Source organism: Paenibacillus spiritus (assembly GCF_008710135.1).
Lineage (GTDB): Bacteria > Bacillota > Bacilli > Paenibacillales > Paenibacillaceae > Paenibacillus_AQ > Paenibacillus_AQ glufosinatiresistens.
Window position 1 is genome coordinate 1 of the sequence record NZ_VYKK01000003.1, and the last position, 57,671, is coordinate 57,671.

Annotated in this window: 47 protein-coding genes (1 of these 47 running past the window's edge); 31 read left to right on the top strand and 16 right to left on the bottom strand. The window is 59.6% G+C overall.

Annotated features, from left to right (window positions below; all coding sequences use genetic code 11):
• The first annotated feature begins 591 nt into the window (after window positions 1–591).
• The 3 genes from preA to F4V43_RS01160 are packed head-to-tail and all read left to right on the top strand — an operon-like array spanning window position 592 to window position 3,535.
• Window positions 592–1,881 (top strand): NAD-dependent dihydropyrimidine dehydrogenase subunit PreA, encoded by a 1,290-nt coding sequence (gene preA / locus F4V43_RS01150; protein ID WP_150456409.1) that lies wholly within the window; start codon window positions 592–594, stop codon window positions 1,879–1,881.
• 3 nt (window positions 1,882–1,884) lie between these two features.
• Window positions 1,885–3,312, top strand: a complete 1,428-nt coding sequence (gene hydA / locus F4V43_RS01155; RefSeq protein ID WP_150456410.1) for a dihydropyrimidinase — start codon at window positions 1,885–1,887, stop codon at window positions 3,310–3,312.
• A 1-nt stretch (window position 3,313) separates the two neighbouring features.
• Complete coding sequence (locus tag F4V43_RS01160; RefSeq protein WP_150456411.1) at window positions 3,314–3,535, top strand: hypothetical protein; 222 nt, start codon at window positions 3,314–3,316, stop codon at window positions 3,533–3,535.
• A gap of 115 nt (window positions 3,536–3,650) precedes the next feature.
• Here the strand turns inward: F4V43_RS01160 and F4V43_RS01165 are convergent, their stop codons facing one another.
• The 4 genes from F4V43_RS01165 to F4V43_RS01180 all read right to left on the bottom strand — a co-directional run bounded on the left by F4V43_RS01165 (window position 3,651) and on the right by F4V43_RS01180 (window position 8,682).
• Entirely contained in the window at window positions 3,651–4,910 is a 1,260-nt protein-coding gene (locus F4V43_RS01165) for an MFS transporter (RefSeq protein WP_150456412.1), read from the bottom strand.
• Between the two features lie 17 nt (window positions 4,911–4,927).
• Complete coding sequence (locus F4V43_RS01170) at window positions 4,928–6,856, bottom strand: RiPP maturation radical SAM C-methyltransferase (RefSeq protein ID WP_150456413.1); 1,929 nt, start codon at window positions 6,854–6,856, stop codon at window positions 4,928–4,930.
• A 163-nt stretch (window positions 6,857–7,019) separates the two neighbouring features.
• Window positions 7,020–8,132: a DUF4179 domain-containing protein gene (locus tag F4V43_RS01175; protein ID WP_191089423.1), complete on the bottom strand. Its 1,113-nt coding sequence runs from the start codon at window positions 8,130–8,132 to the stop codon at window positions 7,020–7,022.
• Window positions 8,104–8,682: an RNA polymerase sigma factor gene (locus tag F4V43_RS01180; RefSeq protein WP_150456415.1), complete on the bottom strand. Its 579-nt coding sequence runs from the start codon at window positions 8,680–8,682 to the stop codon at window positions 8,104–8,106. The genes F4V43_RS01175 and F4V43_RS01180 overlap by 29 nt, the downstream gene beginning before the upstream one ends.
• 87 nt (window positions 8,683–8,769) lie before the next feature.
• Between F4V43_RS01180 and F4V43_RS01185 the strand changes: the two genes are divergently transcribed.
• From F4V43_RS01185 to F4V43_RS01195, 3 genes are all read left to right on the top strand, one after another.
• Entirely contained in the window at window positions 8,770–9,630 is an 861-nt protein-coding gene (locus F4V43_RS01185; RefSeq protein ID WP_150456416.1) for a transglutaminase domain-containing protein, read from the top strand.
• A gap of 137 nt (window positions 9,631–9,767) precedes the next feature.
• On the top strand, window positions 9,768–10,394 hold the full coding sequence (locus F4V43_RS01190; protein ID WP_150456417.1) for a TVP38/TMEM64 family protein: 627 nt from the start codon (window positions 9,768–9,770) through the stop codon (window positions 10,392–10,394).
• 5 nt (window positions 10,395–10,399) lie between these two features.
• Window positions 10,400–11,314, top strand: a complete 915-nt coding sequence (locus tag F4V43_RS01195; protein WP_150456418.1) for an aldo/keto reductase — start codon at window positions 10,400–10,402, stop codon at window positions 11,312–11,314.
• A 203-nt stretch (window positions 11,315–11,517) separates the two neighbouring features.
• On the opposite strand, the gene F4V43_RS01200 is transcribed toward F4V43_RS01195, so the two are convergent.
• From F4V43_RS01200 to F4V43_RS01215, 4 genes are all read right to left on the bottom strand, one after another.
• Complete coding sequence (locus F4V43_RS01200) at window positions 11,518–13,008, bottom strand: aminotransferase class V-fold PLP-dependent enzyme (protein ID WP_223879737.1); 1,491 nt, start codon at window positions 13,006–13,008, stop codon at window positions 11,518–11,520.
• 85 nt (window positions 13,009–13,093) lie between these two features.
• Window positions 13,094–13,570 (bottom strand): DsrE/DsrF/DrsH-like family protein, encoded by a 477-nt coding sequence (locus tag F4V43_RS01205; protein WP_150456420.1) that lies wholly within the window; start codon window positions 13,568–13,570, stop codon window positions 13,094–13,096.
• A gap of 138 nt (window positions 13,571–13,708) precedes the next feature.
• Complete coding sequence (locus tag F4V43_RS01210) at window positions 13,709–14,077, bottom strand: hypothetical protein (RefSeq protein WP_150456421.1); 369 nt, start codon at window positions 14,075–14,077, stop codon at window positions 13,709–13,711.
• Between the two features lie 36 nt (window positions 14,078–14,113).
• Window positions 14,114–16,270: a putative bifunctional diguanylate cyclase/phosphodiesterase gene (locus F4V43_RS01215; protein WP_150456422.1), complete on the bottom strand. Its 2,157-nt coding sequence runs from the start codon at window positions 16,268–16,270 to the stop codon at window positions 14,114–14,116.
• 226 nt (window positions 16,271–16,496) lie between these two features.
• Between F4V43_RS01215 and F4V43_RS01220 the strand changes: the two genes are divergently transcribed.
• From F4V43_RS01220 to F4V43_RS01250, 7 genes are all read left to right on the top strand, one after another.
• Window positions 16,497–17,417: a prenyltransferase gene (locus tag F4V43_RS01220; protein WP_150456423.1), complete on the top strand. Its 921-nt coding sequence runs from the start codon at window positions 16,497–16,499 to the stop codon at window positions 17,415–17,417.
• 56 nt (window positions 17,418–17,473) lie between these two features.
• Window positions 17,474–18,205 (top strand): DUF6081 family protein, encoded by a 732-nt coding sequence (locus F4V43_RS01225; RefSeq protein WP_150456424.1) that lies wholly within the window; start codon window positions 17,474–17,476, stop codon window positions 18,203–18,205.
• Between the two features lie 7 nt (window positions 18,206–18,212).
• Window positions 18,213–19,175 (top strand): 1,4-dihydroxy-2-naphthoate polyprenyltransferase, encoded by a 963-nt coding sequence (locus tag F4V43_RS01230; RefSeq protein WP_150456425.1) that lies wholly within the window; start codon window positions 18,213–18,215, stop codon window positions 19,173–19,175.
• Window positions 19,176–19,357: 182 nt separating this feature from the next.
• The gene (locus tag F4V43_RS01235) at window positions 19,358–20,371 is read left to right on the top strand and encodes a Gfo/Idh/MocA family protein (protein ID WP_150456426.1); all 1,014 of its coding nucleotides are present in this window, start codon (window positions 19,358–19,360) and stop codon (window positions 20,369–20,371) included.
• A gap of 76 nt (window positions 20,372–20,447) precedes the next feature.
• The gene (locus F4V43_RS01240; RefSeq protein WP_150456463.1) at window positions 20,448–21,248 is read left to right on the top strand and encodes an ABC transporter ATP-binding protein; all 801 of its coding nucleotides are present in this window, start codon (window positions 20,448–20,450) and stop codon (window positions 21,246–21,248) included.
• Entirely contained in the window at window positions 21,245–22,933 is a 1,689-nt protein-coding gene (locus F4V43_RS01245) for a hypothetical protein (RefSeq protein WP_150456427.1), read from the top strand. Before F4V43_RS01240 ends, F4V43_RS01245 begins: the two co-directional genes overlap by 4 nt.
• Window positions 22,934–23,156: 223 nt before the next feature.
• Entirely contained in the window at window positions 23,157–25,181 is a 2,025-nt protein-coding gene (locus F4V43_RS01250) for a putative bifunctional diguanylate cyclase/phosphodiesterase (protein WP_150456428.1), read from the top strand.
• A 90-nt stretch (window positions 25,182–25,271) separates the two neighbouring features.
• On the opposite strand, the gene F4V43_RS01255 is transcribed toward F4V43_RS01250, so the two are convergent.
• Window positions 25,272–27,200, bottom strand: a complete 1,929-nt coding sequence (locus F4V43_RS01255; protein ID WP_150456429.1) for a copper amine oxidase N-terminal domain-containing protein — start codon at window positions 27,198–27,200, stop codon at window positions 25,272–25,274.
• 105 nt (window positions 27,201–27,305) lie between these two features.
• Window positions 27,306–29,006, bottom strand: a complete 1,701-nt coding sequence (locus tag F4V43_RS01260; protein ID WP_150456430.1) for a methyl-accepting chemotaxis protein — start codon at window positions 29,004–29,006, stop codon at window positions 27,306–27,308.
• Between the two features lie 236 nt (window positions 29,007–29,242).
• Between F4V43_RS01260 and F4V43_RS01265 the strand changes: the two genes are divergently transcribed.
• Window positions 29,243–29,674 carry a MarR family winged helix-turn-helix transcriptional regulator gene (locus tag F4V43_RS01265; protein ID WP_150456431.1) on the top strand — a complete coding sequence of 144 codons (432 nt, stop codon included), beginning with the start codon at window positions 29,243–29,245 and terminating at the stop codon, window positions 29,672–29,674.
• Between the two features lie 165 nt (window positions 29,675–29,839).
• Here F4V43_RS01265 and F4V43_RS01270 read toward each other — a convergent pair whose 3' ends face one another.
• A complete protein-coding gene (locus F4V43_RS01270) occupies window positions 29,840–31,714 on the bottom strand; it encodes an LTA synthase family protein (RefSeq protein WP_150456464.1) in 1,875 nt (624 codons plus the stop codon).
• Between the two features lie 105 nt (window positions 31,715–31,819).
• Between F4V43_RS01270 and F4V43_RS01275 the strand changes: the two genes are divergently transcribed.
• Both F4V43_RS01275 and F4V43_RS01280 read left to right on the top strand, forming a co-directional pair.
• The gene (locus tag F4V43_RS01275) at window positions 31,820–34,288 is read left to right on the top strand and encodes a helicase C-terminal domain-containing protein (RefSeq protein WP_150456432.1); all 2,469 of its coding nucleotides are present in this window, start codon (window positions 31,820–31,822) and stop codon (window positions 34,286–34,288) included.
• 85 nt (window positions 34,289–34,373) lie between these two features.
• Window positions 34,374–35,342, top strand: a complete 969-nt coding sequence (locus tag F4V43_RS01280; RefSeq protein ID WP_150456433.1) for a Gfo/Idh/MocA family protein — start codon at window positions 34,374–34,376, stop codon at window positions 35,340–35,342.
• Between the two features lie 712 nt (window positions 35,343–36,054).
• On the opposite strand, the gene F4V43_RS01285 is transcribed toward F4V43_RS01280, so the two are convergent.
• From F4V43_RS01285 to F4V43_RS01295, 3 genes are all read right to left on the bottom strand, one after another.
• Window positions 36,055–36,507, bottom strand: coding sequence for a hypothetical protein (locus tag F4V43_RS01285; protein WP_150456434.1), 453 nt, complete (start codon window positions 36,505–36,507; stop codon window positions 36,055–36,057).
• A gap of 173 nt (window positions 36,508–36,680) precedes the next feature.
• Window positions 36,681–37,364 carry a CidB/LrgB family autolysis modulator gene (locus F4V43_RS01290; protein WP_191089424.1) on the bottom strand — a complete coding sequence of 228 codons (684 nt, stop codon included), beginning with the start codon at window positions 37,362–37,364 and terminating at the stop codon, window positions 36,681–36,683.
• Window positions 37,361–37,732, bottom strand: a complete 372-nt coding sequence (locus F4V43_RS01295) for a CidA/LrgA family holin-like protein (RefSeq protein WP_150456435.1) — start codon at window positions 37,730–37,732, stop codon at window positions 37,361–37,363. Before F4V43_RS01295 ends, F4V43_RS01290 begins: the two co-directional genes overlap by 4 nt.
• A gap of 110 nt (window positions 37,733–37,842) precedes the next feature.
• On the opposite strand from F4V43_RS01295, the gene cidR reads away from it, so the two are divergent.
• The 7 genes from cidR to F4V43_RS01330 all read left to right on the top strand — a co-directional run bounded on the left by cidR (window position 37,843) and on the right by F4V43_RS01330 (window position 46,236).
• Window positions 37,843–38,736, top strand: coding sequence for a cidABC operon transcriptional activator CidR (gene cidR, locus F4V43_RS01300; protein WP_150456436.1), 894 nt, complete (start codon window positions 37,843–37,845; stop codon window positions 38,734–38,736).
• A gap of 106 nt (window positions 38,737–38,842) precedes the next feature.
• Window positions 38,843–39,043, top strand: a complete 201-nt coding sequence (locus F4V43_RS01305) for an aspartyl-phosphate phosphatase Spo0E family protein (RefSeq protein ID WP_150456437.1) — start codon at window positions 38,843–38,845, stop codon at window positions 39,041–39,043.
• Window positions 39,044–39,389: 346 nt separating this feature from the next.
• Window positions 39,390–39,824, top strand: coding sequence for a MarR family winged helix-turn-helix transcriptional regulator (locus F4V43_RS01310; protein ID WP_150456438.1), 435 nt, complete (start codon window positions 39,390–39,392; stop codon window positions 39,822–39,824).
• Window positions 39,817–41,550, top strand: a complete 1,734-nt coding sequence (locus F4V43_RS01315) for an ABC transporter ATP-binding protein (RefSeq protein WP_150456439.1) — start codon at window positions 39,817–39,819, stop codon at window positions 41,548–41,550. The genes F4V43_RS01310 and F4V43_RS01315 overlap by 8 nt, the downstream gene beginning before the upstream one ends.
• Window positions 41,547–43,439, top strand: coding sequence for an ABC transporter ATP-binding protein (locus F4V43_RS01320; RefSeq protein WP_150456440.1), 1,893 nt, complete (start codon window positions 41,547–41,549; stop codon window positions 43,437–43,439). Before F4V43_RS01315 ends, F4V43_RS01320 begins: the two co-directional genes overlap by 4 nt.
• Window positions 43,440–43,635: 196 nt before the next feature.
• Window positions 43,636–45,867, top strand: coding sequence for an MMPL family transporter (locus F4V43_RS01325; protein ID WP_150456441.1), 2,232 nt, complete (start codon window positions 43,636–43,638; stop codon window positions 45,865–45,867).
• A 168-nt stretch (window positions 45,868–46,035) separates the two neighbouring features.
• On the top strand, window positions 46,036–46,236 hold the full coding sequence (locus F4V43_RS01330; RefSeq protein ID WP_223879738.1) for an aspartyl-phosphate phosphatase Spo0E family protein: 201 nt from the start codon (window positions 46,036–46,038) through the stop codon (window positions 46,234–46,236).
• 115 nt (window positions 46,237–46,351) lie between these two features.
• Here F4V43_RS01330 and F4V43_RS01335 read toward each other — a convergent pair whose 3' ends face one another.
• The gene (locus F4V43_RS01335) at window positions 46,352–47,899 is read right to left on the bottom strand and encodes an FAD-dependent oxidoreductase (protein WP_150456442.1); all 1,548 of its coding nucleotides are present in this window, start codon (window positions 47,897–47,899) and stop codon (window positions 46,352–46,354) included.
• 150 nt (window positions 47,900–48,049) lie between these two features.
• Here F4V43_RS01335 and F4V43_RS01340 point away from each other — a divergent pair, with 150 nt between their 5' ends.
• Genes F4V43_RS01340 through F4V43_RS01350 form a run of 3 tightly spaced genes read left to right on the top strand, consistent with a single transcriptional unit; the run spans window position 48,050 to window position 51,645 of the window.
• Window positions 48,050–49,426 carry a spore germination protein gene (locus tag F4V43_RS01340; protein WP_150456443.1) on the top strand — a complete coding sequence of 459 codons (1,377 nt, stop codon included), beginning with the start codon at window positions 48,050–48,052 and terminating at the stop codon, window positions 49,424–49,426.
• A 3-nt stretch (window positions 49,427–49,429) separates the two neighbouring features.
• Window positions 49,430–50,530, top strand: coding sequence for a GerAB/ArcD/ProY family transporter (locus F4V43_RS01345; RefSeq protein ID WP_150456444.1), 1,101 nt, complete (start codon window positions 49,430–49,432; stop codon window positions 50,528–50,530).
• The gene (locus tag F4V43_RS01350; RefSeq protein WP_191089425.1) at window positions 50,527–51,645 is read left to right on the top strand and encodes a Ger(x)C family spore germination protein; all 1,119 of its coding nucleotides are present in this window, start codon (window positions 50,527–50,529) and stop codon (window positions 51,643–51,645) included. Before F4V43_RS01345 ends, F4V43_RS01350 begins: the two co-directional genes overlap by 4 nt.
• A 24-nt stretch (window positions 51,646–51,669) precedes the next feature.
• Here the strand turns inward: F4V43_RS01350 and F4V43_RS01355 are convergent, their stop codons facing one another.
• Window positions 51,670–52,791, bottom strand: a complete 1,122-nt coding sequence (locus F4V43_RS01355) for a GGDEF domain-containing protein (RefSeq protein WP_150456446.1) — start codon at window positions 52,789–52,791, stop codon at window positions 51,670–51,672.
• 247 nt (window positions 52,792–53,038) lie between these two features.
• Here F4V43_RS01355 and F4V43_RS01360 point away from each other — a divergent pair, with 247 nt between their 5' ends.
• From F4V43_RS01360 to F4V43_RS01380, 5 genes are all read left to right on the top strand, one after another.
• A complete protein-coding gene (locus F4V43_RS01360; RefSeq protein WP_150456447.1) occupies window positions 53,039–53,434 on the top strand; it encodes a Fur family transcriptional regulator in 396 nt (131 codons plus the stop codon).
• A gap of 180 nt (window positions 53,435–53,614) precedes the next feature.
• Window positions 53,615–55,627, top strand: a complete 2,013-nt coding sequence (locus F4V43_RS01365) for a methyl-accepting chemotaxis protein (protein ID WP_150456448.1) — start codon at window positions 53,615–53,617, stop codon at window positions 55,625–55,627.
• A gap of 194 nt (window positions 55,628–55,821) precedes the next feature.
• Window positions 55,822–56,631: a uroporphyrinogen-III synthase gene (locus F4V43_RS01370; protein ID WP_150456449.1), complete on the top strand. Its 810-nt coding sequence runs from the start codon at window positions 55,822–55,824 to the stop codon at window positions 56,629–56,631.
• Between the two features lie 142 nt (window positions 56,632–56,773).
• Entirely contained in the window at window positions 56,774–57,412 is a 639-nt protein-coding gene (locus F4V43_RS01375) for a ThuA domain-containing protein (protein WP_150456450.1), read from the top strand.
• 125 nt (window positions 57,413–57,537) lie between these two features.
• A protein-coding gene (locus tag F4V43_RS01380; RefSeq protein ID WP_150456451.1) for a phasin family protein crosses the window boundary here: on the top strand, window positions 57,538–57,671 show its 5' portion. It continues 214 nt past the right edge of the window; 134 of the gene's 348 nt are visible here — the first part of the coding sequence; its start codon is at window positions 57,538–57,540; its stop codon lies off the right edge, out of view.

Genomic DNA, 57,671 nt, shown 5'->3' on the forward strand with positions numbered 1-57,671 from the left:
GGTGAGCCCTATCGGCGGCGAAGCGCCGCCCCGGAGGGCCGGTGAGCCCTATCGGCGGCGAAGCGCCGCCCCGGAGGGCTGGTGAGCTCTATCGGCGGCGAAGTGCCGCCCCGCAGGCAGGCCGATCGGCGGGAGCGGGCGCCTTCACCGGGGCGCGGCGCATGCTTTTGCCGGATGGGTCGCGAGGTGAAGCTGCTGACGGACGCTCTCCAGCGCCAAGCGGACCGTACGGACCCTATTGGGGCAAAATCTGCTGCTTCTGAGCCGTTAACGGACCGAGATGCGCTTATTTCAGCCTAATCGACTCGATGGCCCGGCATTCCGTGCAAATAAGGGCTCTGGGGTCCGATTGCTCGGATAAATCCGGTGGAATTTCCGGAATAGGGGCTTTGAGGTCCGCATCGGCAGGCCCTGACAGCCCGCCCGTGATTGGCGACATCGCCGCATTCCTGAAGCTTGGCTGCATCCGTGACACATCGCCGCACTCCTGAAGCTTGGCTGCATCCGTGACACATCGCCGCATCGCGGACGATCGCCATACCCGCCGGGAACCCGGCGCGGAGTATCACATTTGTAAGGGAGGACACGTTCATGGCAGATTTGAGCATTGATCTCGCGGGTATCCGGTCGCCGAACCCGTTCTGGCTGGCCTCGGCGCCGCCGACCAACACCGGCTATCAGGTGCAGCGCGCTTTTGAAGCGGGATGGGGCGGCGCGGTGTGGAAGACGCTGGGCGATCCGATTATCAATACCTCGTCCCGGTTCGCCGCCGTCAACTTCAACGGGCAGCGCGTAGCGGGCTTCAACAATATCGAGCTGATTACCGACCGCCCGCTGGATGTCAACCTGAAGGAAATCTGCGAGACGAAGAAACGGTTCCCGGATCATGCCGTGATCGCTTCCCTGATGGTCGTTCCGGAGCGGGAGAAATGGCATGAGATTGTCAAAAGGGTCGAAGATGTCGGCGTCGACGGCCTGGAGCTGAACTTCGGCTGCCCGCACGGGATGGCCGAACGCGGCATGGGCGCGGCATCGGGCCAGCAGCCCGATCTGGTGGAGATGCAGACCTATTGGGTGAAGGAAGTCGCGAAGACGCCCGTCATCGTCAAGCTGACGCCGAACATTACGGACATTACCGTTGTGGCCCGCCATGCGGTCAAGGGCGGCGCCGATGCGGTGAGCATGATTAATACAATCAACAGTCTGGCCGGGGTGGATATCCATACGTGGAATACCATCCCCCATGTCGGCGGCATGGGCGCACACGGCGGCTACTGCGGTCCGGCCGTGAAGCCGATTGCCCTGAACATGGTTGCGGAATGCGCGCGCCATCCGCAGGTCGGCGTGCCGATCTCGGGCATCGGCGGCATCTCGACCTGGCAGGATGTCGTCGAGTTCATGCTGATGGGCGCGACCGGCATTCAGGTCTGTACGGCTGTCATGCACCACGGCTTCCGCATTGTGGAGGAGATGATCGACGGGCTGAACAACTACCTCGACGAGAAGGGCCTCGCCTCCGTTACGGAGCTGATCGGCCGTTCGGTGCCCCGCTACTCCAACTGGGGAGATCTGGACCTCAACTACAAAGTCGTGGCCCGAATCAACGAGGAGAACTGCATCAACTGCAACAAATGCCATATTGCCTGCGAGGACGCCTCGCACCAGTGCATCGACATGCTGACCAACGCCGAAGGCAAGGCGGTGCTGCGGGTGCGCGAGGAGGACTGCGTCGGCTGCAACCTGTGCTCCATTGTCTGCCCGGCGGACGGCGCAATTGACATGATCGCCCTGGATTCCGGCCTGGCGCCGCTGACCTGGAACGAGCGGCAGCGCATCGTGGCCCAACTGAACGAAGCCTATACCGAAGCGGAGGTGCTGTAAGCCATGAAGAAGCTGATCAAGAACGGAATGATCGTGACAGCGACGGATGCCTACACCGGAGACATTCTGATCGAGCACGGTGTAATCACCGGGATCGGCAAGGAACTGAGCGCCGAGGGAGCGGAGATGATCGACGCGGCGGGCTGTTATGTGTTCCCGGGCGGCATCGACCCGCATACGCATCTGGACATGCCGTTCGGCGGGACCGTGACCGCCGACGACTTCGAGACCGGGACGATCGCGGCCGCTTACGGCGGCACGACGACCGTCATTGATTTTTGCCTGACGACCAAAGGAGAACCGCTGCAGCAGGCCGTCGACGTCTGGCACGCCAAGTCGGAGTCCCGGGCCGCCATCGACTACAGCTTCCACCTCATGGTCTCCGAGCTGAACGACCGGGTGCTGGCCGAGCTGCCGGGGATCATCGAGAACGAAGGCATTACATCGCTGAAGGTGTTCATGGCCTACAAGAATACATTCCAGGCCGACGACGGCACCCTGTTCAAGACGCTCCAGACCGCCCGCCAGGAAGGCGCGCTCGTTATGGTCCATGCCGAGAACGGCGACGTGATCGAGTATCTGGTGAACAAGGCGATCGACGAGGGCAACACCGACCCGATCTACCATGCGCTGACCCGTCCGCCTGAGCTGGAGGGCGAGGCCACCGGCCGCGCCGCCTATCTGACGGAACTGACCGATTCCCAGCTCTACGTCGTGCATGTGACATGCGCCGAAGCGGCGTGGAAGATCGAGGAGGCGCGGAAGAAGGGACTTCGCGTCTATGGCGAGACCTGTCCGCAGTACCTGACGCTGGATATCACTGATCTGGAGAAGCCGGAGTTCGAGGGAGCGAAGTATGTCTGGTCGCCGCCGCTGCGCGAGAAGTGGAACCAGGAGGAGCTGTGGAAGGGCCTGTGGAACGGCAGCCTCCAGACGATCGGGTCGGATCAGTGCTCGTTCAATTTCAAGGGCCAGAAGGAGCTGGGCCGCGGCGACTTCTCGAAGATTCCGAACGGCGGACCGACGATTGAGGACCGGTTCAGCGTGGTCTATTCCGAAGGCGTGGAGAAGGGACGCATCTCCATTCATAAGTTCGTCGATATCATCTCGACGCAGAGCGCCAAGCTGTTCGGCTTGTTCCCGCAAAAAGGCACCATCGCGCTGGGCAGCGATGCCGACATCGTCATCTTTGACCCGTCCGTGAAGCGGACGCTCTCGGCGGCGACGCATCATATGAACGTCGATTACAACCCTTTTGAGGGCATGGAAGTGACCGGCGAGCCGGTGAGCGTGCTCGTCCGCGGGGAATTCGTCATCCGCGACAAGCAGTTCGTGGGCGCCCCGGGCCGGGGGCAATATCTGCGCCGCAAGCGGTTCGGCGACGCCGCAAGGCCGCTGCCCGGCAAGGCTGAAGTCGGCGGGGGGGTCTGAGATGTCGGCCTACGACGATTACGCCAGAGAGAAGGAAGCGGTCGATGAGCAGGTCTCGACCGGATACGCCATCGCCGGAATCGCCGAGGATCTGGACGGTGCGGTCGTCCGGTTCGTCCGCGGGGAGCCTGCTCCGGCGGCCGCCGAGCTCCGGCTGCTTACCGCCGATGCGCGGAAATATGTGACGACGCTGCTTGTGGCGGCGAAGCGTACGGCAGGGTAACAGCGGCCTGCTAATTCGGGAAGAATGTGCAGCAGACGGGACGATGCGGGGATTCGGCATCGTCCCGTTTTAAATAGCGCGGCGATTGGCGGGGTCGATATGCCTGCGAGCCGGTCTAGGCATCGAGCTTCTCCTGCACGGCGCCTGCCGTTCCGGGAGAGCCGGGGGAGGGGAGATCGGAAGACTCTTGGCGAATGCTGGGATTCAGGAGCATCAAGCCTAATACGATCATGCCGAATACCGCCATAATGGCAAAGAAAGACCGGACAGGTATGGAGAGGATCAGGACGCCAGCCAGCAAGGTGGAGAGAGGCCGCGAGGCTTCAAGCAGCACCTTCATCAGACTGGATGCCCGGCCCAGCGTCTCCTGGGGCACTTTTAATACGAACAGCGTCTGCAGCGTAACGTTAGCCAGAGGACTTCCCAATCCGACGATGAATACGCAGACCAGCTCGGCGTACAGATGGTGAATCCAGGTTAACGCTCCGAGACCGGCGAGCATCAAGGCGATGCCTGCGGCCAGAAGGACGATGCGCTGCATTCTTCGGAGCAGATTGAGAGAGAACACTCCTGCCGTAATGCCGATCACGAAGAGAATTTCAAACAGGGCGAGCTCGGTTGAATCCCCGACAATGAGTGGGAACAAGAGCGTGGTAGGGGCCAGCATGAAATTAATAAGCACCAGATACAGAATCAGGTTCCTCAGCAGCGGGTGGGCGGTAACCGCAAGAATCCCCTCTTTGAAATCCCGGGCGAATCCGGAACGGTCCAGCTTCTCGGAGGACTTCTCCACCAACGGCCGGCTGCGGATCAAGGTTAACAAGAGCGCCGATCCCATAAAAGTCGCCGCATTAAATAGAAAGGCATAGGACGCATCATAATGCAGCAGCAAGGCCCCGAAGGCCGGTGCAACCAGGCCGACCAGAGTCTGAATCATTTGAGCCAGGCTCTGCGCCTGCATCATCTGCTCCCCGGGGACCAGCGTGCGTACCGCCACTGTCCGGGAGGGGGTGAAGAATGCCCCGAATGAGGCCATAATCAGCATGTAGGGCTTAAGCAAGCCGGCCATCAGCATCGCGGCGATGAAGGCGATCATGATCCCTCTGGCGATGTCGCACATAATCATGATTCGCTTCTTGTTCCCTCTGTCTACGATAATCCCGGCGAACAGGCCGAAGATCAGCAGCGGTACGGTCTCGGACGCGATCAGCACCGACATGAGAAAGGAACTGCCCGAGATCTCCTTCATAATCCAGATCAAGGCGATGGCGTATACGCCGTCGCCCAGGGCGGATACCACCTGCGAGGCAAGCAGCATCCGGTAGTTGGACAAGGATAGGAGACTCCGGTAGGATGGCTTGACGGTCTGATCCATAACGGATGGATTCCTTTCTATGTGGATTGGGCCGCTTCCTGCATCTCTCGCAGCCGTTCCAGCCCTGCTCTCTTGGGGGAGTAATCGCCCAGAGGGATGGCCAGGCTGAGGAAGACGCCTTCTTCCGTCAGCATCAGGCGTCGGGCGACAAAGGAACACAGGATATCCCGTACCTCTTCGCTGCTTATTCCGAATCCCCGGGTGCGGAGTCTTGCCGCGACGTTGTCGCTGGAGCTCATGTTGTCGCATTCCAGATACACAGCCGTTTCGTGAATGCTTAGCAGGGTGATCGTGCGGGCGGCAATCGGCCTGGTGTCTACCAGAGCCAACTGATTTTCTTTGAGCACAGAGAACAGTTCGCTGGTGGAATAATCCGTCTTCCAAGAACGGATGGCTTCGGCGAGATTCCGGATATAAGAGGAGGGCTGCTGTCCGTCGCCGTAATCGAAATCAAAGTGGCAGGCGATTTCCGCGCGTTGTTCGGGCGGCAGAGCGGGATAGACGTATTCATAGGCTTGAAGCGGCCGGATATTCCGGATGCGGTATTCATGGGGCGAGTCGAAGTAAGGGCTGAACCGGTCCAGACGAATGGGTGAGGTTCCGGCCGGGGGAGCCAGATGGACAAGGCTTGGAATCAGCGATGCGGCTTCCTCATAGTCTTCGGGGTTCTCTCCGGGAAAGCCGTAGAGGAAATTCCACATGGGACCTACGCCATATTCGGCGCACCACTTCAAGAGGCGGACATTCTGAAGCATGCTCACGCCCTTCTTCATTCGTCTGAGCACGGAGGTAATCAAGCTCTCGATTCCAGGCTGCACATAATAGAAGCCGGCATCCCGGAACAATTGGATCTGCTCTTTGGTCAGATTGGCCTTGGTCTCGTAGAACATATTCAGGTTCAGGTTCCGGTCGCGGATCTCCGGCAGCAGAGATTTGAAATAACCCATGTCGATGATGTTGTCGACGGCGGTAGCCCGGTTGGTGAAATTCTGATAGCGCTCTTTCAGATAAATAATCTCGTCGAGTGCCCGCTTGGGGGATTTGCTTCTGTAATTCATAGTCGAGCCGTTCAGGCCGCAAAAGAGGCAGTGGGATTTCTGTCCCCACCAGCAGCCACGCGAGGACTCGAACAGAAAGCTCTGCTTCTCTGCCGAAGGTTCCAGGCCGGCCTCCAGATACTGCTGAAAATAATCGTCGTAATTGGGATAGGGCAAGCTGTTCATGTCATGTACAGGCTGACTGGATGACGGGGCGCTTGGACCCGGTGCGCCGTATCTGGGATTAAGCAGAACGCCCTGAACGGAACACTCCGTAAGGCTGCGGCCGGATTCCAGTTGTTTCATGAACTCGATGAAGGAATCATCGCCTTCGCCGGAGCAGACCACGTCAATAAAAGGATAGGCCTGAAGCGTCCCGGGTCCCATGACCCCATCCATGTTGGCCCCGCCGAAAGCGATGATCTTGTCCGGAAAGCGCTCCTTCAATCGCTTCGCCAGGCTCAGTGCGGCGACATTCTGCTGGAAGACCGAGGTGAATCCGATCACATCGTAAGAGGCCCAATCCCGCTCGCGAAGAGCACCGTCCAAGAAAGCTTCAACCTCGCTGCGGATGCAAGATAGCCGCTCGAACAGTTCGCGGCGTTGTTCCGGCGTCTCCGTACCCGAAGGGAAGGCGGCAGCATAATAATCGGTATATTCCTGGAAATTGTCGACGCCGAACAGGGATTCGGAGAAAATCCATTCTCCCGCCAAGGAATTGGTCGCATAGGTAAAGTTCTCCGCAAGATGATCGTAGGCTTCCTGGCCGATCATACGGGCAAAGGTGAGATTCAAGTAACAGGATTCACAAGCGATGCCGTGCTTCAGCAGTCCGGCTTGCAGCAGACTGATGCCTATCGACGGTCTGTAGGCGGACGCAAAAGGCATATTTACAAAGAGGACCCGCATCCCAACTCCTCCATTTTCTTCTTAGTCAACCTTTTATGGTGTGCATGGTCATAATATCCATTTGATGGAATTATGAGTTGTATGGATTATAGCTTCGGCATATCCGGCAGTCAATAATATTTCCCATAAAGTTGTAGATTCGGGACGGATGCTCACCCATTTTCTATTTCAGAGCCACACGCATTTCTAACTCCGGGATATACCTGATTTTTGGGGTACCGTCTTCACTTATAATCATTTCTTTGTTTGCCGGGTCTTTGTACAGGTAGAGGTAAGGCTTAATAACGATAGTTTTGGAGTATCCGTTCAAAGGCTCGTAACGCGCATCCGTAACTTGAACTAAACCATCGGTCGGGTTCCAGCTGTGGCTGGTGAGAAAATTCAACTTATGCCCGGATTCGTCGAAAAGATCGTATCCCATTAAAGGGATATGGCGGGAATCGGAAGGGTCAACTGTAAGTCGCAGCGAGATACTTGTCGTCACTGGAGTAACTTCAACCTTCTCCAGATCTACCGTCAGGTTCTGATAGGAATGTTTGAGGTGAGGTGAGTATACCTTGAGGTCTGAAACGTTCAGACGGACCGGAACCGTAAGTGCATAAGGCTGGTCCACACCTTCCAATATTACCTCAAGAGATAATCTGAAGTGGTCAGGAAAAGGTTCTCCCCCTTGATTCCGCAGATTGGAGAACTCCAGAACAGAAGAATTTTTATCCCTTCCCTGAAAGCTGTAAATATCAATGGAGTTATCCGTTTGAGAGGGTTGGAAATCCTGAATGTCTCTTCCGTCTATAGACAGATGAATAGATTTGATTTGCGACTGTAAAGGTAGAGAGGTTGATTCGGCTTGACCCATGCGCTCTATCCCTAGAGAAAGGCGGGTCCCATCAAACATTACCACGGGCACTTGGAGTGAAATACCATTATGGCTATCCTGAGAGGCAGTAGAGGTATACCATCCGCGTTCATCAGCTGTACGAAGACCTAAATCGCCGGTAAACTGAAAGAGAGTAGACAGGACGGGTACCTGCTTCATAGAGGCCGCCATAGTAGGAGAAAGATAAGGAAGAGTGAAGAGCATGACGGCTGCAAGTGAAGCGACAGAGAAGACAAACCGCGTCTTGCTCCTGCGAGAAGGTACCGGGACCGAAGGTAAATCGGTCTTATGATAACGGTCCATCGTGCTCTTCACCAAATCAATCGTTACCGGGTCCTCGTTCAGAAGTCGCTTGATGAAATCCAAGTCGTTATCTTTTGGCATCTGCGTAGACTTCATAGCGGTCATACTCCCTTCTTTTCAGTACTTTTTTTCGGATACGTTCATATTTCTTACGGACCGTGGCTGCCTTGATGCCCATAATGGAACCTATTTCCTCATAATTGTATTCCTCGAGTGCTCTGAGAAGCAGAATTTGCCGTTCCTGCATGGTAAGTAGCTCCAGCAATTGCACGATATATTCCGAGTAATGATGAGGAGCTTCCGAAGAGAGATGTTCGGTGCGATAGCGGGAGAAGAAATAGGACTCCCGACTTTTTCTTTTCAAAATATCTGTACAATGATTGTGGGCAATTTTGTAAATCCATGCTGAGAAGGATACAGTTGGGGTATAACTTTTTATATGCCGAATCGCTTTGATAAAGATATCCTGTGCTGCGTCTTCGGCCTCTTGGCTATTCTTTAGCAGATAAAAGCAATATAAGTAGATGGGTTTTTGGAACTTCCGGATAATAGGTTCAAATGGCTGCACCTCACCTTCCTGGACGAATCGAATAAGCTGTTCCAGCTCCAGATCCGAGCCCGCGTCTGGGTTGCCTCTTGTGGCCATGGTCTTGTTCTCCCTCCTTTCACTTTGTATAACGATGAAGGATAACGTTTTGTGACCCTAGTACAATAATAGAAAGGGAGCCCGTCTATGAAATACGAAATCGTCCATACCAATACGTTCAAGTACGACTCCGAGGTCGATCAGAGCCTGAACACGATCCGGCTGAAACCGCTCACCGACGAGGTGCAGCGGCTGCTTCAATACCGGGCGGACATCGCGCCGGTATCGCTTACCCAGGAACATACCGACCTGTGGGGGAACCGGGTCGAGACCTTTTTTATTCCGGAGAAACACCGCCTGCTTGAGGTCAAGACGACATCGCTTGTCAGCATTCAGCGCAGCCCGTTCGCCGACCAGATTCTGTACTCGGACCGGATGCGGGCGATCTTCCACTCCGAGCTGTTCCGCCAGCACTACCTGTCTTATCTCAACGAGACGGATTACACGTATCTGGAGCCCGCCCAGCTGGCCGAAGCCCAGCGTGAACTCGGCGGGATGAACAATCCGGTGCAGTATGCGATCAGCGTCATGCAGTACCTCTACCGGACATTCACCTACGACGGACAATCGACCCAGGTCACAACGACGGCGCGGCAGGCGTACGGGTTAAAAAAGGGCGTGTGCCAGGATCTGGCACACGTCATGATCGGGATTCTGCGCGCAAGGCGCATTCCCGCCCGCTATGTCAGCGGGTACCTGTATGTCGGCGAGAATTCCGCCCTGAAGGGCGACGCCGCCACCCATGCCTGGGTGGAGGTGATGGCGCCGGGCATCGGCTGGATCGGGCTGGACCCGACCAACAATGTCGAGGCGCTCGGCAATCACATCCGCGTCGGGACCGGACGCGACTATGCGGATGTCAGTCCGCTTCAGGGCGTGTACCGGGGCGGAGGCAGCACGCTGGAGGTCAGCGTGTCGGTCCGGCTGCTGGAGCAGTCGGGGCAGTGAGCAGAATTCTTTGTAAAATTTGATCCAAAGTGTAACCAACTTTTGCGCGTCGGGCGCGCTGCCCCCGCATCGTGTATAATAAGGGCCATCAAGCCTGCGGCCTGCCAAGAGGCGCGGGAACGAGAGGACAAGTCGATATGTTCGAGCTGGAGGCCGCCTCGTGGCTGACGGAGGACCGTCTGCGGGAGCTGCTGGAGCAGTACCGGTCGCTGGGACCGCTGCCGGGTCTGCTGCTGACTTTTATGAAATCCTTTGTGCCGCCGCTGCCCACGGTTCTGATTGTCGGATTGAATGCGGCCGTCTACGGGTTATGGCCCGGCTTTCTGTATTCGTGGATCGGGCTGGTGGCCGGCTGCCTGGCCACGTTCGCCATCATCCGCGGGGTTGCCTCCCAGCGCCATCTGCGCAGGTGGGCGGCCCGCCCGAGAGTCGCGAAGGCGATGAAATGGGTGCGGGAGAGCGGGTTCAGCTATGTGTTCCTGCTCAGCCTGTTCCCGGTCGGACCGTTCGTCATTGTCAATCTGGCCGCGGGACTCGCGGGTATGAGGCTGCGTTCTTACCTGCTGGCGGTGCTGGCCGGCAAAGGCATTATGGTGCTGGCGGTATCGTATATCGGCAGCGACGCGGCGCGTTTTGCGGAAAGACCGTTCGAACTGATCTATGTCGTCCTGTTCGTTCTGCTCTGTCTGTGGGCCGTTAAATCCATTGAACGCTATTTCTCCCGGAAGTATGCCGGGGGAGGCGGAGGGAAAGGGGAACCATAACCGTCATGAAATACCGCAAGCTGGGAAGTACGGGACTGCGCGTCTCGGTGGTAGGCGTAGGAACGTGGCAGTTCGGAGGCGAGTGGGGCAAGGACTTCACGCAGCCGGAAGTCGATGCGATGCTGGACAAGGCCGGGGAGCTGGGCATTAACCTGATTGATACGGCGGAGTGCTACGGCGACCATCTGTCGGAGCGATTCATCGGCGAATATATCAGCCGCAGACGGCGCGAGGACTGGGTGGTGGCCACGAAGTTCGGACACCATTTCAGCGGCCATCTCCAGCGGGAGCAGCTCTGGAGCGCGGACGACGTGCTGAAGCAGCTCGACGGGTCGCTGAAGGCGCTGAAGACGGAGTATATCGACCTGTACCAGTTCCATTCCGGCACGGACGCCCAGTTCGACAACGACAAGCTGTGGAGCATGCTGGACCGGCAAAAGGCCGCGGGCAAAATCCGCCATCTCGGCGTCTCGATCAGCAGTTCCGGCAGCGGACGGCATCAGACGGAGGCGGCCGCTTCGGTCGGAGCCGAAGCGATCCAGGTCGTCTATAACCGGCTGGAGCGGGGGCCGGAGGAAGAGCTGTTCCCGATCTGCGCGGAGCAGCGGCTCGGCGTGCTGGCCCGGGTGCCGCTGGCGAGCGGCTACCTCAGCGGCAAATACAAGCCGGACGCGTCCTTCCCGGAAGGCGATGTGCGGGCGGGCCACGACGCGCAGAAGCGCGAGCTTATGCTCCGGGAAGTGGAGCGGATCGCGCGCGAGGAGGTGCCGGAGGGCATCGACATGGCGCAGTGGGCGCTCGCCTGGTGCCTGACGAATCCGGCCGTCACGACGGTGATTCCGGGCTGCAAGGATATCCGGCAGATTACGGCGAACGCCGAAGCGGCCGGCCTGGAGATGGTGCCGGATACCGAAGCCTGATACGGGCTGAAGCTCTAATCAAGGCTCCTAAGAAGGCTCCTAAGAAGGCTCCTAATAAAAGCTCTAAAAGAAAGCCGCGCTTCCCGAAGAGGGAGCGCGGCTTTGCCGTACCGGGAACCGGAGCCAAGGGGAACCGGCTAATCGCAGAGGGAACCGGCCGCTCCCTTATGATCCGCACGGAAGCGGCTTATTCCCCTGCGGCTTCAATCCGGCGTGAACCATTCCACCGGCACCGTCTCCGGCTCCGGCCGGGAACGGTGCCGCCAGCGGTTCAGGCGGACGTCGTAGGCATAGTCGCGCCGCCACTGCGCGCCGTGCTGCGCAATCGCCGCCACGGCGTCCGCGATGGCATGCACCTCGCGGAGCGTCATGATCGGGTGCAGCGATACGCGCACCCAACCGGGCCGCTGCGACTGGTCGCCGCTGAAGGCGGCGGTGGCCGCGGCGGCGGACGCCTGCTCGCCGATGCCGAGCAGGTAATGGCCGTATGGTCCGGCGCAGGAGCATCCCCCCCGGACCTGGATGCCGAACCGGTCGCTGAGCATCCGGGCGACCAGGTTGTAGTGCAGGCCGCGCAGATTGAAGGAGACGATGGGAAGCCGCTCCCGGTGGCGGGCCTCCAGCAGGGTGAGGCCGGGGATGCGGCTCAGCCTCGTCAGCAGCGCGCGGCCGAGCGCCTGCTCGCGCTCGGCGATCCGGCCGGTGCCCATCTGCTCTTTCAGCCGCAGACAGAGCGCGGTGCGGATCGTCTGGAGAAACGGCGGCGTACCCCCGTCCTCCCGGGCCTCCAGACTCTGAAGATAGCGGTGGCTGCTGAAGGGGCTCACCCAGGCAACCGTGCCGCCGCCCGGCTCGTCGGGGACGGGGCTTGCGGCGAGATCGGACCGCAGCATCAGCACGCCGCCCGCGCCGGGGCCGCCGAGGAACTTGTGGGGCGAGAAGAAGAGGCCGTCCAGCCGCTCGCGGGGGTCGGGCGGATGCATGTCGATCTCGACATACGGGGCGCTTGCGGCAAAATCCACGAAGCACCATCCCCCGTGCTCGTGCATCGCGGCGGCGAGGCTGCGGTAAGGGGTAACGAGCCCGGTCACGTTCGAGCAAGCGGTGAACGAGCCGATCTTCAGCCGGCCGGGATAAGCGGCCAGCGCTTCGCCCAGCTTCCGGGGGCAGGCGTTGCCGTCCGCTCCCGGCGGCACTTCGACCACGTCGGCCAGACTCTCCCGCCACGGCAGCAGGTTGGAGTGATGCTCCATATGCGTCACGAAGACGACCGGGCGCTCCCCGGGCGGCAGGTCCATCCGGCCCGCGAGCCAGGGCGGGAGCCGCAGGCCGAGCAGCCGCTGGAGCTTGTTGACCGCGCCGGTCATGCCGGCGCCGGCCAGGAACAGCGCGTCGTCCGGGCCGGCATGGACGTGGCGCTTGATGATGCGCCGCGCCTCCTCATAGGCGCGGGTGATGAGAGCGCCCGCAGCGCTCGCCTCGGTATGCGGGTTGGCGACATAAGGGCCGAACCGTTCCTGAATCCGCCGTTCAATCGGCTCATACAGCCGTCCGCTCGCCGTCCAGTCGGCGTAGAGAAGCCGCCGGGAGCCGTACGGCGTGAGAATCCGCTGCGACATGCCGATCGTATGCTCGCGGAATTTTCGAAACGCGTCCGCATGGGGCGCTTCTTCCTCCGGTGCGGAATGAATCACTTGCGTTCCCCCCAGCCTGATCATGGTCCACCCAGTATATGCCCGGGGCGGAGGATGGGTTAACGCCCATGCCGGAGGCGCCCCTTCAGATGAACAATTGCACGTCGCTCTCCAGCGCGTCCTTGAGGTAGGCCGCCGCGTCAATGATCTCAACTTCCGGCAGCAGTTCTTCGGGCTTGAAGCCCATAATCTCCACCGACAGCTTGCAGGCATAGAATTTGATGTTCTTCTTGCGCGCTCCCTTCAGGAAGTGAATCAGCTTCGGCGCGCCCTGGTCCTCGATCATCTCTTCCAGCAGCAGCTTCCCCAGCCCGCTGAAGTTCATCCGCGACAGCGGCAGCTGCTCGGGGCCCTTCGGGGTGACCAGATCCATCAGCTTCTCGTACAGACTCTTGTCCTCCAGCGTCATCGTCTCGGGATCGCGCAGCAGAAACAATCCCCAGAACGCAAAAAACATCGTCACCTCGGCGTCGATGTCCCTTGCCGCGTTGGCCAGAATCAGTCCGGCCATCGCTTTGTCGTATTCTCCGCTGAACATCAGCAGGTTAACCTTCTTCGTCATGTGCAACAGCGCCTTTCATGTCCGCATAGAGCCGGTAATGGGAGGGGGCGTCCTTAGACGCCGCATCCTCCGGCTAGTATGGACATCGGGGCCAAAGCTATGCGCGAAAGGCCGGGAAGCGGGCTTCCTGGCTGCGGCTCAGTCGGCGGGGCCGCTGCCTTGGGGGCGGTTCTCATCGGGGCTTTCGGAGGCCGTATCCCGGGCCGCTTCGGGATGCGCCGCCGTATACTTCCGCTCATAGCTGCGGGCGAACAGCCAGACGGCGCCGGTGAACAGCACGATCAGGCCCAGGATAACCGAGAACCGCCAGTCTCCGTCTTTCTTGAAATTCAGCTGGACGACGGTGAGCACCAGGGAAATCTGGAACCAGACCAGCGTTCGTCTGCGGAGCGGAATAATCCCTTCGCCCATCCGGGCCATGCTGCGGACAACGACAAGAGCGAGGCCGATCAGCAGCAGGGCGAAGACGCCCGTTGCGATCAGTTCTCCATTGGTAAAATCATTCATTCGCTCGATCTTCCTTTCGGTTCGGTGGATAGGAACTTATTCCCCGGAACTGCGGGGAGTCAGCATCGGCCCGATGCTGCTTGCAGGCAGCGGACGGGCGATATAATAGCCCTGGATGCAGCGACAGCCGCGGGCGACCAGGTAATCGGCCTGTTCCCGGGTCTCGACGCCTTCGGCGATCAGCCCGTAGCCGAGCTGGGAAGCAACCTGGGCGATGGATTCGATGATCGCTTCGTCGATGGGGCTGAGGCCGATGCCTGTAATGAAGGCGCGGTCGATTTTGATTTTGTTGACGGGAAAATGCTTCAGATAATTCAAGGACGAATATTTCGTGCCGAAATCGTCGATGGACACGGTAATGCCGATATCCCGGATCTGCTGAAGAAGCGGGTAATGCTCCTCCATCATCGCGGTGCTCTCGGTGATCTCGAATTCCAGAACATCCGGTTCCAGCCCGAACTCGTCCAGCACAGCCAGAAGTCCGGGAATCAGACTGCGGTTATAGAACCAGCTGTTGGAGACATTGAGCGAGGTCCGGCGAACCGCAAGTCCCTGGGCCTTCCATTCGGCGAGCTGGCGGCAGACCTCGCGGATGACCCAGTCGGTAAGCTGGACCATCAGACCGGCTTCCTCCACCGCCCCGATGAACCGGTTCGGGCCAATCAGCCCCTCCTGGGGATGGTTCCACCGCAAAAGCGCTTCCAGACCGACAAGCTGCCCGGACACGATATCCACCTGGGGTTGATAATACAATACAAACTGCCGATTCTCCAGCGCCGACAGCAAATGGCGGTTGATGACGCTCTTCTGCTTGAGCTTGTCCCGCAGATTCTGGTCGAACATGTAACAGGTCTCTCCGGCCTGGGTCTTGGCTTGGTACATGGCCGTGTCGGCGAACCGGATCAGATCGTCCCGGGTCCCGGCATGCTCGGGGTAAAGGGCGACCCCGATGCTGGTCGAGAGGTTGAGCCGGGCCCCGGCCACTTCCATCGGTTCGCCCACGACAGAGCTAAGACGGGCGGCGAGCGCAGCCGCTTCTTCGGGGGTGTCTTCGAACAGCATGACGAATTCGTCTCCCCCTGTCCGGGCGAACATCCGGTAGGGCAGTCCGCTGTGCTGAATCCTCGCCGCCAGCGTCTTCAGCACCTGATCGCCTGCGCCGTGGCCGAGCGTATCGTTAATCTCCTTGAACCGGTTCAAGTCGAAGTAGAACAGCATATAGCGGCGGGTCGGATCATCGCTCTGCAGCAGGGCGTCGAGCGTATTGGTGAAGTGCCTCCGGTTCGGGATTTCGGTCAGGCTGTCGTAATAGGCCATCTGCTCGTAGGAGCGCTCCGACGCCCGCAGATCCCGGGTCCGGGCATTCACCAGCTGTTCCAGATCCCGGCTGAACCGGGTCTGCTGCCGGATGAAGTAGGAGACGAAGCCGAGAAGCGACAAGAGCGCGATATCAATCCAGAAGACCCCGGCCAAGGCCCGGCGCCGGACGCCGGGATGAAGCGGCTCGTGAATCTCCCATTGCTGGTTGTAGAAGGAGACGGGAACACTGATGATGGCTTCCGTCCCCTTCGGCCGGGGGCCGAACAGGTACTCGGAAGCCCCGCGGGTTACATAAAGGCTGGAGTTGCTGCCCAGGAAATGATCGACAATATCCTGAATCCGCAGCGTTACCGAAATGATGCCCTCGAAGGCATCGCCCGTGTACACGGCTTGGCGCATCACCAGGCCGTAATCGCCCTGGGCCAGCTTCCGCGGCCCGTCCATCACAATCCCCCGGGAGTTCATCGTCTCCCGGATAAGATCCGGCGAAGCCAGCGAAGCGTCGCTGAGAAGGCTTTTGCCCATAATGACAGCGCTGCTGTCCGGCGGATACGCATAATCAATGACGCCCCGGGGAGCGACGGCAATATTCAGCACATGGTCGGTGGACCGGTACGCGTTCTGCAGATACAGGCGGACCAGGGACGGGTCGGCGTCGAAGCCGACGGTCCGGATGAAGGAGCCCACGCCCCGGATGATCGACACCCGTTCCTCGATATTGGCGGACAGCATCGAAGCGCGGGCGGACAGGTCGGCTTGGACAGACCGGCGCTCCCGGTCGACCGATACGGAATAGTAGGAATACAGCGACAGCTGCAGGACAAAGATGATGGCGAGGATCAGCAGGAAGGGTTTTTTCTTGAAGAAAGCCATAGGGGGCCTCCGGTCAGCAGGACTCGTATTCTTGCGGCAGGAGATCAGATGCGGACCTGTAGGGCTGCCGCGTTGAAAATGTCGATTGATGTCGTGCCGATCCTCTCTAGGATGGCATTTTTAGCAAGTTTGCGCAAGTGAAATCGGCGGGGATTTCATGTATACTATTTAATGATAATTATTCTTATCTAATATTCATCTTATACAGGAGGCTTGCAGAACCGACATGAATGCATGGAGGTTATTTAAAAAGGCATCCCGGTTCGGCGTGATCCCGGTCATGATGGTACCGGTGGTGCTCGGCGCCCTCGGGGCATATGTCTGGGAGGGCGTCTTCCATCCGCTGCTCTTTGTGCTGACTTTCACAGGAGCGGCCGCCGCCCATCTGTTCTCCAACATGATCAATGATCTGTGGGATTACCGGAGCGGCGCGGATACGGAAGCGAAGAACACGCCGGGAGCCATCTCGACCAACTCGGGATTTCTGGCTGCGGGCGTACTGAGCGAGCGCGTATTCGGCGCGATTACGTGGAGCCTGTTCGCGGTCGCGCTGATCTGCGGCCTGCTGCTCAGCGTTCTGGCTGGACCCGAACTGCTGTGGTTCGTGGCGGGCGGAGCGGTGCTGGCCTATTTCTACGTGGCTCCGCCGCTGCGGTTCGGCTACCGGGGCAGGGGCTACAGCGAGCTGGCGATCTTTCTCGCCTTCGGCCTGATGCCGGTGACCGGTTCTTACTTCGTCCAGACCGGCGAGTTCGGCTGGAAGCCGGTGCTCTTGTCGCTGCCGGTCGGCCTGCTGACCACGCTGCTGCTGTTCAATCATCATTTCCTGCACTGGCGCGCGGATCAGCGGGCCGGCAAGAAGACGGTCGTCGTAGCGCTCGGCGAACGCCGGGCGCTGCGTCTCTCGCGGCTGATGCTCTATGTCGCATACGCTTCGGTTGTGGTATGCGCTTCGCTGGGCGCTCTGCCGTGGTATGCGCTGCTGGCTCTGCCGACCGCCGTGCCGCTGATCGGCGCGTACCGCAGGCTGGGCGCGGAGAATCCGTCCCAGGCTTATCTGCCGCTGATGGGCGCATCGCGCAGCGCCTCCGTGCGTTGCGGCTCGGTCATGGCGCTGGCGCTGCTCCTGCAGGGCCTGATCGGTTAGCTTCGTCACCTTTTCCTCTAGTCCCTAAATTTCCTGACAGAAAGAGAGCGATCTTCATGGACAAGCAGTTCACACTCGGCGATTTTCACACCATCCTGTCGGATGGACAGGTCTGGAAGACCGGCGGCTTCAAGCTGCCGGACGGCACCTTCTGGGCTTACCGCGAGCCGGAGGCGGTCGTCATCGTCCGCAACGGCATTCTCTACGTGCGGGCGCAGCTGACCCGCGGCCATAACCAGGTGCAGATTCTGGACAACGCCAAGCATATGTATTTCTCCGCCGAAGAGGTGGAGGTGCCGGAAGCCGGCGAGATCAGCTTCGAGCTGCAAATGCGCGCGCGGACGTCGGGAACGGCTCCCGGCGATCTCTACGACGGATATGTGTCGCTTAATCTGCTGGACTTCTCGACCGGAGCGGCGCTTGATTTCTTCGCGGGGAACGACAAGTACGCGAGCGTCTACGCCATTCTGCCGTTCCCGGGCGTGAGCGTGCCCGATACGGGAGGAACGAAGTATTTCTCCATCTTCAAGGAAGATACCGATTTCCAGGCCCGCGAATTCAACACGTACAAGATTACCTATCACCGGGGGAACGACGAAGCGGTCTTCTACCTCAACGGCAGAGAAGTGCGCCGGGAGAAGAACATTCCGGTCAAGCTGAACCGGTTCACGGTTGCGCTCGGCATGATGACGGAGAAGGATCTGTCGCCCGAGGGCAGCGTATCCTGCCATGGACAGACGGTTATCGCCGAGTACTCCCCGGTCGCGGTAACCGTGACGGAGGGCTGAGCCCCGCGTGAATCTCCGGACCTTCCTGAAATATGTAGAGATCCAGACCAAGGTCGCCAGCATGATCCCGCTGGCCCTGGGCACGTTGTACGCACTGTACCGGTTCGACAGCTTCCGGCTGGAGAATTTCCTGTTCATGCTGCTCTCCCTTCTGAGCTTCGATATGGCGACGACAGCGATCAACAACTATTATGATTTCAAAAAGGCGGCCCGCACCCACGGGTACGGCTACGAAACGCATAACGCCATTGTCCGCTATAAGGTCAAAGAGCGCACCGCTGTAACGGTTATCGTCGTACTGCTGGTGCTCGCCGCCGGCGGCGGCCTGCTGCTGGTGTCGCAGACAGGGCTTCTGGTCTTCCTGCTCGGAGGCCTGTCCTTTCTGATCGGAATTCTGTACTCGTTCGGACCGATCCCGATTTCGCGGATGCCGCTCGGCGAGCTGTTCTCCGGCCTGTTCATGGGCTTCGTCATCATCTTCATCTCCGCTTATATTCATGCGGACGGCGAACTGGCGTCGCTTGCGCTGAGCGGGCCGTGGACCGATTTGTCGGTCCGCCTGGACATCCGTCTGACCGAGGTGCTCGCGCTGTTCGGCTTCTCGGTTCCGGCGGTTCTCGGGATTGCCAACATTATGCTGGCCAACAACATCTGCGATGTCGAGGAGGACATCGACAACCGGCGCTATACGCTGCCCGTCTATATCGGGAAGGCCCATGCGCTCCGGCTCTTCGCGGCGCTCTACTATTTGTCCTATCTGGACCTGATCGTTCTGCTGCTGCTCGGCGTCCACCCCCTGCTGGTGCTGGCGGCACTGCTGACGGTCATTCCGCTGCGCCGGAACATCGCCGCCTTCCGGGCCCGCCCGGAGAAAGCGGCGACCTTCATTCTCTCGGTCCGGAACTTCGTGCTGCTCTGCGGGGCCCGGATCGCGCTTATGCTGGCGGCCGTGCTGCTGGAGACGCTGTAGACAGGGAGAAGAAATACAGAAGGAAGACAGGCCCGCGCCTATGGCTCGCGGGCCTGTTCGGTCTGCCCGGAGCTTGGCAGCAAGAGAAGTTCTGGATTGTGCGGTTTAGAGTAGGCATGCCGCGGAGGATGCATTACAATGGACACATTCTTAGATTTTTCTGGAAAGAGAGGGAGACATCGATGAGTACGAAGCTGCGTTGGGGAATTCTTGGCTGTGCACAGATCGCAACGAACGCGGTGATGCCGGCGATTCAGGCGTCTTCTTCGGGAACGCTCGCGGCCATTGCCAGCCGCCGTCTGGAGAAGAGCCGGGAGGTGGCCGGACAGTTCGGCATCGGACGCGCCTACGGGAGCTATGAGGAACTGCTGGCTGATCCGGAAGTGGATGCGGTCTACATCCCGCTGCCGAACCATCTCCACCGCGAGTGGGTGATCCGGGCGGCGGAGGCCGGCAAGCATGTGCTGTGCGAGAAGCCGCTTGCGCTGACAGCCGCCGAAGCCGGGGAGATGGTCGAAGCCTGCCGCAAGGCAGGCGTGCATCTGGCGGAAGCCTTCATGTACCGGCATCATCCCCGGATGAAGCAGGTGCGGGAGCTGATCGCGGACGGGGCCATCGGCGAAATTCGGGGCTTCCGCGGGGCATTTACGTATAACGATGCCGAGGATACCGGCAATATCCGCTTCCGGGCCGAGTGGGGCGGCGGCTCGATCTACGATGTCGGCTGCTATCCGATGAGCGCGGCCCGCTTCCTTCTGGGCGCCGAACCGGAAGCGGTGACGGCGCATGCCCGGTTCTCGCCGGAGCACGGCGGCGTGGATATGATGACCTCCGGGCTGGTAGAATTCCCGGGCGGCGTCAGCCTTATTTTTGACTGCGGCATGTGGGCGTCGAACCGGCAGGAGCTGGAGATTCTCGGAACGACGGGCCGGTTGTATCTGCCAATGCCGTTCAATGCGCGGGAGGAAGACGCCGACTTTGAATGGATTCGGGACGGCGCGGACCGCGAGACGGTTCGGGGCATCGGCGCCAATCCGTATGTGCGTCAGGCCGACGACTTTGCAGCAGCGGCAGGCGGGGCAGCGCCGATTGTGTCTCCCGGAGACCCGGCTGCGAATATGGCGCTCCTGGAAGCGTGCCTGAAATCGGCAAGAGAGCGGCGGCGGGTGGAGCTTGTCCCGCGCAGCCGGATCTGATGGCTTGGAGACCGGAGCGGGGTCTGCTCCGGTCCGTGCGCAACGTGAAGCAAGGGAGGAGAAGGGCGTGATGGGCATGTCAGGAGATGGACGGGAGCCGGTGATCCGGCTGTCGGATGTGTGGATGAAGTATGGAGACCGCTATGTGCTGCGGGGAATCAACCTGGAGGTAGGCCCGGGGCAGATTGTGGGCTACATCGGGCCCAACGGAGCGGGCAAGAGCACGACCGTCAAGCTGATGCTCGGTCTCGTGCAGGGCTACAGCGGGCGAATTGAAATCTTCGGCCGCGACATTGCAGACGGCGATCCCGCCTACAAGCGGCGCATCGGCTACGTGCCGGAGATCGCCGAGCTCTACGAGAGTCTCACTGCCCGGGAATACCTGGTCTTCATCGGGGGCCTGTACGGTCTGTCGCGGGAGGAAGCGGAGGACAGGGGACGGCGGCTGCTGAAGCTGCTCGGCCTGGAGGGCGCCTTCCAATCTGTCATCGGCTCGTTCTCCAAAGGGATGCGGCAGAAGGTGCTCCTGGTCTCGGGCATGCTGCATGACCCCGATATTCTGTTCCTGGATGAGCCGCTCAGCGGGCTGGACGCGAACAGCGTCATGGTCGTCAAAGAGATTCTGGCCGGACTGGCGGCGGAGGGCAAGACGATCTTCTATTCCTCGCATATTATGGACGTCGTGGAGAAGATCAGCAGCCGCATCGTCCTCATTGCCGAGGGCGGCATCGTGGCCGACGGGACATTCGAGGAGCTGCAGGCGCGCAGCGCGCAGGGTTCGCTGGAAGGGATCTTCAATCAGCTTACAGGCTTTGACCGGCACCGGGAGATTGCGTCCGAATTCATCTCGGTCCTGAGAGAAGGAGCGCGGACATGAAGGCAGATCCAATGCCCCGGGAATCCGGGGTGCTTCGAGTTCTGGACCGGCTCGCGCCGTTGTTGATCCGTATGGGGGCGGACTATCCGGTAATGCGCAGCATTGTCGGCGTGAAGCTGACGATGGACGGACGGCGCACGCCAACCGTGCTGGGCGGAACCGCCAAAGAATCGCCGCTTAGTTCCAGAACCGGCATCATCCAGTGGATCTACGTGCTGTACGGCGCGATGTTCGCGCTGATGCTGATGCTGCCTCTGAGCGACTGGATTCTGGCAGCCATGCAGTTCGGCGTGCTCACGTTCTTCATGATGACGACGCTGATCTCCGATTTCTCCTCCGTGCTTCTGGACCTTCGCGACAAAAGCATTCTGCTGTCCCGGCCGGTCGACGGCCGCACGCTGGGGCTGGCGAAGACCGTACATATTCTGGTCTATCTGCTGGGCCTCTCTCTGTCGCTGGCGGGGCCGGCTCTCCTCGTAGCTCTCTTTTACAAAGGAGTTGCCTTCTTCCTGCTCTTCCTGGCGGGAGTCCTGCTGACGGATATGCTCGTGCTGGTGCTGACCGGCCTCTTCTATCTGCTGATTATGAAGCTGTTCGACGGGGAGAAACTCAAGGACATGATCAACTACGTCCAGATCGGGCTGTCCGTGACCGTCATAGTCGGGTATCAATTCCTGTCCCGGATGTTCAATATGACCGTTGCTGCGGACATGACGCCCCGCTTCGCCTGGTGGGAAGTGCTGATTCCTCCGGTCTGGTTCGGATCGGCTTTTGAAGTCGTCCTGGGCGGCGTGCGCCGCCTGCCGTTCGTGCTGATGGCGATAGCCGCGCTGGCGGTTCCGGTCGTCCTCTGCATCGTATACATCCGCACGCTGCCGGCCTTTGAACGGAGCCTTGCGAAGCTGGCGTCGCAGGAGAGCGCCGGCGGACGGAAGTCGCGTTACGCCGATCTGCTGGCCCGGTTGTTCTGCCGGGGGCGCGAGGAACGGCTGTTCTTCGGGTTCTGCTGGTCGATGATGCGCCAGGAACGCGATTTCAAGCTGAAGGTCTATCCGACGATAGGATTGTCTGTCGTCTTCCCGTTTATCTTTATGGCTAACACGCTGGTCAGCGGAAATATCTCCGCCCTTCGCGGCACCAAGGCTTATCTGTACATTTATCTGATGATCGCCCTGATCCAGACGGTGGTCACGATGCTGGCCTACTCCATCAATTACAAAGCCGCCTGGGTCTACCGCGCGGTTCCGCTGACAAGCCCGGAACGAATCTACAGCGCCGTATTCAAAGCCGCGCTGGCCCGGCTTATCGTTCCGCTCTACCTGCTTGAAGCGGCGGTCTTTCTGCTGATCTTCGGCCCGGGGATCTGGCCGGATCTGCTGGCCGTGCTTCTGACGATGTTCCTGTATACGGTCATTTGCTATGCGGTCCAGCCCCGCAGTCTGCCCTTCTCCGAGAAGTACGAACGGAACCGGCAGAAGGAGAAGCAGAAGGGCGCCCTGCTGCTGCTGTTGATCCTGTTCGGTCTGGCCGGAATTCATTATCTCGTCCGGCAGACGGAATTCGGTATTTACTTCTATCTGGCGTTGCTGGCCGCCGCCGGTCCGACTGCCTGGCGGATCGCCTTCGGCCCGGCGAAGTCGAAGTCCGGGTCCCCGTCTTCCGGGCTCCGTTCCTTGTCCAAATAGGGCATTTCGCGGCGGAGTCCGAAAAAAGGGTGCCAGTTCCAGTATTTACTTAGACAGCCCGCAGAATACAAGGTAGAATAACAGCAAAGCTCAGGATAGACGGTCTTCTTGGTACGCTTTACACGTACTCCTCATCGCATTCGCAGCCGCCAACCGACATGCATCCTGCCCACCCGTGTTTTGCCAGAGAAGGCTCTATTATTCTGACCGCGAGAGGTACATTATGGACCAACTGGGTATTCATTATAACTTCTGGATCGTGCTGCTTTCTTTTGTCGTAGCGGTTGCCGCATCCTATTCGGCCTTCAATCTGCTGTCCCAGGCGGACGGCTCCTCCCCTTTCTCCAGACGGCTGTGGCTCCTGACCGCCTCCTGTGTGCTGGGAAGCGGCATCTGGGCTATGCATTATATTGGCATCATGGCCGGAGAGTTGCCCTTCAAAGTTACCTATCATGCGGGCGGGGCCCTTCTCTCCATTCTGACCAGCATAGTATTCAGCTATCTCTCGCTGAGTCTGCTTGTATCCTCCAGGCCCCGGCTCGGCCAGATCATGGCTGGCGGCGCTCTGCTCTGCATCGCGATCGCCGGAATGCATTATATCGGCATGAGCTCGCTGAATATGAAAGCTCACCTTCACTATAACCTGCTGTCCCAGGGCATTGCCGTGCTGCTTGCTCTGTTCGCGTCCTGGCTCGGCCTGTTCCTCTTCAGCCGTTCCAAAGCGCAAGCCGGCTTCAGCCGCTGGCGTCTGTTCGCCTCTGTCTTTCTCGGCTTTGCCGTAACCGGGCTTCACTACACAAGCGTGAGAATCTCCCATATGGGCTATGTCGGGGCAGACGGCATCCATTCCTCCTTCATGCAGACGGATGCTATTCTGCTGATCGGCGTCTCGCTGGTAACGCTGTTCATGTTCGTGATATCGGGCAGCGCAGTGTTCCTGGACCGTCATGTGCTGGAGCGCATGGCCTACCATGACCCGCTGACCGGCCTGCCGAACCGGCATGGACTGGAACGTTATTTTGAAGATGAATTCCTCGCCAACCGGTATGGTTCGGTCTTCTTTGTCGACCTCGACCGGTTCAAGGCCATCAACGATACGCTGGGTCATGACATCGGCGATATGCTGCTGGAAGAGGCGGCCCGCCGCCTGCTGAAGCTGCGTCAGGAGGATGGACGAGGCCGGGTGTTCCGGCTTGGAGGCGACGAGTTCCTGATTGCCATTCCCGGCTGCGGACGGGAAGAGGCGAAGGAAGAAGCGCTGCGGATTCTCAGCGAGGTGAAGCGTCCTTACCGGATCGAGGGCAACGAGCTGTATGTCACAGCCAGCATCGGGATCAGCCTCTCCCCGACCCACGGGATGGACCGCTCCTCTCTGATGAAGGCGGCCGATACGGCGCTCTATACCTCTAAGGATTCCGGCAAGAATAAATTCAGCATCTTCGACCAGGAGATGAACCGCCATCAGGTGCGGCGGATGTCGCTGGAGAAGGATCTGCGCAAGGCCTTGGCCCGCTCCGAGTTCATGGTTGTCTACCAGCCGAAATGGGACTCGCTGCTTAATGTTACAGTCGGTCTCGAAGCGCTGCTGCGGTGGAGACACCCGGAGTACGGAATCGTATCTCCGGCCGAGTTCATCCCGATTGCCGAGGAGACAGGCCTGATCGTCCCGATTACCTACTGGATGCTTCACGAGGTGTGCAGCCAGAATATGCTGTGGCACAAGGAATCCATAGCCGAAGTCGCTGTGTCGATCAATATGTCCGCCAAAATGTTCGAGACCGACGATCTCTACGAGGTGGTGGAGGAGGCGCTGAGCCGTTCCGGCTTGCCGCCGCACTACCTGGAGCTTGAGATCACGGAGTCGATCGCCATGAACAATATGGAGGAGACCGTTGCCCAGCTGTCGAAGCTGCGCAGCCTGGGCGTCCGGGTGTCGCTGGACGACTTCGGCACCGGGTTCTCCTCGCTGGGCAATCTGGATGAAATTCCGGTGAACACGCTCAAGATTGACCAGGTGTTCATCCGCAAGAGCAAGATGCATTCCAAGAAGGCCATCATCAGCAATATCATTGCCATTGCCGGCAACCTGAACATGGATGTGGTGGCCGAAGGGGTGGAGACCCCGGAGCAGATTGAACTGCTTCAATCGCTGGGCTGCCGGGTGATGCAGGGCTACTACTACGGCCGGCCTATGGCTGTTAGTGAGCTGGGGCGCTGGTTCAGCGAGAATGCGCAGGCGGCGGGCTGAACGGCCGGCTCCGAAGACGTTCATGACCCATAACAGAAGCCCCCGGCTTCCGCGCAGGCGGATAGCCGGGGGCTTCTGTTATTCTAGGAACTAATAGAGGTATTTGACGATTCCGTTCAGGAAGCCGACGACGTGATCGTTGTAATACCAGAGATCGTACCGGACGCCGCTGATGGTGTATTTCTCGGTATAATCCGGGGCGCCCCAGGAGATTTGAACCTGCTGAGTCGTCATGCCTTTTGAAATGACACTGTTCTTGATTTTCTCCCAGATCTCGGGCGTGAACGAATACATCTTCTTCGGGTCGGAAGGGAAGAACATGTCCTTGTTCGCCAGAAGCTGGGCAATCTCGGTCGGCGAGTAGGCGGTATTGCTCCAGGCCTTCGTTCCGTCCGCAAAAGAGAAGATAAGAACGAACCGTCCCTTGAAGTCGGGCTCCAAATCCTTAATGGTGGTTTTTTGCAGCCGACAATCACTGCTGAACCGATTGAACCAATACACCTTGCCGATGTATTTGGACAGACTGCCGATCGCTTTCTTCTTGGCCACCTCGTAAGTGCCCTGCGTCTGGACGACCTGCTTGGCCTGGCCGAACGAGACGTTGATCTTCTTGACGCTGTCGTTCCAGGAGAGGGAAGCTCCAAGTTCACTCTTCAGCAGATCGCCGGGGAAGACGGCGAGACTGCTGACCAAATGGACCTTCCCCGGCATGGTGACCGACTGTCCGTCCACGGTAGCGATGGCGCTGCCCACCTTGAACTGAAAGCTGCGTTCGCCGAGCTGGACCGTGAAGCTTTTGCCGTCCGCAGAGGCCTTGACCTCTCCGCCCAGCTTCTGAAAGAAAGTCTGGATGGGCAGGAACATCATGCCGTTCTCCCGGGAGCCTCCCAGCAGCTCGGCATCGGACTGAATGACGACGGATGCGGTCTGGGTCAGTCCGCCGGATGTGACGGTGACCAACGCTTCGCCGACGCCCGTCGCCTTGAGAGTGCCGTCTTCCTGAAGCTTGAGCAGGTAGGGCTTATCGATGCTGACATGAGCCTCGGTCTTCGACACCCACCGGGATGCGCCGTTGGACCAGCTCTCGGCGATGGAGAAACCGGTCTCCTGGCCGACCGTAAGCGCAGGCTTCTGAACCTTCACGTCCAGCGAGACCGGATTCGGTATGGAGACGGCGGACAATTCATGGGTGGAAGTGTCATAGACCGCAAGGCTGCCGTCATTCAGCCGGACAAGAAGGAGCTCGGATTGAATAATCTCCTGAATACTGGCTACCCCCGACAGACCGGGATAGGACTCGCCAAGTCTGCTCTCATGCAGCATGGAGGGCTCGAGCGGCGCGACGGTGCCGTCCTGCTTCAGAACGAGCAGAGGGCCCCAGAGATAATAGACGCTGCGTGCGTCTCCGGCGATGACCCGGGGCACATAACGGGTCTTGTCCCATTCGTAGTATTGGGCCTGCCCCGACTTTAGTGATACCGCCACAGTGCCGTTATCGTTGATTGCAATCGAAGCCACATCGTCCGGGCTGGCAAAACGGTCAATGGTGTAGACGCCGGAGTCGCTGCGGCTCTTCAGCTCGCCGGTACGGCTGAGCGTGAGCAGGCGGCTGTCATTGCTGGCGATCCGGACGATGTCGGTGTAACCGGCCATCTGCTGTCCGTCCGTCGTCCAGACGGTGCCGTCCTGCTTCAGCGCGTATGGGCCCGAGAGAGAGACGACGTCTACCGGCGAGGGCAGCATGCGAAGATAATCCGTGTTCGCGAGCTTGAGAATACGGCCGTCCTCCGACAGGCCATAGTCCCCGTCGAGCTCCTTCAGTTTGTAATCCAGCAGCCGGTAGGTCTTCTGGTCAGGATTCTCCACCCAGGTCGATCCGTCGCTCATCAGGAAGACATCCCCGTATTCGTTCAGGTAGCCATGGTCAATGACCGTCTGGGAAGCGGCGTGGGCTTTGCCGGCTCCCGATGCGATAACCAGCGCCGTTACAGCCGCAAGCCCCCATTGGATCCCTTTCATTTCTCACTCATCTCCTTGTTGGAATTAAAGCAGGTGAACCGGACAGCCAAGCAGAACAAAACCGGCAGGCGCGAATGCAGCATGCCTGCCGGCCGGGACGGCTTGTTATTGCTCCACCTTGAATCTCTCGATGAGATTCTGCAGCTTGTCGGCCAGCGACGAGAGGAAGGCGGCCGACGCCTCCACTTCCTGCATGGCAGCGAGCTGCTGCTGGGAGGAAGCGGACATGCTCTCCGCTCCCTCGGCGGTCTGATTGGAAATGCTGACAACGCTCTGGAGGGAGGTCACCAGTTCCTCGGCAATGCCGGAGAGCTGGCGGACCGTATCCGAGATCTCCCGGCTCTGCCCCGACATGGCGTTCACGAACGTCTCGATGTCGGCGAAGGAGCGGCCGGCTGCCGCGACCATCTCCGTTCCCTGCTCCATCTCCTGGGAGGAGCGGTTCATCGTATCGCCCGCCAGCTCCATCTGCTCCAGAATCTGTCCGAGCAGCATGCCGATCTGGGCGGCGGATTGGGACGAGCGCTCGGCCAGCTTGCGGACGGATTGGGCGACGACGGCGAAGCCGCGGCCTTCCTCGCCAGCGCGGGCCGCTTCGATGGCCGCATTCAGCGACAAGAGATTGGTCTCTTCCGCAATGCCGGCGATAATGCCTACAATGGCTTCAATCTCTCTGGAGTGGCCGGACAGCGTCTCGATAATCCCGGCAAGATCGCCGATGCTGCCGCTCATAACCTTCATCTGGCGGGTCGTCGAATCCATGGACTCCCGTCCGGAACGGGCCTGCTCCGTGCCCCGGGAAGCGTACTGCATCGCTTCTTCGGTATTCTTGGCAATCTCTTCGATGAAGCGGGACACTTCCTGAACGGAACGATAGCTGCTCTCGAGATTGCTGAGCTGAAGCTGGGCGCCTTCGGCCAGGTCCATCGTAATGTTGACCGTATGCTCGCCGGCGCGGTTCGTCTCCTGCGCGCTGGCCGACAGCTCCTGGGAGGAGGAGGCTACCTGCATGGAAGTATCGTTGACCTCCGTGATCAGGCTGCGCAGACTGAGCGTCATGTCGTTGAAATCCCGGGCAAGCGTTCCGATCTCATCCTTGCTGCTAAGCAGCAGCGGATCATGCGAGAGATCGCCGCTTGCGACCCGGTTGACGGAAGCCGACAGCCGGGACAGCGGATGAACCATCCGGCGGATCAGCAGGTAGGCGGCGAGAATGGCTGCGACCAGAATACCCGCGCCGATCAGGAACGGCTTCAGAATAATCTCCATTGTGCGCTCTTTCACAAGTGAGCCATCAAAGTTGATCGCCATCAGCGCGACAATCGGCTTAGTCGGATCATGGTCCTGGTAGATGGGCCCGTAGCCGGTCTTCAGCGAGACGCCGTCGTATGTATAGACACTGGAATAGGTGGAATGCTTCATCTTGGTAATCATGTCTTTGTCTTCTTGGTTAAAATAGAACGAATCGCCTGCCTTGTATCCGCGGGCCTGAAAGTTCTTGTCGGCGGCAAGGATCTTGCCGTCCAGCGACAGAATAAACACTTCCTTGAAGATCGGCTTGTGCCCGACTACCCAGCCGATTCGATCCTGAACCGCGCTCAGCTGGCTGTTGTCGCCGTTCGCAAGGGCGCTGACAACAGCGGGGTCCAGTAATCCCGTTGTAATATTGGCGCAGCCGACCAGCTCGATGCCGGCAGCTTCGTCAATCTGATGATAGGCAGCGCGATAGCCGAAGAAGCCGATGGAGGCTCCGACCAGCAGCAGTACAGTCAGCATCATCCACGTTAATTTTGTAGCCAGTTTCATTCTTCCACCAACCCAATCCGTCAAGTTATAAAAGCCGATGCTCATTATATCGGAATTCAAACAGCGGTTCATTAATAAGAACGGTTGAATAGGTGACAAAAAGCAAAAAATTTAATAGCAGGCAATTTAAAATTCACAACTTTGCCGAAGTTTTAAAAATGACCCGATCTTCCATTGAATGTCCCAACCCCGAAATGATACGCTAAGAGTACGACAAGATACGGGAGTGAACTAGAATGGCATTCGAGCAAGACCAGTTGGTGGAAGAGATCGCCTTATCCATGTTCAGAGTGCAGAAACGGATCATATCCGGCATGTCATTGACCAAGGAGCTGGGACTTACCTTCCCGCAATTCTCGCTGCTGACCATGATCTCCAAGCGGCCGGGCGCGCGGGTCGTTCAATTGGCCGAGCGCATGGATGTCAAGTCGAGCGCGGTAACCGTCATGCTCGACCGGATGGAAGCCATCGGCCTGGTCGCCCGCGAACCGGACGAGCATGACCGGCGCGCTGTTGTGGTGAACATCACGACTAAGGGGGAGCAGGTTCTGAGGGAGGGGCGGGAGCAGCTCCAGACGACGCTGAGCGAGCAGCTGGCGATTCTGAAGCCGGAAGAACTGGAGCTCTTCGCTTCCTGTTACCGGATGCTCGAGCGTCAGGAACGCTAAAGCCTGCTGCGCTGCTGCCAGCCGCCGGAGAACGATAGTCCGCCCGGCGAAGCAGGCAAGGCGGCGGTTCTAGAGAGGCTCGAAATGGCTCGAAATAAGAAGACCGGGCGGTCAGGGAATCCCTGGCCGCCCGGTCTTTCTTTGGAAGACGGGATAGGCGATAAGTCAGTTCTTCTTCTTATCCGGGAGCAGCTGCACATAGCTGTCGGACATGCGGAGCAGGTAGAGCGCCCGGTTGTACTCATCCTCCGTGGCGGCCGGCTGCTTGTCATGCGCAGCCAGCGGATACTGGGTATTGTCCGCGAAGCTGTTGCCCGGGATCAGAATGCCGGAAGTGGCAATGAAGGAGCCGGACGGGAGATAGTACCGCTCGGGCAGCAGATTGACGGTCTGATTCAGCAGGTCCTGGCCGAAATGAATGTGATTCGCCAGGGAGACGCCGAGCAGATTGGCAGCCGTCGGCATAATGTCAATTTCTCCGCCGACCTGCCCCAGCGTCTTCGGCTCGGCGCCGGGAACACGGACGATCAACGGAATATTCAGCATATTGCTGTAGCCGTACTCGTGGCCGTAGATTTCCTTCATGAGCTTCTCGTCGTCTTTGTCGAGCGAGTAGATGGGCAGTCCCATATGGTCGCCGTAGACCATGATGACGCTGTTGTCCCACAGTCCTTTGTCTTTCAGCTCCTGCACGAACTGGCCGAAGGCATAATCGGCATAGTTCTGGGCCCGGACATAATCGCCCACGAACGTGCCCTCATAGCGCTCCGGCAGCTTCATCTTGTACTTGGACGCCGGGATGGTGAACGGGTGGTGCGCCGACATGGAAATGATCTGGGCGTAGAAGGGACGCCCGGTTGCGCTCATCTGCTGAAGCTCGTCGGTCGTCCGGCGGTACAGCACCTCGTCCGAGGCGCCGAAGAAGAAGGAATCCTCTTCGCCGAAGAACGAATGGTCGTAATACTTCTGCCAGCCCAGCGCGCTGTAGAGTTCGCCCCGGTTCCAGAACTTGACCGAGTTCACGTGGAAGGTCGCGGTCTGGTATCCGCCGTCGCCCAGGAGGCGCGGCAGACTCGGAAGAGCCTTGTCGACATACATCTGGGTGGCGGCCCCTTTTGGCGGAATATAGAGGGAGGTATTGGACACGAATTCGGCGTCCGACGTGTTGCCCTGGCCCACCATCTGATAGAAGTTCGGGAAGTACAGGCTGTCTTTCATAAAAGCGTTCAGATGCGGCGTAATCTCCTGGCCGTCGATCTTCAGGCCGATCAGGAAATTCTGCAGCGACTCCATCTGCACGATAATGAGATTCTTGCCTTTGGCTGCGCCGAAGAGATACGGATTGGCCGGATGCTGGATGCCCTTGGTCTTGTCGATGGCGTCCTGGGTAATCTGGCTGGCCGGGACGGGATCGAGTTTGTCTTGAGCAAAGATCGTGTAAGCTTCATAATTAAGAATGCCCATCTCCTGCGCCTTCTTGATCTCGTTCATGCTCGCCTTGTTGGGCAGAATATTGAAGAGACAGACGGCAAGCGAGGCTACGAGCAGGGCAGTGTAGACCCGGCGGCTGCTGCGGCGGTTGATCCGCTCTTTCTTGTAGCTGCGGCCTTTCTTGTTCAGAAGGAAGTAGTAGCCGAGCACGATGACATCGACGAATACGAGCAGGTAGTACGGGTCCATGAGCGAGAAGACGCTGCTCTTGACCTCGGTGACCTGGTTCATCTGTTCCGCCGCATGGTAAGTGACGATAACGCCGAAATACTTGTAGTACATAATGGCGGCAAAATAAATGCCCGTCATCACCAGATTGACGGTCAAATAATAGCCGAACTTGCGCCTCGACGCCAGGCCTTCAATCAGGGAGAACAACACCCAGGCAAATGGGAGTTCGGTCAGAATCGCCTGCCAGGACAGCGGATGATCAAAGATAACGCCCCAGGCCAGCAGGCATTTGAGCAGCATAATCAAGGTGAAGAACACAAACGGCTTTGAGAGCCACCGCTTGATTACAGAGGATGACACGGCTTCGCCTTCTTTCATGATGATAAAGGGCAGAATTCCCCAACATACACAGACCATTATGCAACCGTGGACAGGGGATTGTCAAAGCCGCAGCGGCCCGGCGGCAGGAAGGAAGAGAGTGGAATGAATAACCGGGTAGCCCTGTCGGTCCGGGCGCTGGTCGAGCATGTGTACCGGAGCGGCGGCCTTGGCTTCGGATTCCACAGCGCATCGGCGCTGGCGGAGGGCACGCGCATTCATCAGGCCGTGCAGCGCGAGTACGGGGAATTGGACCGGAAGGAAGTGTTTTTGAAGACGGAGATTGCGGTCGGCAGCCTGATTCTGGCCGTGGAGGGCCGGTGCGACGGCCTGCTGGCGGGAGAGGACGGGGCATTGACCGTCGAGGAGATCAAATCCTCCTCCGAGCCTGAGCTCCCGGCGGAAGGGAAGAAGGTCCACTGGGCCCAGGCGCTCCTGTATGCCTATATGGCGGTGCTGGAACGGGAGCTGCCGGACATCGGCGTCCGGCTGACTTATGTGGACACCGCGACCGGGGAGCGGCGCAGCTTCGAACGCACCGAGACCAGGGCGGCACTGGAGGCGTTCGCGGCCGAGACGGCCGAGCGGTACGCGCCCTATGCCGAGCTCCTGCTGCGGCATGAGGCGGCGATGCGGGAGAGCGCCCGGCAGCTGGCGTTCCCCTTCTCCGCCTACCGGCCGGGCCAGCGGCATCTCTCGGGCGCGGTCTATACGTCTGTGAGCGAACGGGTTAACCTGTTCGCGCAGGCGCCGACGGGCATCGGCAAGACGATGTCCGCGCTCTTTCCGGCCGTCAAGGCCATCGGCGAAGGCCGGGCGCGCGCCTTCCTGTATCTAACGGCCAAGACGGTGACCCGCTTCGCCGCGCAGGAGGCGCTTGCCCGGCTTGCCGCGGGCGGCCTCGTTCTGCATGCGGTGACGCTGACCGCGAAGGACAAAATCTGCTTCCGCGAAGAAGGCTGTACCGGGGAGTCCTGCCCGTTCGCGGAAGGCTACTACGACCGGCTGGGCGAAGGGCTAATGGACCTGCTCGGATCGGAGACGCTGATGGACCGTTCGGTCATCGAGGCGTATGCCCGGAAGCATCGGCTCTGCCCGTTCGAGCTGTCGCTGGATGTGAGCTATGCCTGCGATGCCGTCATCTGCGACTACAACTATGTATTCGATCCGCGGATCGGCTTCAAGCGGCTCGCGGACGAACGCCGCAAGGAGACGGTGCTTCTGATCGACGAAGCCCATAATCTGGTCGACCGGGGCCGGGAGATGTACTCGGCGCAGCTGACGAAGGCGCCGTTCCTGGCCATCTCCCGGCGGTACAGGGCGGCCGACCGCCGCCTGGCGGCAGCGGCGAAGGCCGTCAACGCCTTCTTCGTCCAGCTGCGCAAGGCCTGCGCGGCGGCGGACGGCGAAGAGGCCACGGCTGCGGGCGGCCGCGGTTCGGGAGTGCCCGGCACGGGCGCAGCCGAGGCGGAGGGAGGCGTCTGGAAGGAGCCGCCGGCGGAGCTTCCCGGCCTGCTGGAGCGCTTCGCGGAGGCCGCGGAAGCAGAGCTGGCCCGCGCGGCGGGCCGGCCGTCGCCGGCCGGGGGTTCCCCCGGAGCTGCCGGAGCGGAGCTGCCGCTGCTGTTCGGGCCGGTCCCGGAGGCCGGTCCCGCGGACCCCGGCGCTCCGGAAGGAGCGGCAGAGGCCGAAGCGGAGGACCCGCTGCTGGAGGCGTATTTTGCCGCCCAGGCGATGCTGCGGACGCTGCGGACCTACGACGAGCGGTATCTCACTTACGCCGAAGTGCTGCGCGGGGATGTGCGGCTGAAGCTGTTCAACCTGGACCCGTCGCATCTGCTCGCCCAGGCGGCGAAGGGCTTCCGCAGCCGGATTCATTTCTCGGCGACGCTCTCGCCGCTCGCCTATTACCGGGACATGCTGGGCGCCGGGGAGAACGACTACAGTCTGGTCGTTCCCTCGCCGTTCTCGCCCGAGCAATGGAGCGTGTCCATTCTTCCGGTCTCCACCCGCTACCGGGACCGGGAAGGCTCGGTGGAGCGCCTGGCGCGGGCGCTGGCGGCGCTGACCGAAACGCCGGCCAACCGGCTGGTGTTCTTCCCGTCCTACGCCTACCTGAACCGCGTATACGAGCGGTTCGCGGAGCTGGCCCCGGACGTGAGGACCCTGGTGCAGGCCGGAGGCATGGATGAGGCCGCCCGCGAAGCCTTTCTGGCGGCGTTTCAGCCCGGCAGCCGCGAGGGGCTGCTCGGCTTCGCGGTGCTCGGCGGCGTGTTCGCCGAGGGGGTGGACCTGCCGGGCGACCGCCTCAGCGGCGTTATGGTTGTCGGGGTCGGACTGCCGCAGGTGGGGCTGGAGCGGGAGCTGCTGCGGCGGTTTTTTGACGAACAGGGCAAGAACGGCTTCGACTATGCTTACGTGTATCCGGGGATGACCAAGGTGCTTCAGGCGGGCGGACGGCTGATCCGGGGGGAATCCGATACCGGCGTTATCGTGCTGGCGGACGACCGGTTCCTGCGCCAGCCGTATGCGGACCTGTTGCCCCGGGAGTGGAGAGGCTACCGGGTGGTGCGCTGAGCAAGTATACTGGTTATGAAACTTGGGCAGGGAACGCTTACAGGAACAGAAGCTGGACATTCTAGAAGAAGCGGAGGAACAGAAGATGACGCTGAATATCGGAATGGTAGGGACAGGCTGGTTCGCGAAGATGCACGCCGACCTGCTGGCAGGGATGGCGGACGTGCGGCTGGCCGCGGTCTGCGGAAGCAGCCGGGAGAAAGGCGAGGAGATGGCGGCCGCTTACGGAGCGCGGGGCTATGGAGATCCGCTGGAGATGCTGGGGGCGGAGAAGCTGGACGCCGTCTACATCTGCGTGCCGCCGGATGCCCACGGAGCGGTTGAACGGGCTCTGATCCGCCGGGGCATCCCCTTCTTCGTGGAGAAGCCGCTTGGCGTGACGACGGAGATTCCGGCCAGTCTGCTGTACGATATCAGGGAGACCGGGCTGCTGACCTCGGTCGGCTATCATTTCCGCTACCAGGACAATGTGCAGCGGCTGAAGGCGAGGCTGGCCGAAGACCGGATCGGCATGATTGTCGGCGAATGGATGGGCGCGATGCCCGGCGCGCCGTGGTGGCGCGACCAGAGCCGCTCCGGCGGCCAGTTCACCGAGCAGACGACGCACATCGTCGATCTGGTCCGCTATCTGGCCGGTGAAGTCACGGAAGTGTACGCTGTATACGGCAGCCGGTTCATGCAGGAGAAGCGGGAGAACGTCAGCGTCCATGACGTCGGCACCGTCTCGCTGAAGCTGGAGAGCGGCGCGGTCGCCAATATCTCCAACACCTGCGTGCTGCCGAGCGAGGTCAGCCGGGTGGGGCTGAGCTTCTACAACGAGGGCGGACTGCTCGACTGGAACCCGAACCGGCTGCTCGAGAAACGGGAGGGCGGCACGTCCGAGACGCCTTCCGCCGGGAATCCGTATGTGGAGGAGAGCGAAGCCTTCCTCTATGCGGTGCGGACCGGCGACCGCTCGCGCATCCGCAGCGATTATGCGGACGGCTACCGGACGCTGAAGGTCACCTGCGCCGCCTATGAGTCGGCCCGGTCCGGCAAGCCGGTCAAGCTGTAGGCGGAGGCAGGGGCAGGACAGGGGCAGCCTGTGGCCGGGCGATAGCCGCGCCCGCTCGCCGGGTCGGTAATAGGGCAAGTATTCGGGCCGCAGCCGGTTCGGTATCCGGGTATCCGGGTGCTGGCCGGGCCTGTTCGCCGGGCCGTTACTCGGGTGCTAGCCGCCGCCCGTTCGCCGGGCCGTTACTCGTGTAGCGCGCCCGGGAAGCCCCTTATATTTGTTGTGTTCTGTGTTTATTTATTCGCGAGAGTGTGGAGGAATAAGGCGATAGAAGAAGGGGTCGATGATGCCGACCGCTGTTAGAATGGCGGCAGACCTGTACGGGCTGGCTGACGCCCCTTTATTTGAACCCTTTTATCTCGAATAGTTACAGCCGGCTTACGTACTGCAGCGGACCGAGGAGACGCTATTCTTCCCTGAAGCGCCGTTATGGCTGACCTGGCGGACACCAGAGACCTTATTGGGGCATTAACCCCTTGCAATCGGGCAGACAAGGAGGGGATAAGGTCATTTGGGTCCGCTCATCCGCAATATACGTGTTTTTGGAGCAAATAAGGTCATCCGGGTCCGCTTTCGGGCGAAGAGGGACGCCTGCCTGCGTACCCCTCAGAAAGGACGGTTGCGCTCCAAGCCCATGAAGCCGTATCCAAGACAAGAAGAGAAATCCCCCGGGCGGGAAGCCCGGGGGATTTCTCGTATCAGCCGCAGAGAACTAGGGAAGGACTTCGGCGTGGGTAGAAGCGACGCGAGCGGCTACGCTCCCCGACATGGCGCCGCTTCCGCAGGTCAGATTGACATAGTAGGTATCGGCAGGATAGGCATATTCAGACCAGATATTATAGGATTGTCCCTTGGGAATCGTGCCTGACCAAGAGGATGGCCCCGTAGGACTTCCTTTGGTGATCGTCACTTTGTAATCATACACAGAGGTGTTATTAATCCTGGCTCTCCATTCCGGCATAGCGGAGGTTCCATTAAACGCATAGCTCATCTGCTGGCCGGACAGGGCTTGAGGACGGTTGTCTGCACGTGGAGTGGAAGGAAGGCTGCCGGAACCCGGAGCCGCAGAGGCCGATAAGGGAAGAGAACCGTTCGGATCGGCGGAAGTGGAACCGGCGACGGTTAAGACGGCGAGCAGTACCGCTGCTCTTCTATACGGCTTCATCGGATTCGCCTCCCTGCGGGATAGAATTATGGATAACCTTGTAGCGATTATACCGCAGCCGATGGTAATTTCAACTATTTACTGGGAGGGGGAGTCTGAATCTGTACAAAAAAACCCGCCTCCCGCATCCAATCGGATGCGGAGGCGGGCATGCGGCCCAAGCCGGGGGCGGCCTAGCGGAGGAAGATCGAGAGCAGCGCGGGAGCCACGCCGAGCGTGAACAGCGCCGTCAGAATCATGGAAATACTGGAGATGGTACCGGTCAGCGAGCTCAGCTCAAAAGCCTTGGACGTGCCGGTCCCGTGCGCCGCGGTCCCCAGCGATACCCCGCGCGCCACTTCGTTGTCAATGCGGAAAAGGCGAAGAACCGACGGTCCCATCAGCGTTCCGAGAACGCCGGTCAGAATAACGAAGACCGCTGTTATGCTCGGAACGCCGCCGATGGACTGCGAGATGCTCATAGCGATCGGGGTAGTGACCGACCGGGGAACGAGGCTGGTCGCCAGGTCGCTGCTGAGATGCAGCCATTTGGCGAGCAGGACGGAGGAGATCACCGCCGTTACCGAACCCGACAGCACGCCGGCCGCAATTTCGGCCGCATGCTTCTTGAGTACCTTGAAGTTCTTATGCAAGGGAATCGCAAAAGCAACGGTAGCCGGTTGAAGCAGATCCGTCAGCCATTGCCCGCCCGCATTGTAGCTGTCATAGGACACGCCTGTCATCAGCAGAAAGGCGATGATGAGAAGCGGAGTCACAATCAGGGGGGAGAGATACATCTTCTTCTTGGCGCCGTAGATCCGCTTGGCGAGCAGATAGACGGCTACGGTAAGCGCCATAAGCAGCAGGCCCAGAATCATAAGGTTCGACGCTCCTTTGCTTTGTAGATGAGACCCGTCAGAAGACCCGAGCAGGCCATGACGACAAAGGTGCCTCCCAGCACAACCGCCAGCACCTGCAGACCGTCGCTCTCCAGCAGCGCGCTGTAATTCATGACGCCGATGGCGGATGGAATAAAGAACAGCAGCAGTTCGGCCAGCAGCCAGGAAGCGCCGAGCTCAACCCAGTTCAGCCGGACCACGCCAAGCTCCAGAAGCGCAAAGAGAAGAGCCATGCCGACGATGCTTCCCGGTATCGGAAGATGCAGCCAGCCGGAGAAATGATTCATGAGCAGGGAGAAGAGGGTCAGGCCGAAGACCTGCAGCATGCCCTTCGCAATTTTCTTCATCTTGAAATCCCGCTCCTTTCATTTATATTGAAATTTTACATCCGTTTCTTACATAGGTAAAATGAATATAACGAATGATTGATATTCGTCGTGTCTATATAGGAGGTTCTATGGAAATTCGTCAGCTTCAATACTTCGTGGAAGCGGCCCGGCTCGGGAGCTTCTCCAGAGCGGCCGAGTCATTGTATATTACACAGCCGACCATCAGCAAGATGATCCGTCACATTGAAGACGAGCTGGGAACGGACCTGTTCCACCGGGAAGGCAAAAGCATCCGGCTGACCGACGCCGGCGAAATTCTGCTGCCGAAGGCGCAGAATATCGTCGAGTCGTTCCAGAGTCTCTCCTCCGAGCTGGACGATCTGCGCCAGCTCAAGCAGGGCCACATCCGGATCGGGCTGCCGCCGATGGTCGGAGCCCATTTTTTTCCCGAGGTCATCGGGCTGTTCCACCGCAAGTATCCGCAGGTGTCGATCCGGCTGCATGAAGACGGCGCGCGCAAGGTGGAGAATGATGTGGAGACGGGGCTGCTGGACATCGGAGTCGTGGTGCTGCCGGTCAGCGAGGAGCGGTTCCATGTCTTCTCCTTTATTGAAGAAAGTCTGGAGCTGCTGGTCCCGGCGGGCCACAAGCTTGCAGGAAGGGAAGGCGTGCGTCTGGCGGAGCTGGCGGAGGAAGAGTTCATTCTGTTCCGGGAGGATTTTGCGCTGCATGATCTCATTATTACCGAATGCGTGCGTGCCGGGTTCCAGCCCAAGGTGGTCTACGAGAGCTCGCAGTGGGATCTGATCGCCCGCATGGTGGCGGCCGGTCTCGGGATTGCGCTGCTTCCGGAGACAATCGCCCGCGACCTCGACCGGAGCCGGATCGCGGTCATCCGGCTAACGGAGCCGGTTATTCCCTGGCAGCTTGGCATGATCTGGCGGCGGGGACGGCAGCTCTCCTTCGCGGCCAGAGAGTGGGTGGCCTTCACGCGCACGCTGCTGGAGGAACGCTACCGATAAGACGCCAAAGCCGTTTAGAACGTCATATTTTTCTTTTTTTGCAAATTTTGTTTTTTAGTATCATCGGTTATGATAGGATGAAAGGCCATGTAAAAGAGGTGATTCCATGCTTCCAGAGAGAGACGACGAGCTGAATCTGAAGATTGAGAGCTTGAGGGGCGAGCTGCTGGAGGTGGCGCGCTCCCGCAGCCTGAGCGACCGCGCGGTGGTTGAGCTTAGTGAGCGGCTGGACCGCTATATTGTAATGGCCCAGACGCGTATGATGGAAGGATTGCGCAACCGGAAGACCCAGACCCGCATCAATTGAAATCCATTCTGCTTGTCCCGCAGGGCAAGCTTCATAGCGCTCAACCCGCAGCCGTTCCCCATGGGAACGGCTATTTCGGTGTATTTCGATGAGCCATTTTCGCGGGAACAGCGACGTCTGCCCGGGAGAAACGGCCGCTGGAGGGCCGCAAAATTTTCAAAAAGGATAACGCTTTCATTATTTGACATGACTTTGGGCCGAAAATATAATTAGGTAGCCTAATAAATTCATTGTATAAATATTTAGTAACCTAATTAGATGGCCGAAGGAAAGGGGAGGTCTTGTCATTGGGATAGATGAGAAGCGGGAGCAGACGAACCATAAATTAATTGAAGCCTTTCGGACGATGAACCGGTTCCACTGGCAGAAGATGTCCGACGGCCACAAGCCGAGCGAGGCGAAGCTGATGGTCTGCCTTGCGCAGCACGCCGAATTGGCCGAGACCGGGCTGAAGGTATCCGAGGTCAGCCGGCTGCTCGGGCTCACGCCGCCGACCGTTACCCAACTTGTTAACGGCCTGGAGGAGAAACTTATGGTCATGCGCCAGGCAGACCCTGCCGACCGCCGGATTGTCCGGATCAACTTGACCGAGCAGGGACGGAAGACGGCCTGCCGAATCGGCAGGCGGCGGATGGAGCATTTGAACCGGCTCGTCGAGTATCTGGGGGAGGAAGACAGCAACAGGCTGGCCGAGCTGCTGCTGAAGATGCATGAATTCGTCAGTACCAATGACTTCAGTCCGGAGTCGATTTCCAGGGACGGAGATGAGAACCATGGTTAAACTGTTCAAACATTTGAAGCCGTACCGGCTTTCGGTCGCGGCTATCCTGACTTTTGTATTCCTGCAATCCCTCGGCGATTTATACCTGCCGACGCTGATGTCCGATATCGTCAACAAGGGCATTGTCCGGGATAACCGGGATTATATCTGGCGGGTCGGCGGCTTCATGCTGCTGGTAGCCGGCATCGGGGCCGTCTGCTCGATTGCAGCGAGCTTCCTGTCGGCGAAGGTGGCGGCCGGCTTCGGCCGGGACACCCGCTCCCGCATGTTCAATCATGTGGAGAATTTCACACTGCATGAGTTCGACAAGCTGGGCACCGCGTCCCTTATTACGCGGACAACCAACGATATTACACAGGTGCAGACCGTGCTGACCATGATCCTGCGGATGATGATCGGAGCGCCGATGATGATGATCGGCGGGATCATCATGGCGGTGTATGAGGATGCGATGCTCTCGCTGATCTTCGTGGTGGTGGTTCCGCTGCTTGTGGGCGCCATCGCCTTCGTCGGCTCGAAGGGACTGCCGCTGTTCAAGGCGATCCAGATCAAGCTGGATAAGCTGAACCTGGTGCTGCGGGAGCATCTGACCGGTATGCGGGTCATCCGCTCCTTCAACCGTTCGCGCCACGAGAACGAGCGTTTCAGCGCCGCGAACGGCGACCTGACGGCAACGGCCATCCGGGTCAACAAGATTATGGCGCTTCTGATGCCGATGATGATGTTCATTATGAACTTCTCGATGCTGGCCATTCTGTACATCGGCAGCCAGCGCATTGATGCGGGCAACCTCAACGTGGGGTCGCTGATGGCTTTCATCCAGTACGCCATGCAGATTATGTTCTCGCTCATTATGGTCTCCATGATGTTCGTTCTGATTCCTCGCGCTTCCGCCTCCGCCCAGCGGATCAATGAGGTGATGGAGATGCAGCCGGAGATTGAAGACCCGGCGTCTCCGGCCGGAGAGCGGGCCGGCCGGCTTAGCGGGTACGTGGAATTCGAGAACGTCACGTTCTCGTATCCGGGAGCCGAGCAGCCTGCCTTGTCGGATATCAGCTTCTCGGCGGCTCCCGGCGAAGTTACCGCCATCATCGGCGGCACGGGCTCGGGCAAGTCGACGCTGCTGAGCCTGATCCCGCGGTTCTATGACGCCGTCGAAGGAAGAGTGAAAGTGAACGGCGTCGATGTCCGCGAGATGACCCAGGAGGAGCTCCGCCTGAAGATCGGATATGTGCCGCAGAAAGCCGTGCTGTTCAGCGGCACGGTCAGCGAGAACATCCGGTACGGCAAGGAGGATGCGACCGACGAGGAGATCCGCCATGCGGCGGAGATCGCCCAGGCGCTCGATTTTGTCTCGGCGATGAAGGACGGGTTCGACTCGGAGATCGCCCAGGGCGGCGGCAATATCTCCGGGGGCCAGAAGCAGCGGCTCTCCATTGCCCGTGCGCTGGTCCGCAAGCCGGAAATCTATCTGTTCGACGACAGCTTCTCCGCGCTCGACTTCAAGACGGACGCCAAGCTGCGGGCGGCGCTCAAGGACGAGACGACCGAAGCCACCGTGCTGATTGTCGCCCAGCGCGTCAGCACCGTTATGGACGCCGACCGCATTATCGTCCTGGATGAAGGACGGATTGCCGGTATGGGCACCCACCGGGAACTGCTGGAGAACAGCGATGTGTACCGGGAAATTGTATCTTCGCAGTTGTCAGAGGAGGAGATCGCATGAGTGAGCATAAATCGGGTTCCCGTCCTTCGGGCATGCGCCCTCACGGGCCCGGGGGACCGCATGGTGGCATGCGGATGCCGGCCCAGAAGGCCAAGGATTTCAAGGGCACGCTTCGCCGCCTGCTCCGTTATCTGCGTCCGAAGCGGATGCAGCTCCTGCTGGTTCTGTTATTTGCGGTACTGAGCACCGTGTTCAGTATTTTCAGCCCGAAGATTATGGGCAAAGCGACGACCAAGCTGTATGAAGGCTTCATGGGCATTTATCATAAAGTGCCGGGAGCCGGAGTGGATTTTGGCTACATCAATGATATTCTGCTGCTTCTGGGCGCGTTGTATCTCTTGAGTTCGCTGTTCACCTATGTGCAGCAGTATGTGATGGCCGGCGTCGCCCAACGGGTCGTCTATGATATGCGCGAGCAGATCAACGCCAAGCTGGAGCGTCTGCCGCTGAAGTATTTTGATTCCCGGACCCACGGGGAGATCCTGAGCCGGGCCACCAACGATGTCGATAATATCAGCACAACTTTGCAGCAGAGCATGACCCAGCTGATTACGTCTGTCGTCACCCTGATCGGCGTCATTATCATGATGCTGACCATCAGTCCATGGCTGACCCTGATTACGATTGTGACGCTGCCGCTCAGTCTGATTGTGATTATGCTGATTACGAAGCGTTCGCAGGGCTACTTCATGAACCAGCAGAAATCCCTCGGCGAATTGAACGGTCATGTCGAGGAGATGTACACCGGCCACCGGATCGTCAAGGCGTTCGGCCGGGAGCCCCAGTCGCTGCGCGAATTTGACAGCATCAATGAGGATCTGTACAGCTCCGGCTGGCGGGCCCAGTTCATCTCCGGCATTATCATGCCGCTCATGAACTTCATCGGCAATCTGGGCTATATGCTGGTCTGCGTCGTCGGCGGGATCTTTGTCACGAAGAAAATGATTGATGTCGGCGATATCCAGGCCTTCATCCAGTATTCGCGCCAGTTCACCATGCCGATTACACAGGTGGCGAACATTGCGAATATCATCCAGTCGACGATCGCCTCCGCGGAGCGCGTATTCGAGCTGCTGGATGAAGAGGAAGAAGTGCCGGAAGCTCCGCAGACCAAGCGTTCGCTTACGCCTGCGGGCGAAGAGGGCGCGGTGGAATTCCGCCATGTGCAGTTCGGCTACAAGCCGGGCGAACTGCTGATCGAGGATATGAACATCGACGTCAAGCCCGGACAGACGATTGCCATCGTCGGCCCGACCGGCGCAGGGAAGACGACGCTCATCAATCTGCTGATGCGCTTCTACGAAATCAGCGGCGGGCAGATTCTGATCGACGGCGTCGATATTACAGCTATGACCCGCGCCGATCTCCGTTCAAGATTCGGCATGGTGCTTCAGGACACCTGGCTGTTCAACGGAACGATCCGCGACAATATCGCCTACGGGCGGGAGGGCGCATCCGAAGCCGATGTGGTGCGGGCCGCCAAGGCCGCCCATGCCGACCACTTCATCCGTACTCTCCCCCAAGGCTATGACACGGTGCTGAACGAGGAAGCGTCCAATATCTCGCAGGGCCAGAAGCAGCTGCTGACCATCGCCCGGGCCATTCTGGCCGATCCGTCGATTCTGATTCTGGATGAGGCGACGAGCAGTGTGGATACCCGGACGGAGGTGCAGATCCAGAAGGCGATGAACGCGCTCATGCAGGGACGGACCAGCTTCGTCATCGCCCACCGGCTGTCCACCATTCGCGACGCCGATCTGATTCTCGTCATGAACAAGGGAACGGTCATCGAGAAGGGGACGCATACCGAGCTGCTGGAGCAGGGAGGCTTCTATGCCGACCTGTACAACAGCCAGTTCTCCGAAGACGCGGAGCCCGAAGCGGGCTGAGTCTGGCCCTAAGGGCGGACCGGCGAAGCACAGGTTCAGGCAAGAGATCTTCAACCGGCAGTCCGCAGAGCGGATGGCCGGTTTTTTTTGCGTGCCGCGTTTGCTTCATCGCGCCAAACTTTATATGATAGAGTAGCAACTGTGACCCGCGGGTCATTAAGTTCAGAATGAATAAGCAATCCAACGTATAGAGAGGATGAGCTCATTGTCGGGATATGGTAAATGGATAGCGGGACCCCGCTCGAAATGGGTGACGCTGCTCGTCTGGGTAGCGCTGGTCGCGGTGCTTAACATGGTCTGGCCTTCGGTTAATTCCCAGGTCAAGAACAATGCGTCCAATCTGCCGGAGAATTCGCCTTCGGTCGTGGCCGACCGGATCATCGAGAAGGAATTCCCCGGAGGCAACGGCGTGCCCGCGCTGCTCGTCTGGCACCGCGACGGCAGTCTGAACGACAAGGATTATGCCGCCATTGCCGCGGTCTATGCCAAGCTGGCCAAGGAACCGCTGGCGCACCAGCAATTCGTGCCGCCGCTCGGCCAGGTGCCGCCGCAGGCGCTGGCGGGCTCGGCCTCCAAGGACGGCAGTACGCTGGTCACGCCGGTGCTGTTCGACCGGACGGCGGACAGCGACCAGCTCGGAGAGAGCGTCAAGAAGCTGAAGGCGCTGATCCGGCAGGAGACGGGGGGCGACCCGTCGGCCGCCTCCGCAAGCGGCAGCGAGCTCTCGCTGCGCGTTACGGGACCGGTAGGCATCTCGATTGATGCGACCGGCTTGTTCAAGGATGCGGACGTCTCGCTGCTGATCGCGACCGTTCTTCTCGTCCTGGTGCTGCTGCTGCTGATCTACCGCTCGCCGATTCTGGCGCTCATTCCGCTGATCGCCGTCGGCTTCGCTTACGGCGTTACCGGTCCGCTGGTCGGACTGATGGCGAAGGAGGGATGGATCACTGTCGATTCCCAGGCCGTCTCAATTATGACGGTGCTGCTGTTCGGCGCAGGAACCGACTACTGTCTGTTCCTGATCGCCCGCTTCCGTCAACTGCTGAAGGAAGAGCGCGGCGTCCTGAAGGCGCTGCTGGGAGCCATCAGCGGCTCCGCAGGCGCCATCGCCATGAGCGGGTTCACCGTCGTCGTCGCGCTGCTGACGCTGCTGCTGGCGGAATACGGCTCGTACCACCGCTTCGCGGCGCCGTTCGCGCTTGCCATCTTCGTGATGGGGCTTGCCAGCCTGACGCTGGTGCCCGCGCTGCTGGCGATCTTCGGCCGCGTCTCGTTCTTCCCCTTCATTCCGCGTACGCCGGAGATGGAGGAAGAACGCGCCAAGGAGAAAGGCAAGCCGGTCCCTGTACGCAAGGAGCGCCGGACCAAGGGGGCCGTGGGCCGCCTCGTCGTCTCGCGGCCGAAGACGATTGTTGCCGTAACGCTGGTGCTGCTCGGCATATTGGCCGCCTTCTCCTCGGGCATTTCGTATACGTTCGATCTGCTGTCCTCTTTCCCGAAAGATATGGAGTCCCGGCAGGGCTTCACGCAGATCGGCGACAAGTTCTCGCCGGGCGAGCTGGCGCCGGCCAGCGTTCTGGTCGATACGGCCGGAACCGGGGCCAAGGCGGAAGACCTGAAGACGCTGCTCGCGGGCCTGTCCTATGTGGCTGAGGTGTCGGACGCGCAGAAGGGCGCCGTTCACCCGGAGATCCTGTCTTATGACGTGCAGTTCCGGGAGAACCCGTATTCGCGCGAAGCGATGCGCCACATTCCCGAGCTTCGGGAATCGGTGGAGCAGGCGCTTCGGGACGCCGGAGCCGCAGAGCCGGAGAACAAGGTGCATATCGCCGGACAGACGGCAACGCAGGTCGATAACCGGGATGTGCAGAACCGGGACAGCGATCTGATTATTCCGGTCGTCATCGGCCTGATCGCGCTGCTGCTTCTGGTGTACCTGCGCTCGGTTACGGCAACGCTGTACCTAGTGGGGACGGTCATTCTGTCCTTCTTCGCCGCTCTCGGACTCGGCTGGCTGATTCTGCATCATCTGATGGGGGCGGATGCCATTCAGGGCTCCATTCCGCTGTACGCGTTCGTCTTCCTGGTCGCGCTTGGAGAAGATTACAACATCTTCATGGTCTCGGGCATCTGGAAGAAGCGCAAGACGATGCCGCTGCGCCGGGCCATCGCCGAGGGCGTCAGCGAGACGGGCTCGGTCATTACCTCCGCCGGTCTGATTCTGGCCGGCACCTTCGCCGTCCTGGCGACGCTGCCGATTCAGGTGCTCGTACAATTCGGGCTCGTCACTGCTCTGGGCGTTCTGCTCGACACGTTCATCGTACGGCCGTTCCTGGTTCCGGCGCTGACCGTGCTGCTGGGCCGCTGGGCCTTCTGGCCGGGCAGACATATGGAAGTGAAGGAAGAGAAGCCTGCGCCGGTCCGCTGAGCGCAGCCGGATTCGTCCTGCCGGGCCGAAGGCAGGAGCTTAACGGGAGAATCGCATGTCCCCGGTCTCCGGGCGACATGCGATTTTTTACAAAGTTCACAGGAGTATCCTAACTCCTTATGGTATGATAATTCTCAAAAGAAAAAACCAACGGATGGGAGGGCTCTTGTGAGAGAGCTGATCGAACAAATCGAGGAGGAACGGGCGGAAATGGGCAAGCTTGCGCTGCAGTATGGGCTCAAGGATTTGCGCGTGCTCGAGAAATCGCAGGAACTGGACGAGCTGTTGAACCGCCATCTCGGGCTGGGACCCGGCGCCCCGCAGCACCGGCAGGGGAACGGCGGCTTCCAGCGCCTCTGCAGAAGATAACCGACAGACCCATATAGAGCTGCCCCAAGCAACAGCGCGGCCGCCAGGCTTCCCTTTCGGGAAGCGGGCGGCCGCGCTGTGCGTTATATGGGGAAGTGCGCCCCGGTGCGCCTTCTTAAGGCTCCACCTGCTTCAGCGGCTGGGTAGCCGGTCCTTCCAGGACTTCGCCGGTATACGAGAAGCGGGACCCGTGGCACGGGCAGTCCCACGAGCGCTCGGCGGCGTTCCATTCGCATTCGCAGCCCATATGGGTACAGGTGCGGTCTACCAGATGAAGCCCGCCTTCCGGGTCCTTGTAAGCGCCGACCCGTTTGCCGTCGTGGCGGACAACGGCGCCTTCGCCGGGCTCCAGCTCATCGACCTTCGCGTGGGCGAATCCGATTTTGCCGGCGACCAGCTCCTTGGCTACGTTGGCGTTCTCCTTAATCAGGTTCTTGATTCCGGGATTGGCCTTGATCCGCGACGGATCGTACAGCTCCGCGTATGGGCTCTTCTCCCCCAGAATCTGCTGGGCGATCATTCGGGCGGCAAGCGTGCCGTTCGTCATTCCCCATTTGGCGAAGCCGGTTGCGACGTAGATGTTGGCGTCGTCGTCCATTTTGCCGATATAAGGCACTTTGTCTACCGTGACCAGGTCCTGGGCCGACCAGCGGTACGGAACGGAACGGATGCCGAGCGTCGAACCGGCGAACAACTCCAGGTTCTCATAATGCCCGATGGTGCAGATGCCCTGGCCGGTCTTGTGGTTGTCGCCGCCGACAATGACGAGCTTCTTGCCTTCCCACTCCACCGCGCGGAAGGAGCGCGTCGGCTCACCGGCCCCGAGGTACATGCCGCCGACATAGTCCGTCTCCGGCTCTATCGCAAGCGCATAGGAGCGCTCGGCGTGAAGGCGCGCGAAATACAGGGAACCGCCGTCATAGAAGGGGAAATGGCTCGCCGAAATTGCGTGCCGGCAAATAATCCGGTGATCCCCCTTCTCGGTGAAAAGGATCAGATCGTCCCCCTTCTCTACCTTCTCTCCGATCATCGTATGTTCGTAGACCTTGCCGCCCTTGTCCAGAAAGGCCTGAAGCAGCGCCTTCAAATACTGGAGCGGATGGAAGCGGGCTTGGTCGGGGAGAACGATAGCGCCGCCGGCCAGCAGGGGCAGGTCGATCGAATCTCTCCATTCGCCGGGAAGGCCGAGCTTGCGGTAAGCCTCGAACTCCTTCTCCAGCTTCTTGAGCGTCTTGTCGTCTCCCTGATCGGCGTAGAGCCAGGCCGACTCCCGAACCAAGCCGCATTCCGCGCCGAGACGTTCGGCGGTGTCGATGATCCATTTCATGGCTTCGGTATTGGAATCGTAATACTGACGAGCCTTCTCCTCGCCGAAATGGGAGATCAGCTCCTCATAGATCAGACCGTGCTGGGCTGTGATCTTGGCGGTCGTGAATCCGGTGGTTCCGCTGAACAGCTCGCTGCCTTCCAGCAGGGTGACCTTCAGGCCGGCTTCCGCAAGCAGATAGGCTGCCGTGATGCCGGTGATGCCGCCGCCGACAATGGCGACCTCGGTCCGGTGATCCTCTGTCAGCCGGGGAAAGGCAGGAATCTCCGTCGTCTCTCTCCAGATTGAAGACGGGTACTGCGGCAGGCTTTCGGGCCAGTAATCCGTAGGGTTCATCGTTCATCCTCCTCGCTTCTTCCTTTCATTTATTACCACCCGCCTGCAAAAAGAAACCTGGATTCTTGGCGGCGGCATGAGCGCTTCGGCGCATGAAACGGGCTGCTTCGCGCCAATCTAAGAAGAGACTGGAAAGGGAGGGAGCTTCTGATGACCGAATCGGCGCAGCCGTCCGATCTGAATGTGCCTGAACTCTTGCAAGCCTTGGCCGGCTTCGCCGACCTGGAGCAGCAGACCCTTCATCATAAAGAGAGCCGGGCGTTTATCCTGTATATCCGCAGTCTCTGCGATCCCGCGTTCGTCTCGGGCCGGTTGGTCGCTCCCTTCTATGAGCTTGGCGGGGGAGAAGCTTACGCCAAATATTTGGAGGGCTGTCCCGGCCGTCAGGAGGCCGCCAATACCCAGGAGGCGCTTGCGCTGCTGCTTCGGGGTTATTTACTAATCCAGACAGAGGAGGGGCGCGTCACGCTGGTGGACGCGCTCAAAGCTCAGGTTAGCCCTGTCGAAGAGACCTCGGACGAGAGCATCGTTCAGGGACCGTCGGACAGCCTGACCGAAGCGCTGGAGGTCAATCTGAATCTCATCCGCCGCCGCTACCAATCGGCCCACCTCAAGCTGGAGACCGTCATTCTCGGGAGTCTGTCGCAGACCAAGACGGCGATCCTGTACGATGAGAGCCGGGTGGACCAGACAGTGCTCGCCGAACTGAAGCGGAGGCTGGACGGAATCAAGGAAGGCAAGGTGGAAGTGCTGCAGGCGGCAGGGGAACTGGAACGGCTGCTGAGCGAAGACCCGCTGCGGATCTTCCCGCTTCTAGTGGTATCGGAGCGTCCCGACCGGCTGGTGCTGGGCTTGTCGGAAGGCAAGATTGTCATTCTGCTCGATACGACCGGCTACGGTATTCTTCTGCCCTCGACGAGCAATGATTTCCTGACCGCCATGGACGACAAATACCAGATGCCCGTGGTGGGGCTCTTCCTGCGCCTGCTCCGCTATATCGGCGTAGCGATTACCTTATGGCTTCCTGCGCTCTATGTGGCGTTCACCTCCTACAATCCCGAGATCGTCCGTATCCAGATCGCGCTTCTGATTGCCGGAAGCCGCGCAACCGTCCCGTATCCGGCCTTTGTGGAGGTGCTGCTGATGCTGCTCATGATGGAGTTTCTTGTAGAAGCGAGCTTGCGGCTTCCCAAGGCGATCGGGCCGGCGGCCACAACCGTCGGCGGTCTGATTCTCGGACAGGCGGCCACGGCGGCGGGACTGGTCGGCAATATCATGATTATTCTGGTCTCGGCCGTCGCCATTTCGAATTTCATGATTCCGCTCAATATGATGAGCTTCACCGTCCGGGTCCTGAAATATTTCTTCCTGGCGTTGTGCGCAATGTTCGGCATGGTAGGCCTGGTCATGGGACTGGTTGGCATGGTGATGTACATGAGCCATCTCCGCAGCTTTGGCAAGCCGTATATGCGGCTGTATCTGATCCGGAATATCCGGCGGACGTTCAAGCGCGCAAGAGGAGGATGAACTGTGGTCAAGACCCGATATTTCTACTCGCTGTTTCTGCTGAACTGCCTGATGAACGTCATTATTTTTGTGCCGCGAACGCTGGTCAATGCCCGCTTCCAGGGGGCCTTGATGTCGATTGTGGCAGCTTCAGTTATTGCTCCGCTCTTTGTGTATGCTTTTGCCCGGCTGCTCCGCCGGTTCCCCCGCCAGGGGCTGCCCGAGATTCTGGCGGGGGCGCTGCCCCGGCCGCTGGCGGGGGCGCTGGTGTTCGCCTTCTCGCTGCTCTGGCTGCTGGCGGGAATGGTAACCCTGCTGTCTTTTGTCGATATAACGCAGCGGTTCATCAGCCCGGATACCGGAACGTATATGGTAATGGCCGGCTTCCTGGTACTGGTCTGCCTCTGCTGCCGCCTAGACCCGCTGTCCATTCTGTACGGGCTGGAGACGCTGCTGGTTCTGACCCTGCCGATCATTCTCTATTCGCTCTTCAAAGCGCTCTCCAACCCTTATTTTGAATGGGATGCCGTCTTGCAGATGCTGACCTATGCCTGGCATGCGCCGGATCTCCGCTGCCTGTCGGCAACGACCTATCTGTTCAGCGGATATGTGAATCTGGTGATCTTCAACCGGGTGTTCAAATCGTTCAAACCGCGCCATTTCTGGATGTTCGGCGTATTCGGACTGGTATGTCTGCTGTTCACCTACCTGATCCCGTTCGGATTCTTCGGGACGGAGGCGGTTGGACATCAGGTGTATACCTGGTTCTCGACGGCCGACAGCATCCGGATCAGTTCGTTCCTGATCGAGCGCATGGTGTTTATCTTCTACTTCGCCTATCTGACGCTGTCGCTGACCAGCTGTATTGTGCATTGGCATGTGGCTCTGTCGATGATGACCAGCCTGCTTCCCAAACGCCTGATCTTCCGGCCGAAGCGGCGGGTCTGGGCCGAGGCGGCCATTCTAACCCTGTTCTCGGCGCTGGGACTGTATTTGATGCGGCTTAACCAATACGAGGTCGGCCGGCTCGGCCTCTGGTTTCTTGAATGCCGCTGGTACGGGGAGATGGCACTGCTGGCGCTATTGTTCTATTGTTTCCGGAGGGCCGGGAGGGCTTCGTCATGAAGAAGACATGGCGGAGGAAGGCGGCGCTGGCCGGAATTCTGCTGCTGCTGCCGCTGCTGTCCGGGTGCATCAGCAACTACAAGGATATTGACCGCCGGATGTTCGTGACGGCCATCGGGATTGATCCCGGCTCCGGCGGCAAGAAATTCCGGGTAAGCCTGAAGCTGGCGCTGCCGCAGGGAGACCCTACAAAAGCCCAGGAGAGAGTGGCGGTCCTCTCGCAGGAAGCCGACAGCTTGTCGGAGACGCTGCGTCTGTTGAAATCCCGGGTGGAGAAGGAGCTGGATTATGCGCACTGCAAAGCGCTGATTATCGGCGAGGAACAGGCCAGGAAGGATATCCTTCATATTATGGACTGGGTGGTCCGGAGGCGGGATATGCAGCTGATCCTCAATGTGGCCGTCGGCAGCCCCACTGCGGAGCAGGTGTTGAAGCTGAAGCCCTCAACCGAACAGATTCCGTCTAACTCGCTGATCCTGTCGCTGAGCCGGCAGGGAACGGAGTCGCCCTTTATCACAAGCGTCTTCTCTTACCGCTTGTACCGCAATCTGTTCGAGCCCGGCCTGGACCCTGTGCTGACCATTATTGAAGCCCGTGGCAAAACAGGCTTTATCATGGACCGGATGGCCCTGTTCGACAAACACCGCAGCCGGCTAACGCTGAACCCGGACGAGGCCCGGCTCTTCAACCTGCTGGAGCGCAAGAATGTGCAGACTAATCTGCCGGCCCGCTATGACGGCAAGCTGTATGAATACTATATCGAGACGTCGAAGGCCAGTTATCGCCTGTCTACCGGGGATGTCGGCCGGCCGCGGCTCACCTATAAGGTATCCATTGCCGGCATTCTGGAGGAGAGCAGCGGCGAAGAGACGATGACGCAGCATCTGCTGGAACGGCTTGCCCGCGAGAGCGAGGAGAAGCTGGAGAAGCAGTTCGAAGAATTGCTGCGCAAATTCAGAGACAGCGAATCGGACCCGCTCGGCTGGGGACTCCACTATGGAGCCCGCCGGTTCGACAACAGGAACGAGATGAAGGATTGGAAGGAAAGGCTTCCCGATCTGGAGATCAAGGTCAAGGTCAAGGTCCAGATCAAATATTCGGGAATGATCCGTTAGACGGCGGAGGCTTCTTCTGGAGCATCAGCGCTCCATGTGGGCTGCCTGAGCGGCGACGACCCGGTTGCGTCCGGAGTTCTTGGCTTCATACAGCGCCTGATCCGCATACTGAAACAGCAGTTCGCCGCTTGCTTCTTCCACCACCTGCGGGTAGGAAGCGGCGCCGATGGAGATGGTAACCGGGATTTTCTGGCCGGACGGCAGGGTGAAGCGCTCATCGGCCACCGCCGAGCGGATGCGTTCGCCGGCACGGCGGGCCATCGCGAGCGAGCAATCCGGAAGCAGGACGGCGAACTCCTCCCCGCCGTTGCGGGAGACGTAGTCGTAGGAACGGGAATGGCTGCGCAGCCGGTGGGCCAGCTGCTTCAGGACGGCATCTCCGGCCGGGTGGCCGTACGTATCATTAATCGCTTTGAAGTGGTCAATGTCCAGCACCAGCAGCGACAGCGGCTCGCTTCTTCGCTCCGACCGGTCGAGCTCCAGATCCAGATAGCGGTGGAACTGCTGAAGGTTGTGCAGTCCGGTCAGATAATCGGTTGTGGCCGAAATCTGGAGCTGGGAATAGAGCTCGTTGGAGCGCTGGATGTATTCCGCAATATAATAGATGACGAGTCCGGCGCCCAAGACGGCGATGAGCTGAACGGGGTAGATCGTCATGGCGGCATTCCAGCCGCCCAGATTGTTGACCAGCGTTGCGAGAATGATAATGAGATTAAGCAGATTGGACACGGTCATTTTGCGAAGCCGATCCCAGGGCAGGCGGGAGATCAGGCAGCAGCCCAGGCCGCTCACCAGCAGGCTGACCGCTGCGGATACCGATTCATAGTTAAGCTGATAGAACAGAACACGGCTGACCGCCAGCAGGACCGAGCAGATCAAGGAAGGCAGCCAGCCGGCGTAGGTGGCCGCAAGCACGATAGTTAAATGGCGCAGATTGGCATAAGTGTGATGCCCCACGGGAAACGAATAGCTCATCAGCACAATCCCGAAGATGCCGAACAGAAGCCCGGCATTGACGGAACCGAGCAGGCTGAAAGCGTGTCCGGCGGGGACATAGCGTTTGGACAGCATGCCTGCAATAAAAACGAACGTGGCCAAAATGCAGAAATTGGCGAACAGACTGCTGGCCAGGGGCGTAATCAACATGGCATTCAGATGCTCCTTGTATGTAGAGTAGAGGCTTCGAAGACAAAGAACGGATCGGCCTCTAATCAGTGTAACGGAAAAAGCAGCCCGGAACGAAGAAAAATATCGAAAAAGAGCGAAAATTGCGGAAGAAGACCGTCATATTCTTCATTAAATAGATACGATATAGGTATAGAGTAACGCCCGGTTGACCAATGCCGGGAAACGATTTATACTTGATCTAAAAATAAGAGTAGGGTGATTCGATGTGCGAAATCTGAATCTGACTTCCCAACGCCAGGCCGTTTACGATATCGTTCGTTCGTCTCCCGACCATCCCACCGCTGCCGAGGTCATGAACCGGCTGGTGGAGAAGGGCCATAATTTGGCATACGGGACGGTATATAACTCGCTTCGTTATTTAACCGACAAGCAGCTGATCCGGGAATTGAAGCTCGGAGAAGCCTCAAGCCGATACGATGCGCGTACGGATGAACATCAGCATATTATGTGCGAAGTATGCGGCGCGGTGGATGAGGTGCTGCTTCCCGTTCCGGAGGAATGGATGGATGAGGTAGCCCAGGCAACGGGCTATTCGGTGGATCATGCCCATGTTGTATTTGAAGGGGTCTGCCCGGCTTGCCGGGGACAGGTAAGCGGCTGACGGCCGGCTGGCTCCGGCCGCTGTGATGCACAGCAACATAACGCAAGAAGCCGAGACACGTTCCCGGCTTCTTTTTATTTTGAAGAAAGTCAGTAGAATTTTGAAGGAAATTGAATAAATAAACGGGATTCCCAAGTCGATATAGTACCTATTCCTGCCTAGAAAGAGAGTGAATCTGGTATGAAATCGAGAAGGTCCTGGAATCTTACGATACGCAGCAAAATGATTGCCACCTATCTGCTGGTCCTGCTGGCGCCGAGTCTGGTCATTGGCTGGACGACTTATCATTCCGCCAGCTCCGAGATCGAGAACGAGCTGGCGGGCAGCGCCCGCGAGAGCGTGGCGGCCGTTAATGAAATTATCGCGTCGAACATCGAGGCGAAGCTTAACGATATTGCCTATTTCGCTTTGCAGATCAGTTCGGATGCGGTAAATGCCGAGGTGGAGAGCGGCAAGACCGGGGCGCTTAAGGCGAAGCTGGACCAGTATGAAGCCCTTCACCCCGATGCGCTGAATCTCTACGTGGCGACGAGCCGGGCGAAGCTAATCCAGTCATCGGAGACGGCCCTGCCGGCAGGCTATGATCCGCGCAAAGAAAGCTTCTATGTGGATGCGCTGAAGCACGGTCAGGGGGCTGTCATTTCGCCCGCCTTCCGGACTCCGTCCGGCGAGACGGCTGTCGCGGTATCCTCGGTTCTGAAGGACGGGCGCGGCGTCGTATCCATCGACCTGAACCTCAAGCAGATTAAGGAGCTGACCAATCTGAAGGTCGGCCGGGAAGGCTATGTCGTGCTGATTGACAACAGCAAGAAGTTTCTGGTTCATCCTACCGAAACGGCAGGCCGGGAATCCTCCGACGCATACGTCAGACGAATGTTCGAGGGAAGCTCCGGCAGCTTCACTTATGATTACAAAGGAAGCCGCCAGATGATGCTCTACCAGGAGAATGAACAGACCGGGTGGAGAGTCGGCGGCACCATCTCCATGTCGGAGATCAAGGAGGCCACAGGAGGAATTCGCGATACGGCGATCGCGGTCGTCGCCGTCTCTGTCGTCATTGCGCTGGGGCTGATCTTCCTGAATATCCGGTCGATCACCCGCCCGTTGGAACGGCTTCGGGCAGCGACCGAGAACATCAGCCGGGGCGACCTGTCCAAGCCGGTCGGCGCCTTCCGCAGAGATGAGATCGGCACGCTGGCCGCCCACTTTCAGACCATGGTCGACAATCTCCGCGGGATGATTGTCGGCGTTCAGGACATGACGGACAATGTGTCGTCGTCCGCCGAGGAATTGAACGCCGGAGCGGAACAGACCACGCAGGCGATTGAGCATGTGACCATTGCGATTCAGGAAGTTGCGGCGGCAACGGAGCGGCAGGTGCGGAGCGTCCGGGAAGGAACGGAGAGCGTAGCGGCTACTGCGGGAGAAGCCGTACGGATTACCGGCTACATGAATGCGGTGTCCGAAGCGATGGACAGAGCCTTGAATTCCGCTTCCGACGGCAAAGAATCGGTTCTGAGCGTAGTCGAGAAGATGGACGGGATTCAGGAGACGGTCGGCGAGCTTGGCGAGGTCATTGACCGGCTGAATGAACGGGCCGGTCATATCGGCGGCATCGTAGGGGTCATCGCGGGGATTGCGCGGCAGACCAACCTGCTTGCGCTGAACGCGTCGATCGAAGCGGCGCGGGCGGGCGAGCAGGGCCGGGGCTTCGCGGTTGTGGCGAACGAAGTCCGCAAGCTGGCCGAGGAATCGGAGCGGTCGGCGCAGCGGATCGCCGAGGAGATCGGGTCGATCTCGGAGGATATGAGGCAGGCGGGCGGAACCATGAACCATGCCCGCAGCAAGATGTCCGAAGGCATTGCCGCGGTCGATACGAGCGGACGGTCCTTCTCGCGCATCCGCCGGGCCGTCAAGGAAGCCGCTGAATCCATCGAAGCGATGGAACAGGCGGTTCGCCGGCTGAATACGGAGAAGGACAGCATGGAGCAGTCGATCGGCGATATCCGCCACATCTCGACCGAGGTTGCGGAGAATACCGAGACCATCTCGGCGGCCGCGCAGCAGCAGCTCGCTTCCGTCGAGGAGATCGCTTCTTCCGCCGCCGATCTCAGCAGATTGGCCGAACAGCTTCAAGGACTGGTCGGACGCTTCCGGCTCGGGGCATCCGGCGGGCAGAACCCGGATGAATAAGGCTGCCGGAGCGGGGACCGGGCTTTTCACGGACCGTGCCCAGCGGGTATACTGAATCTATTCGGAAAGATTCAGGCAATAGGCATTGCCGCCAGAGCGGCCGTCTTCCGGGAGAAGGCGGCCGCTTCGGTATGAATTCCGGGATAACGGGAGAGGCCGGCCGCTGCGGCCGGGCGGGAAGGAAGGGTGCGGCAATGGGTGAACGATTAAAGGGGATACGGGTTGCGCTGGCGGGACCCCGCCGGTCGGAAGAGATGGCGAAGCTCGTGACCGGCATGGGCGGGACGGCGCTTCTGCGTCCGGCTCAGGGAACGGTATTTCTGGATGACGAAATCCTGCGCCGGGAACTGGGAGACTGGCTGGAGAGCCCGCCGGACTGGGTGATCCTGACCACCGGAATGGGGCTTGACGCGCTGTTCCGGGTGGCGGAGGAAATGGGCCGGGCCGACGAGCTTCAGCGAATGCTCGCCGGCGCGAAGATTGCGGCGCGCGGATACAAGACAGTGGCTGCGCTGAAGAAGCGGAATCTGACGCCGCTTGTGCGCGACGACGACGGCAGCACCCAGGGCCTGATCCGCGGTCTGTCGGAGCACAGGCTGGAGGGCGTCCGCGCCGCCTTGCAGCTTCACGGCGATCCGGCTCCAAGGCTCGTCGGCTGGCTGGAGGAGGCGGGCGCGTCCGTGCGGGTGCTGCTGCCTTACCGGCACACCCCGCCGGAGAGCGGCGATCTGGAGCTGCTGCTGGACGAGATCGTAAGCGGCCAGGTGGACGCCGTAGCTTTTACAAGCGCGCCCCAGGCCCGCTTCCTGACAGAGTATGCCGCCGCTCGCGGCCGGCTGGACGATATGCTCGCGGCCTTCGAGACCCGCGTCATTGCGCTGGCTGTCGGGCGGATTACCGCCGACGGATTGCGCGAAGCCGGGGTCGGACGGATTGTGGTGCCCGAGCAGGAGCGCATGGGCAGCATGATGGTCGAGCTCAGCCGGTATCTGGCGGAGCGATAAGGGCCGCCGATGCCTGCGGCGCGGCCGCGTGGACATCGCGGGGTATTTTACTTACAATAAGGGCAGTGTCAGACAGGAAGGGCAGTATCAGATAGGGCGCATTGGGCATTCTTGGACAAGGCGGCCTAAGGAGGACTTACGCATGGATAAGAGAAAATGCCTGCTGCTGGGGGAATATACGCATCCGCACTTCCACCCGCTGCAGGGAATCGACAAAGAGATCACGCACATTCTGGGCGATATGATGACGGTGCAATGCTCGGAGAACCGCAAGCTGCTGCTTGAAGAGCATCTTGCAGGCTATGACCTGTGCATCGCATACAATGAACTGTGGAGCGAGCACGTCTCGCCGCAGCAGACGGCGGGGCTGCTGAACTATGTCAGCGGAGGCGGGGGCCTGATCGTGCTTCATACCGGCATTTCGCTGGCGTCCCGCTATGAGCTGGCCCAGCTGTTCGGAGCCCGGTTCACCGGACACCCGCCCTACACCGAACTGAACTTCCGGCCGGGCGAGCATGTCATTACGGAAGGACTGGAGCCCTTCACGCTGGAGGAGGAGCCGTACCGGTTTGATTTTGACCCGTTCACGGAGAAGACGGTGCTGCTGGAGTACGAGCATGAAGGAGAATGGTGGCCGGCGGCCTGGAGCCACAGCTACGGCCAGGGCCGGGTGGTCTTCCTGATGCCGGGACACCATGAGCCTTCCTTCCATCATCCGGCTGTTCGGGAGCTGCTGCTCCGTTCCGCCAAATGGGCGGCGCGCATTCCTGCGCAGAGCTGACCGCAGCCGCAGCATGGTCGGGGAAGGCGCGGACCTCCTGGCATCCTTTAGAAATCCCTCCCGCTTTGGGCTATAATGGTACCGGGTGAACTCCATTCAATAACGGAATCCAAGGAGGAATTGTCATGAGCGATTTGTTTAAGAAAGCCATCTCTTTCGGAGTCGGATTGACCGTTGTGAGCAAGGAGAAAGTGGAGAAGGTCGTCGATGAGCTCGTCAAGCGGGGCGAAGTGGCTCCTTCGGAATCCAAGGCGCTGGT

Bases quoted from the DNA above. Each gene is read 5' to 3' on its own strand.
- preA (WP_150456409.1), top strand. From the start codon at position 592: ATGGCAGATTTGAGCATTGATCTCGCGGGTATCCGGTCGCCGAACCCG.
- hydA (WP_150456410.1), top strand. From the start codon at position 1,885: ATGAAGAAGCTGATCAAGAACGGAATGATCGTGACAGCGACGGATGCC.
- F4V43_RS01160 (WP_150456411.1), top strand. From the start codon at position 3,314: ATGTCGGCCTACGACGATTACGCCAGAGAGAAGGAAGCGGTCGATGAG.
- F4V43_RS01165 (WP_150456412.1), bottom strand. From the start codon at position 4,910: ATGGATCAGACCGTCAAGCCATCCTACCGGAGTCTCCTATCCTTGTCC.
- F4V43_RS01170 (WP_150456413.1), bottom strand. From the start codon at position 6,856: ATGCGGGTCCTCTTTGTAAATATGCCTTTTGCGTCCGCCTACAGACCG.
- F4V43_RS01175 (WP_191089423.1), bottom strand. From the start codon at position 8,132: ATGAAGTCTACGCAGATGCCAAAAGATAACGACTTGGATTTCATCAAG.
- F4V43_RS01180 (WP_150456415.1), bottom strand. From the start codon at position 8,682: ATGGCCACAAGAGGCAACCCAGACGCGGGCTCGGATCTGGAGCTGGAA.
- F4V43_RS01185 (WP_150456416.1), top strand. From the start codon at position 8,770: ATGAAATACGAAATCGTCCATACCAATACGTTCAAGTACGACTCCGAG.
- F4V43_RS01190 (WP_150456417.1), top strand. From the start codon at position 9,768: ATGTTCGAGCTGGAGGCCGCCTCGTGGCTGACGGAGGACCGTCTGCGG.
- F4V43_RS01195 (WP_150456418.1), top strand. From the start codon at position 10,400: ATGAAATACCGCAAGCTGGGAAGTACGGGACTGCGCGTCTCGGTGGTA.
- F4V43_RS01205 (WP_150456420.1), bottom strand. From the start codon at position 13,570: ATGACGAAGAAGGTTAACCTGCTGATGTTCAGCGGAGAATACGACAAA.
- F4V43_RS01210 (WP_150456421.1), bottom strand. From the start codon at position 14,077: ATGAATGATTTTACCAATGGAGAACTGATCGCAACGGGCGTCTTCGCC.
- F4V43_RS01215 (WP_150456422.1), bottom strand. From the start codon at position 16,270: ATGGCTTTCTTCAAGAAAAAACCCTTCCTGCTGATCCTCGCCATCATC.
- F4V43_RS01220 (WP_150456423.1), top strand. From the start codon at position 16,497: ATGAATGCATGGAGGTTATTTAAAAAGGCATCCCGGTTCGGCGTGATC.
- F4V43_RS01225 (WP_150456424.1), top strand. From the start codon at position 17,474: ATGGACAAGCAGTTCACACTCGGCGATTTTCACACCATCCTGTCGGAT.
- F4V43_RS01235 (WP_150456426.1), top strand. From the start codon at position 19,358: ATGAGTACGAAGCTGCGTTGGGGAATTCTTGGCTGTGCACAGATCGCA.
- F4V43_RS01240 (WP_150456463.1), top strand. From the start codon at position 20,448: ATGTCAGGAGATGGACGGGAGCCGGTGATCCGGCTGTCGGATGTGTGG.
- F4V43_RS01245 (WP_150456427.1), top strand. From the start codon at position 21,245: ATGAAGGCAGATCCAATGCCCCGGGAATCCGGGGTGCTTCGAGTTCTG.
- F4V43_RS01250 (WP_150456428.1), top strand. From the start codon at position 23,157: ATGGACCAACTGGGTATTCATTATAACTTCTGGATCGTGCTGCTTTCT.
- F4V43_RS01255 (WP_150456429.1), bottom strand. From the start codon at position 27,200: ATGAAAGGGATCCAATGGGGGCTTGCGGCTGTAACGGCGCTGGTTATC.
- F4V43_RS01260 (WP_150456430.1), bottom strand. From the start codon at position 29,006: ATGAAACTGGCTACAAAATTAACGTGGATGATGCTGACTGTACTGCTG.
- F4V43_RS01265 (WP_150456431.1), top strand. From the start codon at position 29,243: ATGGCATTCGAGCAAGACCAGTTGGTGGAAGAGATCGCCTTATCCATG.
- F4V43_RS01270 (WP_150456464.1), bottom strand. From the start codon at position 31,714: ATGAAAGAAGGCGAAGCCGTGTCATCCTCTGTAATCAAGCGGTGGCTC.
- F4V43_RS01275 (WP_150456432.1), top strand. From the start codon at position 31,820: ATGAATAACCGGGTAGCCCTGTCGGTCCGGGCGCTGGTCGAGCATGTG.
- F4V43_RS01280 (WP_150456433.1), top strand. From the start codon at position 34,374: ATGACGCTGAATATCGGAATGGTAGGGACAGGCTGGTTCGCGAAGATG.
- F4V43_RS01285 (WP_150456434.1), bottom strand. From the start codon at position 36,507: ATGAAGCCGTATAGAAGAGCAGCGGTACTGCTCGCCGTCTTAACCGTC.
- F4V43_RS01290 (WP_191089424.1), bottom strand. From the start codon at position 37,364: ATGATTCTGGGCCTGCTGCTTATGGCGCTTACCGTAGCCGTCTATCTG.
- F4V43_RS01295 (WP_150456435.1), bottom strand. From the start codon at position 37,732: ATGAAGAAAATTGCGAAGGGCATGCTGCAGGTCTTCGGCCTGACCCTC.
- cidR (WP_150456436.1), top strand. From the start codon at position 37,843: ATGGAAATTCGTCAGCTTCAATACTTCGTGGAAGCGGCCCGGCTCGGG.
- F4V43_RS01305 (WP_150456437.1), top strand. From the start codon at position 38,843: ATGCTTCCAGAGAGAGACGACGAGCTGAATCTGAAGATTGAGAGCTTG.
- F4V43_RS01310 (WP_150456438.1), top strand. From the start codon at position 39,390: ATGAACCGGTTCCACTGGCAGAAGATGTCCGACGGCCACAAGCCGAGC.
- F4V43_RS01315 (WP_150456439.1), top strand. From the start codon at position 39,817: ATGGTTAAACTGTTCAAACATTTGAAGCCGTACCGGCTTTCGGTCGCG.
- F4V43_RS01320 (WP_150456440.1), top strand. From the start codon at position 41,547: ATGAGTGAGCATAAATCGGGTTCCCGTCCTTCGGGCATGCGCCCTCAC.
- F4V43_RS01325 (WP_150456441.1), top strand. From the start codon at position 43,636: ATGAGCTCATTGTCGGGATATGGTAAATGGATAGCGGGACCCCGCTCG.
- F4V43_RS01335 (WP_150456442.1), bottom strand. From the start codon at position 47,899: ATGAACCCTACGGATTACTGGCCCGAAAGCCTGCCGCAGTACCCGTCT.
- F4V43_RS01340 (WP_150456443.1), top strand. From the start codon at position 48,050: ATGACCGAATCGGCGCAGCCGTCCGATCTGAATGTGCCTGAACTCTTG.
- F4V43_RS01350 (WP_191089425.1), top strand. From the start codon at position 50,527: ATGAAGAAGACATGGCGGAGGAAGGCGGCGCTGGCCGGAATTCTGCTG.
- F4V43_RS01355 (WP_150456446.1), bottom strand. From the start codon at position 52,791: ATGTTGATTACGCCCCTGGCCAGCAGTCTGTTCGCCAATTTCTGCATT.
- F4V43_RS01365 (WP_150456448.1), top strand. From the start codon at position 53,615: ATGAAATCGAGAAGGTCCTGGAATCTTACGATACGCAGCAAAATGATT.
- F4V43_RS01370 (WP_150456449.1), top strand. From the start codon at position 55,822: ATGGGTGAACGATTAAAGGGGATACGGGTTGCGCTGGCGGGACCCCGC.
- F4V43_RS01375 (WP_150456450.1), top strand. From the start codon at position 56,774: ATGGATAAGAGAAAATGCCTGCTGCTGGGGGAATATACGCATCCGCAC.